Here is a 57,671-nt window from a genome sequence, read left to right as displayed (position 1 = left end):
AAACAACAAAATAGCCGTGTGTTATATTGACGGGGAATTTACCGTAAAACGGATTAAAATAGAAAAAGACTGTGTGTATCTCGTTCCGGAAAACTCCGATTATGAACCGATAAAAGTAACGGAAGAAAACGAACTCATTATTTGGGGAATTGTAACCTATGTATTGAAAAGCGTTTAGTTTTTACACAATTCGCGCAGGTACTTGTTTAAATTCAGCTGGAATAAAGTTCCCTGAACCAGGTCTTTAATCTGGTACACCTCTTTTTCCGTAACCGCCAGTTCGATGGCCTCAAAGGGCGTTTTCAGTAAAAATTTATGGCAGCGGCCACGCATCTCGCATTCCGAGCAACAAGCTTTCTCGCAGGATAGATCAATCAGTTCCGAGAATTCCTGCATTTCCTCCGGCGTTAGATAAAAACCTGTTTCTTTAAACACCAATTGTACTTTATGGCGCAAAACCTTCTTCTCTTTTATCCAAAAGAATGCTACTCCGAAATCATTGTAATAAAGCTGCTCTATCTGTTGCATCGTTTCCAATTTTAAACAAATATAAATAATTATTTATATTCATTCTAAATAAAATGATGTTAATTTTTATTTTATCATAATAGGATAGCCAAACCCTTATACACCTCAACCTTTAGAATATAAGGGTTATATCCAAAAAACCATTAATAGGCTATCCTGCATTACTCATTAAAAACAGAAGCAAAAATTTCGAACGAACGCAATTTGGCCTCCTGACTGAAAATCTGCGAAATGGCCATAATCTCATTCACTTTGGTCGCTTTCGCAAACTCCTTAAAGTGATGTTGCAGCGTTTCCTTATTACCCACAAAAGTAAATGCGGTCATCTGCATCACAGCCTCCCTTACATCTCCGGACCAGATCTCATCCATATCATCCACCGGCGGCATCAAAGGACGTCTGGTATTTGTAATAATCCCGGTAAATGCCTGGTATAAGGAAGTTGCCAGATAATTCGCTTCATCGTCGGTATCCGCGCCTATAACATTCACGCAGGCCAGTACATACGGCTCCGACAAATAATCGGATGGCTCAAAATAGTGTCGGTACAATTCAATCGCACGATAAAACTGTGCCGGTGCAAAGTGGGCTGCAAAAGCATACGGCAATCCCATTTTTCCGGCAAGAACAGCACTTTCCATACTGGAACCTAAAATCCAGAGGGGAATATCAATTCCTTCACCCGGAAAGGCTCTCACGTTTGAAAACCGGTTTTCCGCACTAAGGTATTTTTGCAGCTCCTCAATATGGGCTTCAAAATTATAATTCAGGTCATAATTGTTTTTACGTAGTGCCATAGCCGTTGCGCCATCGGTTCCGGGTGCCCTGCCCAATCCCAGATCAATACGATCGGGATATAATGTAGACAGCGTTCCGAATTGTTCGGCAACCGCAAGCGGCGAATGATTGGGCAGCATAATACCACCGGAGCCCACGCGTATGGATTTTGTATGTTCGGCGATATTGCCAATCAGTACAGAAGTGGCAGAACTCGCCACATGCTGCATGTTGTGATGTTCGGATAACCAGAAACGGGAATAGCCCAAAGCTTCCGCTTTTTGAGCCAGTGTTCTGCATTTTTCAAAAGTATCGGAATAAGTATCTCCCTGGGAGACAACTGCTAAATCTAATAAAGAATATTTAAGTCCGTGGAGCGGATTATCGTGTGAAGTCATTTCTCGTATTTATAAAAAATAAAGTTAGAGAAATACTTGCTTCCGAAAACCCAAGAAACTGTTAATCTTAATGCGGTTTAATATCGCGCAGGCGAAGCTGCAAACTCACGTTGCCGTTCCATTCGTTTTCGTCAATGGAAAAAGCAGCGTCAAAGGATTTCCGGTTTTCGGTCAGGTTGATTTTATCGGCTAATCCGAATCCGATAGCGGCAAAACCCGGCTCTTCACCCTGCTGTTTGACATACAAACGCAAATGCTCTTCGTCCTGACCTATCGTTTTTCCATAACCGGTATCGTTTAATTTTTCAGCCATAAAAACCGGCGTCATATTTTCCGGTCCGAAAGGCTCAAACTGCTTTAAAATCCGGAAAAACTTAGGATCAATTGCCTGCAGCTCCATTTCGGCATCGATACTTATCTCCGGAACCAGCAGATCGGGATGAATGGTTTCCGAAACGACTTTTTCAAAATGCTTTTTAAAATTTTCGTAGTCTTTCTCTTTTAAGGTCAATCCGGCAGCATACATGTGCCCGCCAAACTGCTCCAGGTAATCCGAACAGGCTTCCAAAGCATTATAGACATCAAAATCTTTTACCGATCGGGCAGAAGCCGCCAGTTTATCACCGCTTTTGGTAAAAACCAGGGTCGGACGGTAATAGGTCTCCGTCAACCGGGACGCTACTATACCAATAACCCCTTTGTGCCAGTCTTCCTGATACACCACGGTGGTAAAACGCTTGTCTTCCTCTTTTATCCGGATCTGTTCCAAAGCTTCTTTGGTAATCTGCTTGTCCAGGTCTTTCCGGTCGGCATTAAACATTTCAATCTGTGATGCAAACTCCGCTGCCTGTTCCAGGTTGAATTCCGTCAGCAGTTCCACAGCATAGTTGCCGTGTTTGATACGTCCGGCAGCATTGATGCGCGGTGCGATCACAAAAACAACATCGGTAATTGTTAAGGTCTGTTTTTTTATATTCTGGATCAGCGCTTTGATTCCGGGACGCGGATTCGCATTGATCACTTCCAGTCCGAATTTTGCCAGCACCCGGTTTTCGCCGGTAATCGGAACAATATCCGCCGCTATCGCCGTTGCTACCAGATCCAGATACGGAAGCAGGTCCGTTATGGTCTGGTTCCGGTTTTGGGCCAAAGCCTGGATCACTTTGAATCCGACGCCACAACCGCACAATTCTTTATACGGATAGTGGCAATCCTGTCTTTTCGGATCTAAAACAGCCACCGCATCCGGTAAGGTATCACCCGGACGGTGGTGATCACAAATAATAAAATCGATATTCTTTTCTTTGGCATACAATACCTTATCGATGGACTTGATGCCACAATCCAGCGCAATGATCAGCGAGCATCCGTTATCATCGGCAAAATCAATCCCTTTGAATGAAACACCGTATCCTTCGGCATAGCGATCCGGAATATAGGTGGCTACATTCGGATAAAAGCTTCTCAAATAGGACGACATTAAAGAAACTGCCGTTGTTCCGTCTACATCATAGTCGCCAAAAACGAGGATGTTTTCCCCCTGCGCAACCGCTTTTTCTATCCGTGCCACGGCTTTGTCCATATCCTGCATCAGGTACGGATCGTGCAGATCGTCTAATGACGGACGGAAAAAAGACCGGGCCTGCTCAAACGTTTCAATACCGCGTTGCACCAGTAAAGTGGCTATTAATTCTTCAACATTCAGCTCGGAAGCCAGTTGCTTTACTTTTTGTAAATCGGGTTTGGGTTTGAGTGTCCAGCGCATAATAACAATTTGTATGGATTATAAAAAAAAGTACCTATAGGGTATGATAGTGTATCGCAATATTTACTTTGGCAAACTGACGGAACATTTCCATCACGCCGCAATATTTGTCTACGGAAAGATTTACTGCCCGTTCCAGTTTTTTCGGATCGAGATTGTTTCCGTAAAAATGGTAATCCACACGAACCGTGTGATAGGTTTTCGGATGTTCTTCCGTTAAATCGCCTTCCGTTTCGATTTTAAAATCGGTTACATCCAGCTTCATTTTTTCAATCAGTGAAGCAACATCCAGACCGGTACAGCCAGCCAGCGCCGACAGCATTAACGCTTTCGGGCGAAGACCGTTTCCTTCACCGCCGTTTTCGGGTCCGGCATCAATAGTCATGACATCGCCACTGGGATTGGTCGATTCAAACTGCATTTTCCCCAACCATTTTGTACTAACCTGATGTGTCATAAATCGTATCTTTTTATTCGCTTTTCTCTTTTTTACTTTCTTTTGCAGTCACTTTCCCGCCAACAATAACCACGATCTCTCCTTTGGGTGGTTTGGCTTCAAAATGTTTTAAAACTTCCTCCGCAGTGCCGCGCACCGTTTCTTCGTGTAGTTTTGACAATTCACGGGATACCGAAACCGGCCGGTCCGCACCAAAATACTCCACAAATTCCGCCAGTGTTTTAACCAGTTTATGCGGGGACACATACAATATCATTGTCCGGGTTTCTTCTGCCAGGATCAGGTAACGGGTCTGTCTGCCTTTTTTGTCCGGTAAAAACCCTTCAAAGACGAACTTATCGTTTGGCAGTCCGCTGTTAACCAATGCCGGTACAAAAGCCGTCGCTCCGGGTAAACATTCTACTTCCACATTGTTTTCCACACAGGCACGCGTGAGTAAAAATCCGGGATCGGAAATTGCCGGCGTTCCCGCATCGGAAATCAGCGCAATACTTTCTCCTGCCTGCAGGCGTCTGATGATATTCTCAACTGTTTTATGTTCGTTGTGCATGTGATGGCTCTGCATGTGTGTAGCAATTTCAAAATGCTTTAACAGCTTACCGCTGTTCCGGGTATCTTCTGCCAATATCAGATCGACTTCCTTCAAAACGCGAATCGCTCTGAATGTCATGTCTTCCAAATTCCCGATGGGTGTGGGTACTAAATACAATTTAGACATATCCTAAAATTTAAACACCAACCTGCATCAATAAAATTCATGCAGGTTGGCGTAATTTATACTTATAAAAAGACTACGAGAATCGCTTCTCTACAATCTCCATAAAACGGGTTGCATATTCTTCTTTTCCTTCCCAGTTATTGTAATCCGGTTTTACCAGATCTTCAATAAAATTCTGAGCATCTTCAAAATTATCAAAGGTATTCAGCTGGGATAAAACACGGTTCAGGTCTTCACCGCTTCCGCCAAAAAGGTTCTTTTCGAAAGCAATCCGGTCGTTCAGTCCCAAAGCGATGGCTTTACTGTGGGCATCGCCCGTTGCTTTTCGGGTATAGGCTTCTTTTTCGGATGAAATGGAAAGTACCGGTTCTTCTTTTATTGGTTCCACAGCCGGTTCAAAAACAATATCCGCCACTTTTTCAACTTCGGCAGGTACATCGTTTACTTTTACAAATTCCGGTTCTTTATAGGAATGCCCTAACAACTCTTCCAAAGTGATTTGCTTTGGCTCCTGTTTCGGTTCTTCTTTTACTCGTTCGAAAACCGGTTCTTCAATAATCGCTTCTGCCGGTGCTGCTGGTTCTTCTTCGTATTCCGGAACTGTTTCTTCTTCATCCAGCTCGCTTTCATCAATATCAATCTGGCCGACAACCACCTTTTCTTCTTCCGCTACTATTATTGGTTCTTCCGCTGGTTCTTCTTTGTCTTCCGTTTCCGTTTCCGTTTCAATAACTGGCTCAACAGCAGGTACTTCCGTTTCAGCGGCGGCTATAATCAGTTCTTCTTCCTCCGGCTCGGTTTCCGTCTCCATTTCCGATTCGGCATCTTCCGGTTCGGCTACAATATTTATTTCTTCCGCAACCGGTTCCGGTTCGTTTTCCACTACAGGTTCCGGCACTGCTACCGCTGTTTCTTCTTCTTTGTTTTCAAAAGCTCCGTCTAATTTCTCTTCCAGTTCTTCCAGGCCGATTGTTGGTTTTACCGCTTCGAAATTTTCTTCATAAAAACGCAATACCGATAATATCTCATACAGTTTTTGCGTTTCCTGATGTAACTGAATCACTTCCGATTTATTTTTTAATTTTAAAATGCGGTGGGCAATACTAATTAATTCGGCCTCTAATTTTTTCTTCATAACTTTTGATTTTATATGGAGTAAAGCGGTGGTTTTTTAATAAATTTGTTTCCATTACAAAAGTAACAGAAAAAAACGCTGTTTACAGCCTGAAAAGTACAAAATGTTTCTCGAAAATACGGTAAATCATAAAGAACAATTTGGATGGATTGAAGTCATTTGCGGCTCGATGTTTTCCGGTAAAACTGAAGAACTTATTCGTCGTTTAAAACGCGCTCAGTTTGCCAAACAAAGAGTGGAAATTTTCAAACCGGCCATCGATACCCGCTATCACGATGAGATGGTTGTTTCTCATGACGCTAATGAAATCCGCTCTACTCCGGTTCCGGCAGCGGCTAATATCCGTATTCTTGCCGATGGCTGTGATGTCATCGGAATTGACGAAGCCCAGTTTTTTGATGACGAGATTGTTGCCGTTTGCAATGACCTTGCCAATTCCGGCGTACGCGTTATCGTAGCAGGACTGGACATGGACTTTAAAGGCAATCCTTTCGGCCCGATGCCCGCCCTGATGGCAACAGCCGAATATGTTACAAAAGTACATGCCGTTTGCACCCGCACCGGAAATTTAGCCAACTATAGTTTTAGAAAAACCCACAACGACAATCTTGTTTTACTGGGTGAAACGGAAGAATACGAACCGTTAAGCCGTGCGGCCTATTTTAATGCTATGAAAGAAATGCAGGAACAAGAGTCCAGAAACAAAAAAAATCAAGAATAAGCTTTGAGTTTAATTATCAAAAATATTATCCCGGTCATTCCCGCTAAATGGTTAGGGACTGATGAAACATGTCCTGTAGACAATGTTTCCATCGACAGCCGGTCGTTACAAAACAACAACGGAACTTTATTTTTTGCACTGGTCGGACACAATCACGACGGACATCATTACATTCCGAACCTGATTGCCAAAGGCGTTCAGAACTTTGTAGTGAATCACATTCCGGACACGCTGGAAGGCAAGGCAAACTTCCTGGTAGTTAACGATACGTTGCACAGCCTGCAGGAATTTGCAGCCTATTACCGCATGCAGTTTGATTTCCCGGTAATAGGTGTTACCGGAAGCAGCGGCAAAACCATTGTCAAAGAATGGCTGAATTTCCTGTTAAGCCCGGAATACAATATCATCCGCAGCCCTAAAAGCTACAACTCCCAGGTAGGTGTTCCGCTATCGATCATCGGGATCAATGAAAAACACAACTTAGGGATTTTTGAAGCCGGTATTTCCACTGTCGGCGAAATGGACAAACTGGAAGCCATTATCAAACCGACCATTGGTATTTTAACCAATATCGGTGCGGCACATGACGAAGGTTTCGAAAGCGTAGCCCAAAAAATATCCGAAAAAATAAAACTCTTCCAAAACGCCAAAATTCTTATTTACCAGAAGAATCCACTAATTGACGATCTTCTGGACAAAAATATCCCAACTTTCAGCTGGAGTTTTGAAGACCGCACTGCCGATGTATTCATTACCAAAACGGCTCCTGACGAACTGGAAGTACACTACCGCCAACAGCCTTTTCTGCTGCAACTTCCGTTTCAGGACAAAGCGTCTGTTGAAAACACCATCAGCTGCCTGATGGTACTGCTGCATTTCGGGTATGACAAAGCTGTCATTAAAGAACGCCTGCACAACCTGTATCCGGTGGAAATGCGCCTGCAGGTGAAAAACGGCATTCACAACTGTACGCTAATTGACGACAGTTACAGTTCCGACTACCAGTCGCTAAAAATTGCGCTGGATTTCCTGGAGCAGCACAAAACCCACCAGCAGAAAACAATAATACTATCCGATATTTTCCAGAGCGGTTTTCCGGTGGAAGAATTATATGCCAAAGTTGCCCGGCTGTTAACCAACAATAAAATTGAACGCGTTATCGGGATTGGCGAAACCATCAGCCGTTACCTGAAAGATTTTCCGGGATTTATTGCCTTTAAAAACACCCATGATTTTCTGGTGCAATACAATGCCGCTTCTTTTCAGAACGAAACGATACTGATAAAAGGCGCACGAACCTTTCATTTTGAAGAAATCGTAACCCTGCTGGAAGAAAAAACACATGAAACGGTATTGGAGATCAACCTGAATGCCATCAGCCACAATCTGAACTTCTACAAATCGAAGCTAAAACCGTCCACAAAAATAATGGTCATGGTAAAAGCTTTCGGATATGGAAGCGGCAGTTTTGAAATTGCAAAATTACTGGCCCACCACAAAGTCGATTATTTAGGCGTGGCTTTCGCCGATGAAGGAATTGCACTTCGCAACGCCGGAATTGAAATGCCGATTATTGTGATGAACCCCGAAAACAGTGCTTTTTCGGCGATGATTGCCTACCATCTGGAACCGGAAATCTATTCGCCTACTGTCCTAAAAACGTTTATCACTCTGGCCCAGCAGAAAAACCTGTCCAATTACCCGATACACATCAAACTGGATACCGGTATGCATCGTCTGGGTTTTGAGGAAAACAATCTCGATGATCTGATCTCTGTTTTAAAAAATAACAATTTTGTCTCCGTTAAAAGTATCTTCTCCCACCTTTCGGCGAGCGACGGACCGGAATTCAACGATTTCACGTTACAGCAGATCCATACGTTTGACCGATGGTCACAAAAAATCGTATCGGAACTGAACATCACCCCTATCCGCCATATCCTGAACACATCCGGAATTTACAATTTCCCGGATTATCAGTTCGACATGGTACGCCTGGGTATCGGACTATACGGCGTAGGAAATGATGAGGAAGAAATGAAACACCTGGAAAATGTAGGCACGTTAAAAACCGTTATCCTGCAAACCAAAGAAATTCAGGCCGGTGAAAGTGTGGGCTACAGCCGGAAATTCATGGCAACCCAAACCACTAAAACCGCTACAATTCCCATTGGCTATGCCGACGGAATTCCAAGAAGCTGGGGCAATCAGAAAGGTTATGTGATGATTAAAAACCAGAAAGCGCCCATAATCGGCAATATTTGCATGGACATGTTAATGGTCGACATTACCGGTATTGACTGTAAAGAAGGTGATACGGTAATCATTTTTGGCCAGCAGCCAAGAGTAACCGAAATTGCAAAAACCATTGGCACCATACCCTACGAAATACTGACCAGCATCTCGCACCGGGTAAAACGCATTTTCTTTAAAGAATAAAAAAGACTACTAAAATTGTTAAATTTTTAATCCGTTTTACTACTTTAGTACTAACAAAAATTATTAACTAAAACATTTTAGGTATGGGAATGCTATCAGAATTTAAAGAATTTGCCATGAAAGGCAACGTTGTTGATCTTGCAATCGGGGTGATCATTGGTGGTGCTTTCGGTAAAATTGTAAGTTCATTTATCGATGATGTAATTACACCTTTACTGTTAAAACCGGCATTGGAAGCTGCTAATTTATCAAAAATTGAAGAGCTTACCATTTTTGGAGGAGTCAAGTACGGTATGTTTTTATCGGCTGTCATTAATTTTGTGATTGTTGCATTCGTGCTGTTCTTATTAATCAAGGGAATCAATGCTTCCAAGAAAAAAGAAGCGCCGGCTCCAACCGCTCCGGCTGGTCCTACTCAGGAAGAATTATTGGCTGAAATCCGTGATTTATTGAAAAAATAATCCGCTACACACATATTCTAACCTAAACCGTCCCGGTGTGGACGGTTTTTTTATTTATTGTTATTTTAACCGCATTATTATTTACTTTTGTCATACTAAAAATTTAACTAAAACACATAATATCAAAATGAAAGTAGCCGTTGTAGGAGCCACCGGAATGGTTGGTGAAGTAATGTTACAATTACTGGCAGAAAGAAATTTTCCCGTAACTGAATTAATCCCCGTAGCATCAGAAAAGTCTGTTGGGAAGCAGATTGATTTTAAGGGAAAGAAGTACGCTGTAGTAGGATTACAAACAGCGGTTGAAATGCGTCCTGATATTGCTGTTTTTTCAGCCGGAGGCGAAACCTCTTTAGCCTGGGCGCCAAAATTTGCCGAAGCCGGTACCACCGTTATCGACAACTCTTCTGCATGGCGAATGGACCAGACTAAAAAACTGATCGTTCCGGAAATCAATGCTTCGGTATTGACCAAAGAAGACAAAATTATTGCCAATCCAAACTGTTCGACTATTCAGATGGTGATGGTCCTGGCACCTTTACATAAAAAATACGGCATTAAACGAGTTGTTGTTTCAACCTATCAGTCCATTACCGGAACGGGAGTAAAAGCCGTAAAACAACTGGAAAACGAATTTGCCGGTATACAGGGAGAAATGGCCTATCCGTATCCGATTCACCGCAATGCCATTCCGCAGTGTGATGTTTTTGAAGAAAACGGGTACACAAAAGAAGAAATGAAGCTGGTTCGTGAAACACAGAAAATCATGGACGACAAAACGATTGCTGTTACAGCAACTGCCATCCGTATTCCGGTGGTGGGCGGCCACAGTGAAGCGGTAAACATCCAGTTTGAAAATGATTTCGACATAAACGAAGTACGCGCTATCCTGCACCACACGCCGGGTGTGGTGGTACAGGACAACCCGGATACCAAAACATACCCGATGCCTTTATATGCACACGGAAAAGACGATGTATTTGTGGGCAGAATCCGTCGCGACGAAAGTCAGCCGAACACCCTAAACATGTGGATCGTTTCCGACAACCTGCGCAAAGGAGCCGCAACAAACACCATCCAGATCGCAGAATACCTTGTAGCGAACAAGTTAGTATAATATTACTTTTGGAACATATTGACCGTTTTATTTTGGCAAAACATAAATTTTGTTAAAATAAAACGGTTTTCTTTTTTTGGTTTTCTATATTTGCAGGGAATGAAAAAGAAACTGGCCATACTGAACCTTTCTTTAATGATTGCTGTATTGTTCGCAATACTGTTCCAATCGATACATTCCTTTGAGCATTTGGTTGACGAATTCAGTCACGAACACTGCCACCACAAATACGACCATACCAAAACAGAATTCACACACGGGCATCATGATTTCGATCATTGTTTTACCTGCGAATTCTCTTTCAGTAATTATATCCCTACTGAATTTTTCTCTTTTTCCTTTAAAAACACTTTTAAAGCTATTGCCTATAGCTTTGCCAAAACAGAAAAACCTGTTGTTTTTTCAGGAAGCCTTTTTGCACTTCGTGCACCTCCCGGTACATTATAATCACATCGTTTATTAAAAAAACTGTCATGATCATTTCTCGTGATTTTGACCTATTGTGTATTATTTTGAACTGGAAAAATGCGAACACAACCTTTCCTTGTTCTCTGTTTTTTAGTTGTTTGCCACTTTGGTTTTTCGCAGAACAAACTGTCCGGAAAAGTTACCAATGAAAAGCAGCAACCGTTAAACGGGGCACATATTCACGCAGGCGATAAAAGTGCTGCCTCTAATCCTATGGGAGAATATGAAATCAGGAATTTACCGGACGGTAATCAGAAGATTTTCATTTCCTATGTGGGCTACAAAACACTGGATACCCTTGTCAGCATCAATGACAATGTGGTACTGAACGTTATGCTCAAACCCGACATTACCGCTTTAAAAGAAGTGGTCATCAGGGAAAAAGGCAATGCGCCCAAAACAACCGCTTCCGAGCAGAAAATAAAGAGTGAAACCATCGAACGGTACAGCAACCAGACCTTAGGGGACGCCTTAAAAGAAGTTGCCGGGGTTTCCATTCTTAAAACCGGAAGCACTATTGTTAAACCGGTAATCAACGGGCTGCACAGCAGCCGCGTACCGATCATCAACAACAATGTCCGCCTGGAAGACCAGCAGTGGGGCGCAGAACATGCCCCGAATATGGACATTAATAGTGCCGGGAAAATTACCGTTATTAAAGGAGCCTCAAGCCTGCAATATGGTGGTGATGCCGTGGGCGGAATTGTTATTATCGAACCTTTATCGGTAAAAAAAGATACTTTATTTGGTAAAACAATTGTGAATATGGTTTCCAATGGCCGCGGCGGGAGTATCACTTCCAGCCTGCACAAAGGAAACAGCAAAGGTTGGGCATGGAACGTTTTAGGTACTTTTAAATATTTGGGCGACAGAGAAGCGCCCGATTATGTACTGTCCAATACCGGAAACCGGGAATCCAATTTTTCAGGCGACCTGAAATATATCGGGGACGATTATTCTATTACCGGTTTTTATAGTTTCTATAAAGCCCAGATTGGTATTTTAAGAGCTTCCCATATAGGAAATAGTACTGATTTGGTTAATAGTATCAACAATCAGGCTCCTGCATATATTGCGGATTTCACCTATACGCTCAATGCGCCCAGACAGGAAGTGGAACACCACCTGGCTAAAATTAATTTCCATAAAAAACTGGATCCCAACAGCCAGCTGGAGGTACAATATGCCTATCAGTTTAACAACCGTCTGGAATATGACCTGCGTCGTGGCGACAATGCTAACAAGGCAGCGCTCGACCTGGATTTAACAACGCATGCGCTGCAGGCAGACTGGAAACGGGAAACAGACAACTGGGAAACAAAGATTGGCGTAAATGCCGCCTATCAGACAAATTATGCCAGTCCTGCAACCGGAATCCGTCCCTTAATTCCAAATTATGACAAATATGATGCGGGTGCTTATGCTGTCGTATCCCATTCCTTTTCGGATGATTTCACGTTAGAAGGCGGACTTCGCTATGATTATTCACGGGTGGAAGCAACCAAATTTTACCTGAAATCCCGCTGGGAAGAACGCGGTTATAACAACGATTTCCAAAATATTATTGTGGGTGAAGAGGGTAACCAATGGTTGACAAAACCGACCTTTTCTTTCCATAATGTATCCGGAAGTATCGGAGCCCGAAAAGAATTCGGCGATCACTGGAGCTGGTTAAACAACATTAGCCTGGCGACCCGGAATCCAAATCCTTCGGAGTTTTTCAGCGACGGGCTGCACCATTCCACCGGTATGATCGAGTTGGGAGATTTGCGCCTGAAAAAAGAAAAAGCGCTTAAATTTTCATCCGCTTTATCCCGTAAAGGAGAAACCTTCTCTTTTGAGATCAATCCATACCTGAATAGCATTTCCGATTTTATGTACCTGACTCCTATCGGTCAGGAAACAACGATTCGCGGTGCTTTCCTGGTTTGGGAATACCGCCAGACAAATGCCCGCCTGCTGGGTATTGATGTTCATTCCAACTGGAAAATCAATTCGAATTTCGAACACGATTTTGCACTGGCTTACGTAAACGGAAGGGATCTTACAAACAGCAAGGCATTAATAGACATGCCGCCGTTAAACATTAGCAATGCCCTGCGCTTTACGAAAAAAGAGTGGAACCGTTTACAACTGGAATTAAAGAGCGAGCTGGTTTTCCGTCAGAACCAGTATCCGGATAATAACTTTATCACCAATACCATTGCAAACAATCAATTTGTTCCCACGCTGGTCGACATCAGTACGCCGCCAAAAGCGTATCATTTGCTGCATTTCAATTCCGAAATGAAATTAAAAGCCTTTAAAGGGATCCAGACCACCGTCGGATTATCCGTTCAGAATATTTTCAACACAAACTATAGAGACTACCTGAACCGTCAGCGCTTTTTTGCCGACGAACTGGGTAGAAATTTTCAACTACAATTAAAATTCAATTATTAAAAAAACATTTACCATGAAAAATTTCAAAATAGCCGCTTTAGCCATAATCGCCATCATTTCTTTCGCTTCCTGTTCCAAAGACGACAATGCAACGCCACAGGCCGTTAACGAAGAAGAAGTGATTACGACCGTAACGGCAACGTTTACCGGTGGCGGACAGGTGATTACATTAGTGTCCCGCGATCTGGACGGAGACGGTCCTAATGCACCGGTAGTAACGGTTTCGGGTAATTTCCAGGCCAATACTACCTATAACGGTACGCTTACTTTTATGAACGAAGCTGCTTCTCCGGCTGAAGATATCACTCCGGAAATCATCGAAGAAGGTGTGGATCACCAGATTTTCTATAGAAAAACCGGTAATTTAAATGCTTTCGAATATGCCGCTACTGCTGATAATTTTGACAGCAACGGAAAACCAATCGGATTAAAATCGGTATTTACCACAACAAATGCTGCTTCCGGAACGGTTACCATTACCTTAAGACATTTACCAAATAAAAACGGTGCCGGGGTTTCTGGCGGTGACATTACCAATGCTGCCGGTGGAACGGATGCTGAAGTTACTTTCCCGGTAACGGTGCAATAATTTCAAAAAAAGTTATAAAACATCCAAAAAAGTGCTGCCTTAAAAACAGCACTTTTTGATTTTAACGAAACGATAACAATTGTTTCCTTATTTTTGTTAAAAAAACTGATGAAAAAAACAATAACAGCCATAGTTGTGGTTTGCAGTTTATCTATGAATGCACAAACGTCCAAAAGTACGGGTAAGCTAAAATACCCGGAAACCAAAAAAGTTGAAACCGTTGATACGTATTTCGGCACTAAAGTAAATGATCCTTACAGATGGCTTGAAGATGACCGCGCTGCCGAAACCGAAGCATGGGTTAAAGCTGAAAATAAGGTTACCTACAATTATTTAGAGCAGATTCCTTTTCGTAATGCTTTAAAAGCGAGAATGGAAAAATTGTGGAACTACGAAAAAATAGGTGCTCCTTTTAAAGAAGGAAATTACACTTACTACTATAAAAATAACGGTTTGCAAAACCAGTCGGTATTGTACCGCAAAGATGCTGCCGGTAAAGAAGAAATATTTCTGGATCCGAACACCTTTTCAAAAGACGGAACGACTTCTTTAGGCGGTCTTGATTTTTCTAAAGACGGCTCAAAAGTGGCCTATGCGATTTCTGAAGGCGGAAGCGACTGGAGAAAGGTGATCATCATGGATGCCCTTACCAAAAAAATAATTGAAGATACTTTGGTTGATGTAAAATTCAGCGGTGTATCCTGGAGAGGAAATGAAGGTTTCTACTATTCCAGTTACGACAAACCGGCCGGAAGTGAACTATCGGCTAAAACAGACCAGCACAAGCTGTATTTCCATAAATTGGGAACTTCTCAAAAAGAAGATAAAGTGATCTTCGGACTGGATCAGAAAAGAAGATATGTAGGTGGTGCCGTTACCGAAGATGATAAATATTTAGTAATTACCGCTTCAACATCTACATCCGGAAACGAATTATACATTAAAGACCTTTCAAATCCGAACAGTCCTATCGTTACTATAGTAGACAACTTTAACAGCGACAACTACATCATTGAAAACGAAGGAACAAAACTATTCATCGTTACCAATTTAAACGCGCCAAACAGACGTATTGTAACGGTTGACATTAACAATCCGAAACCGGAAAACTGGAAAAACTTTATTGCCGAAACAGAAAATGTACTTTCTCCGTCTACTGGTAGCGGTTATTTCTTTGCCAATTATATGAAAGATGCTGTTTCTATTGTAAAACAATACGACTACAGCGGAAAATTAGTTCGTGAAGTACAATTACCGGGCGTAGGTAGTGCCGGAGGTTTCGGAGGCAAAAAAGATGCGAAAACATTATACTATTCTTTCACCAATTATATCACACCGGGAACTACGTATGCTTTCGATCCGAACACCGGAAAATCGACGGTATACCAAAAACCAAAAGTAGATTTTAACAGTGAGGACTATGTTTCCAAACAAGTATTCTATACCTCAAAAGACGGTACTAAAATCCCGATGATTATCACCCATAAAAAAGGATTAAAACTGGATGGTAAGAACCCGACGATCCTTTACGGATATGGCGGATTCAACGTGAGCTTAACCCCAAGTTTCAGCATTGCCAATGCGGTATGGCTGGAAAATGGCGGTGTTTATGCTGTACCAAACTTACGCGGTGGTGGTGAATATGGTAAAAAATGGCATGATGCCGGTACGAAATTGCAAAAGCAAAATGTATTTGACGATTTTATCGCTGCGGGTGAATACCTGATCGCTCAAAAATATACGTCTAAAGATTTCTTAGCGATCCGCGGAGGATCTAATGGCGGATTATTGGTAGGAGCAACCATGACCCAGCGTCCGGACCTTATAAAAGTCGCTTTACCGGCTGTGGGTGTAATGGACATGCTGCGTTATCATACGTTTACATCCGGAGCAGGATGGGCTTACGATTACGGAACGGCGGAAGACAACAAAGAAATGTTCAATTACCTGAAAGGATATTCTCCGGTTCACAATGTAAAAGCTGGCGTACAATATCCGGCAACTATGGTTACTACTGGCGATCATGACGACCGTGTTGTTCCGGCACACAGCTTTAAATTTGCTGCAGAATTACAGGAGAAACAAACCGGAACAAATCCGGTATTGATCCGTATCGACATTAACGCCGGTCACGGTGCCGGAAAATCGGTAGCGGCTACTATCCAGGAAAATGTAGACATCCAGGCTTTCACCCTTTTCAACATGGGCATCACAAAATTGCCAAACCTGAAAAAGTAATAAGCGGATTCCATAAAAATAAAAACGCACTTCAATTGAAGTGCGTTTTTCATTATATAACCAAATAAATAGAAAAAATGACCGTATTAAAAACGGTTATCACCGTCAAGCAGGTTCCCTAATCCGCCCAAAAGGCTTCCTTCTTCCCGGCTCTTTCCTCCGGCTCTCGGGGCAGAAGCAATAATTCTGTCGGCCAGACGGCTAAACGGTAACGATTGTACATACACAATCCCCGGTCCGCGAAGTGTCGCAAAAAACAATCCTTCCCCTCCAAAAATGGAGTTCTTTATCCCTCCGATAAATTCAATATCATAATCGATATCTTTGGTAAAACCAACGATACATCCGGTATCTACTTTTAGTATTTCACCGGCCTGCAATTCTTTTCGTGCCAGTGTTCCCCCGGAATGTACAAATGCCATTCCGTCTCCTTCCAGTTTTTGCATGATAAAACCTTCACCTCCGAAAAGTCCGGTTCCTAATTTTCTTGAAAAGTCAATCCCGATGGCAACACCTTTGGCCGCACAAAGGAAAGAATCTTTCTGGCAGATGAATTTCCCGCCGTATTTCATTAAATCGATGGCTACGATTTTTCCCGGATATGGAGAGGCAAAACAAATCTTGCTTTTTCCGTTATTCTGATTCGTATAAGCCGTCATAAACAAACTTTCGCCTGTCAGCACCCTTTTTCCCGCTGATAATAGTTTCCCGAAAATGCCCGACTGCTGCTGTACGGAACCGTCGCCGAAGATCGTTTCCATTTTAATACCGTTGTCCATCATCATAAAACTGCCCGCCTCAGCTACTACAACTTCCTGCGGATCAAGTTCTATTTCTACATATTGCATTTCTTCACCAAAAATTTGGTAATCGATTTCATGTGCCTGCATAATTGTTTCGTTTTTTGATTTTATAATTAGACGATCACTTCAAAAAAATGTTACAATCAAACATAGCAACATTTTTCTTTACAATTCCCTAACAATTTTAATACCAGTCAATTACTACGTGCTTTTACCTAAAAACAACAAACCGTATTTTTACGCTGAAACGGGATTTGAAAACAACTGAAATTTGTTATCCTAATCTCAAATCAATAACATTATGAAAACTGAAACAGGTTTATTTATCGTATCGTACCGTATCGCATCTCCTAACCTTGGAGCTCCTACATTTGACGTACATTTAGCAGTAAACACTCCGGGAAAATCCGTTACCGGAAAAGGTGTTGTTCGCAATCCTACGGTTAATCCTCCGTTAAACGTATTCACAGAATTACGCGGCGATTTTACTTATATGACTGTAATGCCTAAAGAAACACATATTTTAGTTGTTGCAGAAGGATATCCTCATTTCAATTTCCCTCCACATGCAGGAATTGGTCCGGTTATTTTACCAAACACCAAATTAAGAATGGTATTGGAAGCTGACTGGCAATCCGGTACTGCAAACTACGCTTATGCAGACGACAAAGGAAACTGGCATGAAGTAAATGACGCAGCTGTAACGATTATCAAAGTAAACGAATTTGCTGCGAGCAACTAAGAAACAACGCTGTAATAATTGTAAAAAGCGGATGTTACTCTGGTAGCATCCGCTTTTTTATATTTAGCCGGTATAATGCTAATATTCCAGTTTGCCGATATGGCGCATTACCCTTACGATCCTGTCTTTTCTTTTGTTAATATAGGAAGAAGAATTAGAGGCTTTAAATTTTCGGGGATTCGGAAGAATCGCGGCAATTCCCGCGGCCTCATATTTAGAGAGGTTTTTAGCATCTTTTCCGTACCAGAATTCCGATGCTGCCTGAGCGCCATAAACTCCGTTACCCATTTCGATACTGTTCAGATACACCTCCATAATGCGTTCTTTACCCCAGATAAGTTCTATCAATACGGTAAAATAAGCTTCCAGTCCTTTTCGCAGGTAACTTCTTCCCTGCCAGAGGAAAACATTTTTTGCCGTTTGCTGCGAAATTGTGCTGCCTCCTTTTAATTTACGTCCTTTCTGATTGCTGTCGAATGCTTTTTGCATCGCCTTAAAATCAAAACCGCTATGTATTAAAAAATTACCGTCTTCACTTGCAATAACTGCTTTTTGTAAATTTTCAGAAATATCTTCCAGCGGAACCCAGTCGTGGCTGTGCTCCACTTTGGCATCGGATTCTTTGTTCTCTATTGCCCGGATAACCATTAAAGGTGTAAAAGGAACCGGAACGAACTTAAAGAGTACTACAAAAAATAAGGATAAAGCGAAGAACCATAGAAACGCTTTGATACAAAAACGGACTACTTTATTCATAAAACTTCTTTTTTCTCCTTTTGGCTTTGTGCTGGTATTTGTTTTTGATGCTTTTTTTACTGCCATTATTCTATTAAAACAATTATTAGTTTTTTATAACCTTAATTAGTTTTCTTTTTTCATTTGAAGTAATTCTAACAAAATAAACTCCACTTGAATAGTCTGATAAATCTAATTTAACTTCTGTCATATCAAATTTAGAAGCATATAAGACCTGCCCGCTAATATTTACAATTTCAATGCCGGTTAGCACTTCATTATTTTGAATCGTCAGGATATTGTTTGTCGGATTTGGAAAAACTTTCAAATCCTTAAAAGCGAATTTTTCATCAGAAAGTGTGTATGGTGAAAAAGTCAGATTATCTAACAAAGCATTATCTCCCGTTCCTGCATTTGATTTTCCTATGTGTTGAAGAGAAATTTTAATATCTGTACCCAAATATGGTGATAAATCAAATTCAAATGTTTCGAAATTATCCTGATTTGCAGTAACCGGTTTAAGAACATTACCTAATACATTACCATTAACAACCACTCTGAACATCGATTCATTATTATTATCAATATAGGTTTGCTTTAAATCAAATCGCATATATAATGACGTCATGGCATTAGGAATAATTTTCATATTAACCTTTGTAATATTGCTCCCGTTATTTTCCCACACATTCTGTCCGGTTTTCCATACAGCCGGATTACTACTTCCTCTCATCACTAAAAGTTTGTTTGAAGAATTTTCAGGATCGGGCGAATTTAATATTTTAGCATATTCTGTACTTTCTAAAATTACCTTATCGTTAGCTCCATACTGGAAATCAAAAAATTCATTATTTGTTACTATTGTATTGGTATATCCCTCATCTAACCTGAATTGGTCCATCACGCAATTTATACTATTAGAACTCATACCGAATTTGAATTTAAAACTATAGTCACCTGAAACAATAGGAGTAAATACGAATTTATTGTCTCCATATGCATACTCATACATTAATGCTGATTTTTCCAGTTCAGTTTCCATTGCTTCATTGGTATTTCCTCTACCAACACTTGAATATAAAAAATGATTCCCATATTGATAGCTAACCCTTGTTTTCATACTAAATGTGTATGTAGTACCTGCAGTTAATCTAAAAAGTGGCGTGAAAAAATACTGAGAGATGGTTCCGTTATTAAACCAGATATAGGATGTATCACCATAACCGGTTAATAAATAATCAAAGCTGTAACCTCCTGAACCAGGTGTGAGTTGTTGCGGAACATTCATGGATACAAATTCAGGATTTATCGTTTTAAAACAATTCGGTAAGATATTATTGCCATAAGAAGGCATTGAATTAAAATTCTCTCCCCATGGCAGACTAATCACTTCTTCGCATGTTGTTCTAAATTTTTTAGGTCCCACAATAATACTTTCTCCTGTTAATCCGCATATTGTTTTCACATAGTAATCATATCCGGTATTAGGAATTAGCCCAGAAATAAGTATCTCGCTTCCGGAATTGGAAACTATTGTTCCGGTTCCCATAGCAAAGCCTGTTGGTCCAAATTCGATCTGTGAATTCTGAACATAATCGTAAACAATCAATGCAGAATCACTATTTACGTTTTTTGCTAAAATATTAGTAGGCTCTAAACAGAGAGGAATTACATCATAATAGATATCATCGATAAATATATAAGTATAAGTATCATTTCCTCCGTGTAAAAATGCAATATGCTTATTTGTTCCGGAATAATTAGAAAAATCAATATTAAATTCTTTTCCAACAAGCGGAATATCATTCAAACTTATAGTTGTATAAGGCTCAAAAGTTGTATAATCCAATGGATTTTCAATAGTCCCTACAATTAGATTTGTTTCTCCGCCATCTCTTTTAGCCCAAAATTTAACACGCTTATCATTACCAAAATCAGCTAAATAAGGAGATGACAGCATTCCGGGTTTATGATGTATTCCGGAGGCTGCATTATTGCCATAATAACTCAATTGGGCTGCATTAGGATTACTATTAATAGTTTCAAATGGAACATATTTTAGTAGTCCGGCAACATTAGCATTTGAAGGAGTCCAACAAAAATTTTGAATACCAGACGGCGTATTATTCTCTGAAGCATTATACTGATCAAAATTTTCGGAAAAAGGCGTTGAAACCGCACAGGAATTTCTGAAAGCATATTTTTCACTCCAGTCACCATAAATACCATTTCCGCAATTATTTCTAACTCTAAACTCATATTTAGCGAATGGTATCAATCCTTCCAGTTGATAAGGATTTGAATTTACAGAAATAACCGTTCCGGAACCAGGAGTGAATCCCATTGAACCATATTCAATCTCCCAGGAATCTATATTAGCTGTTTGATTAGTAGTCCACTCCATCTTTACACTGTTATTACCCGACTGATATGCTCTTAAGCCTGTTGGCGTAGCACATTCAACCGAATAATACCTGAAATCGTCCAAATATATTATATAATCTCCGTTTGTTGATTTTTGCCTGATTCCAATATATTTATCTTGTCCGCTATACCCTGAAAAATCAACGGTATATTCCTTCCATTGATTTTCAACAAATGTGCCTGAAATATCGCGAAAAGGCGTAAATGTTGTATAATCATTCGGATCTGATAACGTTCCTATTGTTAATCCTTTAAATAAGGCATAACTATTTTGTTTGCAATACATCCAAAAGGATATTTTTTTGAAGTTATCAAAATCAATTAGTCTTGGTGTTACCAGAATATTTTTCGCACTGACATTTGGATCAGGTGCATTTATTTGATTTCTATGCATAATGGCCTTAACTCCGGAATGTGTACTTATGGGTTGCCCCGGAACATTCTGAGCTACTTTTATAAATATGTTTTCATTCCAGTATCTATTCGTAAATTGTGGTGTCAATCTCCTCCAGCAAGAATTGTTTACTTCAAAATCATCATTCTCAAAATCAATACTGTATCCTGAAACAATTCCTTCACATCTTGTTTTAAAATAACCTCTATCTGACCAACTACTAAAGTTTGCACCACATTTAGTTCTCACATAAAAATCATATTCTGTATTCCCTGACAATTGATTGATCTGAAACGGATTTGAGTTCACCGTTATCAATGTACCCGTCCCTGACAGGAATCCGGTCGGCCCGTACTCAATCTGCCATTCATGAACCGGATTATCATAATCATCCCATTTTACTATGGCAGAATTATAATCGGTCATAGTAACATTTAAATTTGTAGGCTCCTTACAGTCAGGAATATTCCCGTATACAAAATCGTCGATAAAAAAATTACCTCCTGAATTAAGATAGTCCATTGGATCGATACCTACTTTCAAAGCGATATAATGATGATTCAATTCATTGTTATAATTATCAAGATATACTATATGCTTTTTCCAATACCTGTTCTTATGCTGCCCTCCTATTTCATTCATTTCACCTGGCGCAATGGTTTTAAGAGGAGTAAAAGTTGTCTCTTCATTTGGATTGGACATGGTTCCAATGATAATAGGATGAGAATTATAATTATTAAATCCGTTCGATATTAAATAGAACGCTATTTTTTTATTATCATCTAAATCCTGTATGTAAGGTGTAATAAGGTAAGCTTTTTGATCTGCTGTTGACCCACCAATATTAATATTTATTAGTTTACTGCCTGTTCTGGGCAGAACAGAAAGATATAAATTTGTCGAAATCTGACTAATACTGCCGCTCCCTTGTGTTAAACCTGTCCAACATGGATCTAAATATTCCGTTTCCAAAAAAGAAGTTGAATATCCTTCTGTCAAAGGAGTACATATCGTTGTAAAAGGAATTACAGATGACCAGTTTGAATATAGACCTCCTCCGCAATTAGCTCTGATTTTCACTTCGTAATTCGTATTTCCGGATAAATTTTCAAGAACAACCGGATAATTAGTCGTTGTGAAAACATTTGTGATCCCATTTTTTAAATTCTTTAAACTTACTTCCCGGGCATCTTGTCCTGAAGCTGTAAAATTTAATTGAGCTGTATGCTGTGAAATATCAGAAACATTGACATTTGTAAGATCGAAACAATTAACAGACTGTTCATAACTAAAATCATCAAAATAAACCGTTCCGTTATTCCCTGAACTTTTAACAGCAATATACTGGTCTTCAGAATTATAATTATTCATAAATACAGTCTCCTTCACAAAAGCACTTCCATTATTATAAGTAACTGTTTTTAAAGGATGAAATGTCGATGGATCATACGGATTGGTTATTGTCCCATAAATAACTTTTGAACTATTCGATGTAGCCACGTAAAATGAAAACTTCTTATCAGTAGCCAAATCTGTGATTTTCGGAGACACCAACATTAACCCACGATCTCCACTCCATGAATAAAATAATGATTTTCCGGCTGTACCATTATATAAAAAATTTGTTTCTAAGATATTACTACCATTAATCGACGTTGTATTTTCTAATCTGTATCCTCTCCATCCTTCACTAATAGCCGAAGAATTAAAATCATAGCTATATCCGGTAGATTTACTTATCAAATCATATTCTTCGTTTACCGTAACGGGTTCCGACCATTCACTCCACCAATAAGCCATCAGGCTCTTTACAGAAAAATCCATTTTTACAAATGGATTTAACCTTAATGTATAGGAATTACTATTTATATTTGAATTAATCTGAGTATAGACAGAGTCTGACGTTGGTTTATATTTTAATTGCCAAAAATTATATACGTTAGTTACCTTATAATTCCCTGAAATATCCAATACTGCATTATGCTGAGATTGCATATTAGTTTGAGAAAAAAGAAATAAAAATGCAAATAAGGCTTTGCTGACCAAGTATTTTTTCACCATGTTTTTATATTAAATCTGCTAATTCCTTACCAATTAAACTGCCGATAGCGACACCCATTCCGCCCAGACGAACCCCGCAATATACGTTTTGTGACAATTGCTGTACTATTGGGTTTTTATGGGAACCCATTCCCATAATACCACTCCAGCGATGTTCGATACAGACTTCCTGACCGGGCAAAATTACATTTTTTAACAATGTTTCCAATCGGTTTTGAATTAATTCTGTTTCCCCGAATTGCGTGGTAGTCTCTCCTTCAAAGTCCAGATTTCGTCCGCCGCCAAAAAGAATCCTGTCGCCGATATTCCGGAAATAATAATAACCGCTGTCTATATGAAAAGTTCCCCGGATATCTAAATTCGGGATGGGCGCTGTGATCAGTACCTGTGCCCTTGCCGGACGAACGGCACCGTTAGTGAGCGTTCCGGCAAATCCGTTGGTCGCAAACAGCAATTTCTTTGTGGTAAAAACAAAGTCATTCGTGTTCACTTCAACCCCGTTTCCGTTATCATGATAACCGGAAACCGTCTGGTAATTTAAAATAAGTATATTGTTTACAACGGCTTCTTTCAGCAGTGCCTGCATCATGTTACCGGTATCGATCTGCCCTTCAAAAGGGTTAAAGATCAGGTATTCCTGAATGCCTTTAAAATCAAAACGGTCTACTTCTTTTGAAAAAACATCCGCACGAAAGAGCGGTTTTAATACCTCATTTATAAAAGGCAGTTTTTGCAGGCATTCTGTATACGAAGCTTCATCATCTTGTAAAAAGAGTTCATAACCGCCATAAGGCTTAAAGTCAATCACGGAATCACCCAGCCGTTTGCGGAGCATTTGCAGCCCTTGCCAGCGTTTTTGGATGAGTCCGATAACCTCTTCTTCGGTATGATTTTTTAAATCCTCAATAATTTCCGAAAGACTGCCAAAACAGGCAAAGCCGGCATTTTTAGTGCTGGCTCCCTGCGGAAGCGGCCCTTTTTCGAGTATGATGATCTTGCTATCGGGAAATTTTTCACGAAGCCGTAAGGCGGTATGAAGGCCAACGATTCCGCTTCCTACCACGGTATAATCCACATTGGAAAACCAGTTCTTTACTTCCCAATAACTAAGGTTAAGCATTAGCTTCTTTTCTCTTTTATTTTGTTTTTAAAGTAATTGATCGCCAAAGGTGACGTCGATACCACAATAATGATGATGATGATGTATTCAATATTCGCTTTCAGATCCAGGTTGTGATTGTCCAGCAAATAACGATACAGGTAATGTCCTGAGAAGATCAGTACAAACGACCATAACACCGAGCTTACGATGTTATAGAACATAAATTTCTTTTTCTCCATTCTCACAATCCCGGCTACAATAGGAGCAAATGTTCTCAGGATTGGTAAAAAACGGGCAAATATGATTGCTCTTCCTCCGTGTTTTTCAAAAAACAAACGGGATTGAATCAGGTATTTTTTCTTAAACCAAAAGTTATCTTCTTTAGAGTACAGGAAGTGGCCGCTTTTTGCACCAAACCAATACCCGAATATATTTCCGATAATTCCGGATATCGCTACCAAAGTAGAAAGCAAAGCCACATTGGCAAAATCGCCTTTAATATCAAAAAGCTCTTTCATTAATACTTCGCTGTAAATTCCGGAAAGGAATAACAGGCTGTCACCCGGCAAAAAGAATCCGGCAAATAAACCGGTTTCTGCAAAAACGATAAACAATACTACATAAATACCAATGTGATGCCCTCCTATTTCTAAGTTAATATAAAATTCAGGGTTCAACAATTGTGTCCACTTAAAGCCTTCCATAATTTTTTTGTGTCTTTTTTATAATATTCGTTTTCGTTTTATTCGCTTGTTTCCCATTTATCTACTGCTGTAGTAGCCAAGGCATTACCCAATACGTTTGTCATACTTCTTGCCATATCGCAGAAATGGTCAATTGGCAGGATCAATGCAATACCTTCCGGCGGGATTCCGAACATCGCACAGGTGGCAACTACCACAATCAGGGATGCTCTGGGTACTCCGGCAACGCCTTTACTGGTTAACATCAATACCAGAAGCATGGTCAATTGTTTTTCTATTGGCATATCAATACCATAAACCTGGGCAATAAAAATACTGGCAAAGGTCATATACATCATACTACCGTCAAGATTAAACGAATATCCCAATGGTAAGGTAAAAGACACGATTCTGCTCTGACAGCCAAAACGCTCCAGCTCTTCAACCAGTTTCGGGAAAACCGCTTCACTGCTTGTCGTAGAAAAGGCAATCAGCAACGGACTCTTAATGCGTCGCAGTAATTCCCAAAGACGTTTTCCTAAAATAATATAGCCAACGGTTAGCAATACTACCCACAGTAAAGCTATTCCTATTGCAAAATCCAGTAAATATTTGGCATAAAGCCCGAAGATCTCGAATCCGTAACTGGCTACTGCCGCCGCCACTGCTCCAAAAACTCCCAAAGGCGCTACCCACATAATATAGGTAACCATTTTTAAAATAACATGCGAAATAACATCCAGTGATTTGATCATCGGTTTCGCCACACGGCCCAATGATGCCAGCGCAATTCCGAACAGGATCGAGAAAATTACAATCTGTAAAATCTCATTGGTTGCCATCGCTTCAAAAATACTTTTCGGAACCACGTGTTTCACAAACTCTTCCAATGAAAAAGACTGTGTTTTTTCCAATAACTCTCCCGCCGATGAAGTGTCTTCCATTTGAATGGATGTTCCTTTCCCGGGTTTAAGCCAGTTTACCAGGATCATCCCCAACAGTAACGACATCAGGGAAGCCGAAATAAACCATCCCATTGCCTTTGCACCTACACGGCCTACCATTTTCATATCGCCCATTTTGGCAATCCCCACCACAAGTGTGGAAAATACTAACGGTGCGATAATCATCTGAACCAGACGGATAAAAATCGTTCCCAGTAATTTTATCTTCTCAGAAAACGAATCAATATTATCGATTGCGGTAACCGATTCGTTTTTTGACTTAAACGTTTTATCTAACTTTAAATTGTTGTTCTTTGCCAGAATTGCAGGAACAAAAGCGATCTTTTTTCCGGTCACCACCAAAGGCATCACCTCAGCATCCGGAGCAAGCGTTTTTTGGAATTCTTTATATTCAAGACTGTCTTTTACGACAAACACTTTTTGAGTATGTTTTACCCCATCATTTGTTAAAAAAACAAGTTCATCTTCACCTTGTTTTGCAGGGGTATACCGCAGCGTATTTCCTTTTCCGAAAGCGTTTACCAGAAACCCCAGAAGTATCCCTAATATTAATGATATGATAATCGCAATAAACAGTTTGTTGTTACTTTTCACGTGCCGATAATTTTAGTCCGTGAAAATAGTTATATTTTTCCAAACTTTCCGCCCCTGTTTTCATAAAAAGCGAATTTAACACCCTCTTTTGGCTTCTTTTTTTACAACTAATTTAAAAAAAAGCCCCCTATACCAATTTACCAAAACAAAAAGATAAGATTAAGATAAGGTTCACTTATGCGCTTTTTTATTTTAATTAAATTAAAATGTTAAAATACCTTTGTTATACCATGAATTAACCTAAAACACTACCAACTTATGAAGCGTAAATTACTTTCGTTTGCTTTATTAGCAATAACAAGTTTTTCCTTTGCCCAAAGCGGAAACTCTTTCTGGAAAGTGTCTTCAAAAAAAAGTAGCCAGACTACTTTTGAAAAAAGAGCACCACTTCCTACAAAAAACTTGTTTGATCTTGATGTCAGCGGACTAAAAACAGCCTTGTTAAAATCGCCGGACAGATCCTTAACCTATGCAAAATCAACGGTAATAATCGCCTTTCCAAATGCCGATGGTGAACTGGAGCGATTCCGCATGACCGAAGCCTCCGTTTTTGCACCGGAACTTGCCGCGCGTTATCCGGAAATAAAATCATATATTGGTCAGGGAGTCGACGATCCGTCTGCTATTATCCGCATCAGCGTTTCGCCACTTGGCATCCAGAGTATGCGAACAGCTGCCGATAAGCAAACGGTTTTTATAGAGCCTTTTTCTACCGATTTAAAAACATATTCCATTTACAAACGTTCCGACAAAGTAGCCGGATTTACAAAATTTGAATGTGAAGTGCTGGATCATGCCATGTCCAAAGTTGGCGGCTCCGGGGAAGCTTTACGTCCTAATGCAGACGACAGCACGTTGCGGACTTACCGTCTGGCCATGTCTGTAACCGGAGAATACACCACTTACCATGGCGGAACAAAAGCCCTGGCCTTAGCCGCTATTAACAACACCATGACCCGTGTGAACGGTGTTTTTGAAATGGATTTCGGCGTACGGATGGTTTTAATTGCCAATACCGATGCGGTAATCTACACCAGTGCAGGCAGCGATCCGTACGGAAGTACCGATGCCAATTACAACTCTGAATTACAATCCACCCTAACCAGTGTTATCGGAGCAGCCAACTATGATATCGGGCATTTAATGTCGGCTATAGGAAACAACGGTAATGCCGGCTGTATTGGCTGTGTTTGTAAATCCAATAAAGGAAGCGGGTTTACCACCAGTACCGTTCCGGTGGGTGACAATTTTGATATTGATTTCGTAGCCCACGAAATGGGACATCAGTTTGGTGCGAACCACACCTTTACATTCAGCAATGAAGGAACCGGTGTGCAAAACGAACCGGGTAGCGGAACCACCATCATGGGCTATGCCGGAATTACCGGAGCAACCGATGTACAGGCACACAGCGACCCGTTCTTCCATGCCGTAAGCATACAGCAGGTAACCAATTATATCAAAACAACAACCTGTCAGACCAATACCGCAACCGGAAATGCGGTTCCTACAGCCGATGCCGGAGCCGACTATACGATTCCGAAAGGAACTCCTTTTATGCTAACCGGAGCCGGAACCGATGCTAATGGCGATGCTTTGACCTACTGCTGGGAACAAATGAATTCCGGAACCTCAACCACAACATACCCGAGTGTAACCGCTACATCCGGACCAGCTTTTAAATCATTTATACCAACCACATCGGGCGTACGTTATTTCCCGCAGCTGTCTACCGTTAAAACCGGAGCCACCTCATGGAAATGGGAAGCAGTACCAAATGTTGCCCGAACAATGAACTTCCGTTTAACCGTTCGCGACAATCGCGCCGGCGGACCGGCAAACAACAGTGACGATATGGTCGTTACCGTTAATGCCACAGCCGGACCATTTACCGTAAGCGCACCCAATACAGCCGTATCCTGGGCAGCCGGTTCGACACAAACCGTAACCTGGAATGTAGCCGGAACAACCGCTAATGGTGTAAATGCTGCCAATGTGGACATCCTGTTATCAACAGACGGCGGTAATACCTATCCTATCACAATACTGGCAGGAACACCAAACGACGGTACACAAGCCATCACCGTACCGAATAATCCGGGAACACAAAACCGGATCATGGTAAAAGGCTCCAATCATATCTTCTTTGATATCTCCAATGTAAACTTTACCATTACCGGCGGTACCGGCGGCGATACTCAGGCTCCTACTGCGCCAACAAGCTTAGCCGCTTCCGGAACAACGCAAACCACAACCAATCTTTCCTGGACAGCTGCTACAGATAACGTAGCCGTAACCGGATATGATGTTTACAGAGGAACAACATTGTTAACAACGGTAACCACAACTACCTATACTGCTACCGGACTTACTGCGAATACGGCCTATACTTTTTCCGTAAAAGCAAAAGATGCAGCCGGGAATATCTCTGCAGAAAGCAACATCGTAAACGTAACCACCTTGCCGGCTACTGCTGCGTATTGTACCTCTAAAGGAAACAGCGTTGCCGACGAATATATCGGACGTGTGCAGTTAGGAACCATCAACAACGCTTCGACCGGAGGAACGGGTTATTCCGATTTCACCAGTATTTCCACAAACCTGTCAAAAGGAACGGCCTATACCATTACCGTAACACCAACATGGACCGGAACGGCCTATGCGGAAGGTTTCGCTGTATGGATTGACTATAATGGCGACAAGGACTTTGACGATGCCGGAGAATTGGTTTGGAGCAGAACCGCTTCGACTGCCACACCGGCAACCGGAACTTTCACAATACCGGCAACAGCAATTACCGGAGCAACCAGAATGCGTGTTTCAATGAAATACAACGGGGTTCCAACAGCATGTGAAGCCTTCTCATACGGAGAAGTGGAAGATTATACCGTGAACCTGCAAACCGGAGGAACCACACCGGTTACTTATTGTACTTCTAAAGGAAACAGTGTTTCCGACGAATATATCGGGCGTGTTCAGTTAGGAACCATCAACAACGCTTCGACCGGAGGAACAGGATATTCCGATTTCACCAGCATTTCCACAAATCTTGTAAAAAGTTCTTCCAACACCATTACGGTAACACCAACATGGACCGGTACCGCTTATTCCGAAGGATATGCCGTTTGGATCGACTATAACCAGGATGGTGATTTTGCCGACAGCGGAGAATTAGTATGGAGCAAAACCGCTTCTACTGCCACACCGGCAACCGGTTCATTCACCGTTCCGGCTACGGCTTTGAGCGGCGCGACCAGAATGCGTGTTTCGATGAAATACAATGCTGTTCCAACAGCCTGCGAAGCCTTCTCTTACGGAGAAGTGGAAGATTACACGGTGAATATCGTAAACGCGGCTAAAGAAGACGGCTTCGGAAGAGGCAATACCATAGCCGATATCCAGCTGTATCCGAATCCAACCAGCGATATTTTAAACATCACAGCCGTTTCAGAAAAAGCAACGTTCCGAATCTTCAACCTTTTAGGACAGGAAGTAATGAACGGAAGCATAAACAACAATATTGTTAATGTGAACACCATCACTTCCGGAAATTATATTCTGGAAATAAATGATAACAACACTGTTGTCAGCAAACGTTTTATCAAGCGATAAGTTTAAAACCGATTGATTCCTGAAAGCGACCTTAACTACATAAGGTCGCTTTTTTTACGGCACTACCTCCTTTCGGATAGCAATAAAATGTTTACTTTTAAGGTTTCTTTTTAAAAAAATAAATACCCAATGAAAAAACTCCTTATTTTAACCCTTGGTATGATGGGACTAACAGCCGCAGCACAAGAGACCTTAACACCGGATTTACTCTGGAAATTAGGCAGACTTTCCCCTATCGGGATTTCTAAAGACGGGAAGAATATTGTTTATAAAGTGGCAACTCCTTCTATTGAAGAGAACAAATCCAACGCTAAATACTACACCATTCCTGTTAATGGCGGTGTTGCAACAGAAGTTCCGGATGTAAAAGACCTGGTTGCCGACAAAAACCTGTCGCCGGATGGCAAATACATCCTGTCACACAAAGAAGTAAAAGTATCCCGGGTATTAGGAAAAGATTTTTATCCGGAACTAAAAAAATCGGAAGCTCAAATTTATAACGAACTGGATTACCGCCATTGGGATACCTGGAATGACGGAACACACAACCACGTTTTTTATGCTGAAAATGCCGATAAGGTAAAAGCGATCGACATCATGAAAGACGAACCGTATGATTCACCTCAAAAACCTTTCGGTGGTGATGAAGATTATATCTGGTCGCATGACGGTTCAAAAATCATTTATGTTTCCAAAAAACAATACGGAACCAACTATGCGATCAGCACCAATACTGATCTGTACGAATATGACATCAACACTAAAAAAACAAGAAACCTTACCGATGAAAACATGGGATACGATACGCATCCGATGCTTTCACCAAATGGTGACTTAACGTGGCTGCAAATGAAGCGCGACGGCTATGAGGCCGATAAAAATGACATTATCGTACGCTACAAAGAAAAAGACATCAATTTAACCGCAGCCTGGGACGGAACTGTGGACAGCTTTAAATGGAGTGCCGATGGTAAAAAGGTATATTTCATTGCCGCTGTTGACGGAACCAAACAACTTTTTGAAGTAAACTTCCCGGGACTGACTAAAATCGCTGTTCGCGTGACGCAAATTACAAATGGTGATTTCGACGTTAGCGAACTTATTGGTGTTTCCGGAAACAATGCTATTGTTACGAGAACCGACATGAATCATGCACCGGAAATTTATGCTTATGATTTAAAGAAAAAAACATGGAAACAGTTAACCACTGTTAACAACGATCTTTATGGCAAACTGACTTTAGGTAAAACCGAAAGACGGTATGTAACCACAACAGACGGTAAAAAAATGCTGGTATGGGTGATTTTACCGCCAAACTTCGACAAGACTAAAAAATACCCTACGTTATTATATTGTCAGGGCGGACCGCAATCGGCTTTAACACAAAGCTATTCTTTCCGTTGGAATTTCTCCCTGATGGCTTCACAGGGTTATATCATTGTAGCGCCTAACCGTCGCGGTATGCCGGGCCATGGAGTGCAGTGGAATGAACAGATCAGTAAAGACTGGGGCGGACAGGTAATGGACGATTATCTTTCGGCTATTGACGATATGGCAAAAGAGTCTTATGTAGACAAAACCCGTTTGGGAGCTGTTGGCGCGAGCTACGGAGGATATTCGGTATTCTACCTTGCCGGTATTCACAAAAACCGTTTTAAAACATTCATCTCACACTGTGGTGTGTACAACCTGGAGAGCATGTATGGCACCACCGAAGAAGTATTCTTCAACAACTGGGATCATGGCGGGCCTTACTGGCAGGAAAACAATGTAGTTGCACAAAAGGCTTACAATCAGTTTAACCCTATAAAACTGGTAAACAACTGGAATACTCCAATCATGATTATCCAGGGAGGAAAAGATTACCGTGTGCCGATCGGACAAGGACAGGAAGCCTTTCAGGCAGCACAGCTAAAAGGTATTAAGAGCCGTTTTATGTATTTCCCGGAAGAAAACCACTGGGTTACAAAACCTCAAAATGCTTTGGTATGGCAGCGTGAATTCTTTAAATGGTTAAAAGAAACATTATAAAATAAAAAATCCCTCAGGTAATTCCTGAGGGATTTCTTTTTAAGGTTGTATTCAACTATTTTTTAACCATCTTGAACGTCTCTTTACCGGCTCCGGTATTTGCCTGAACAACGTAGTTACCGCTGGCCAAACCGGAAATGTCGATTTGTCCTTCATTAGCATTCACTTTCGTTTCAAGTACTTTTTGACCTAAAAGGTTAAACACCGCTACGTCTGAAACCGTTTCATGACTGGAAAAATGCAATACATTTTCTGCCGGATTCGGATAATATTTAACGACTGCTGCTTTTTCGAATTCGCTGGTTGCAAGAACACCATTCACCACCAAAGCATCTACTGTAGTCGAATAACCATAATCGGTTTCTACCTCAACAGCGATCTGATATGTTGCAGAAGGATCCGGAAGTGCAATATCTCCCGAAGAAGTCCAGGCAGTAACATTAGAATGGAATTCTGCAATTTGTACCCAGGCAGAAGTAGCAGAAGTTCTGTAAAAGATTCGCAACCAGTTTTGATCCGGATTCCAATAAGGATTTCTGAAATGGAAACTTACCGTAGGGTTTGTCACACCGGATAAGTTCAATACCGGGCTCACTAATTTCGTCTTATCAAAAAGATGGGAAGTTCCCGGGTAATTGGCAAATTTCACGCCTTCATAAGCACTCACTCCTGTTCCGCCTGTAGAAGGCGAGGTAGCAAATGTCCATGACATATTATTCACTTCATAAATCTGAGTCCAGCTGCCGCGGGTTGGCGAACTGTCTTCAAATGTTTCCATCCAGGGAAAAGTGGAAATCTGGGCATTCGCCGCAACAGTAAAAACAAATAGTAAAACAGTCAGGCTGCACTGTTTTAAGAAAGGGGTAAAAAACAAATGCTGGGGATAGTTTTGCTTCATAATTAATGATTTTTAATTTATTAATATTATTTCAAATGTATTAAAATTTTTATAATACAACAGAAAAACAAACTTTTTCATAAACTATCAATAAAAAACAATTCACAAAAATCACAAAACTCTAAAGAATAGTCCCAAAACATTGTTTTTATAAAGAAAAAAGCCCCAAAGTGTTCCTTTGAGGCTTTTTTCTTTAACAGGCGATTTTAATCTTTAAGTATTTTAAATGTCTGGGATTGTCCGTTTTCGGTATAAAACGTAACGAGATACAACCCGGAAGAAAGATTGTCAAGTCCTATTGCCTGTTCTCCGGAAGTGATTGCACCGCCTTTTATTTTCTGTCCCAGCAACGAATATACTTCATATTGATGCCATGCCGGAGCATTTTCCCAATACAATTTATCTTTAACGGGATTCGGATAAAGATTCAGATCCGCAGCCGTAAATTCGCCGGTTCCCAGCGGACATCCCAACACGAGTTTCGGAAGCAGCTGGTTTGTAGTCGTTCCGTCGCCAAAACGGCCATTGCCGTTATAGCCCCATGCCCACAGGGAATTATCGTTTTTGATTGCAAATGAGCAAAAGCTACCGGCCGAAACACTTTTCCAGTCATTCTCCGTTCCAACCTGAGTAGGAACCGGTAAGTTAACGGAATTATTCCCGTTCTGGGTAGCAATTGTATTGCCCCATTGCCATAAGGTCCCGTCTGATTTTACAGCAACCGAATGAAATGTACCGTTGGCAATATCCAGCCAGGTATCTGTACCCAGCTGAAAAGGCGTATTTCTATTAGTAGTGGTTCCGTCACCCAATTGCCGCTGGTCGTTTTGTCCCCAAACCCACAAGGTTCCGTTTGTTTTCAATGCCAGCGTATGAGTTCCTCGTGCTGCCGAAATTCTTAACCAGTCATTATCGGTTCCTATCTGTGTGAGTACATACTGAGAGCCATTATTCCCGTTTCCAAGCTGACCGAACTGATTCCCGCCGCAGCCCCATAAAGTACCGTTATTTTTTATGACAAATGAACGGAAATAGGAGGCTGAAATTGCCTTCCAGTCATTTGCCGTTCCTATCTGGGTGGGTGCAAAAAGATTGGTGTTATTCTGGTAATTCCCCAATTCACCTGCTCCGTTATTGCCCCAGCCCCATAACGTACCGTCATTTTTCAGTGCTAATGTGTGCAGGTTTCCTCCGGATATCGTTTTCCAGTCTGTTGCCGTTCCCACCTGAACGGGAACCAGCCCTTCCGGAGCAGTACCCGCCCCTAATTGCCCTACTTCGTTATTACCCCAGGACCATAAAGTGCCGTCCTGTTTTAACCCGACAGTATGCATGCGTGCCGGTGCAATTTCTTTCCAGCCAACAGCCGATACAACCTGAATGGGTGCTAATCGTTCCTGTTTTGTCCCGTCACCCAATTGTCCGTACTGATTTCTCCCCCATGTCCATAACGTGCCATCCGGCCGAAAAGCAAAAGAATTTTCATCCGAAGAAAATATCGTTGTGACACATTGTGCATACCCGCTGACAGCAAAGGTTGCCGTTAATAATAAGAGTAGTTTTATTTTCAAAATCGATCGTTATTAAGGTTACACTTCGTATTTTTTAACAAAAAAGCTATGCAATTTATTACATATTATGCAATGTTTAAAAATAAAATCACTATTTTACACAACAAAAAAGAATTAATTCCTTTAAAATGACACAATATTCACATTTTTATATACATTTTTATTTTCAGCCCATACACTTATAACAATCAAATTTTAAATGAATGAAAAGAATACTACTCTGTAGCTGTTTGCTGTTAAACACCCTGGTTTTTTCACAAAATTACCAATGGCAATGGGCGAAAAGCGGCGGCGGAAATGCCAGAGGCCTCAACGAATCCCCGGATGCTTACTGGCAATCTTCGGAACAGATTTTCGACATCATTACCGATAGTGAAAACAATTACTATTACCTGGCAACTATTTCACAGGGCAATACCCATATTGCCGGTCAGCCTGTTACTACATACAACGGCGCAGTAGCCGGTAATGACATCGCAATATTCGCAACGAATTGTGAAGGGGAATATTTATGGAGCCGGATAATCGGCGGCAGTCAGCAGGACACTGCCTATAAACTGGCAGTAGACAACCATGGCGGAATTTATACAGCCGTTAATGTGCTGAACAGCGCCTATGAAGGCTCCAATTTATTCCCACCCCGTTTTAGCGACAACAACAGCCTGCCTTACACCCCGATTGACAACAGCCAGATCAGCGAGGCCTGGAAAACCAGTTTTCTATTAAAATACAATGCTGCTGACGGCAGCTTATTGTGGCGTAAAAATTTGCAGGGCGCCGTAAACAGCCAAAACCGCAATGCCAATGCCTACCAGGTAGCGATTGACAGCAACGGCATCCTACACCTGATGGTAGGCTATAGCAAAGGAACTCATTTAAATGGCGCCATTACCGTTCCCGATACCTTTAGCACTACCTACCAGTACTATATTGTAAAATTTGACGTGCAGGGAAATCTACAGGGAAGTCCTATAGTATTACCGGCAGCCGGGACTTTTCTGGATTACCATACCGATTTCAGGTACAATGAAAACCTGAACACCTATTATATAGCCGGTACCCGAAACAATGGCGGCGGTACTTTTCTGCCGCTGGCATACAATAACATCGCTATAGAAGGCCGATCGTATGTACTGGCTATAAATGCTGCAAACGGTTCCGAAAGATGGCGCAAAGAAATGAATACTACCGATACGCAATTTGACGACAGTCGTATTTATGACCTTAAAATAGATTCGAATAATGACATTTATATTGGCGGTAAATTCTTTAATACCGGTAATGCGCCCTTGCTTTTCGGCACGCATACACTCAGCAATAATCTTACCGGCAACATTCCTTTTATTTTAAAAATGAACAGCAACGGCGATGTACAATGGAGCAAAGTTCCGAGTGCCTATATTGATCCTTTAGTGGCAACGGGGCGGCACGCTGCCTATGAAGTCGCGCTGAATGGCAATGAAGTTGCTCTGGCTACTCATGGCCGGTCATCGGTTTGGGATGCTTTTTCTATTGACAGACCGCAGGGACACCGGACAGATCCGGTTTTGATCCGGTTCAGCAAACAAAACGGAAACGTCATCGGCCTGCACGATATTATGAGTATGCCGGGGTTTGACGACGCTATCACAGCGGTTACTGCCGATAATGACGGCAACTATGCCGTGGGCGGTTATTTCCGGTATAATCTTTTTTCCAACAATCCGAATAGTATCCCGACATTACTCAACACAGCCGGAACCGGTAGTTATACCGATTTCTTTTTTGCAAAACTGGCCGCAACCGAATGCGGCGTACCGCTGAGCAGTAAAGCGTTTGGAAAAACATCCGCAACATTGTATCCTAACCCATCGGCTGATGTGGTTTATATTGACAGCCCGGAAACAATACTCCGCTATGAACTTTACAATCTTTTAGGACAACGTTTATACAGCAATACGCTGGCGCAAAATGAGCAACGCATTTCTTTGCAAAATCTGGCTTCCGGCACTTATTTTGTAAAACTGCTAACCCGGCAGGGAGCAAGCATAATCGAAAAAATCATCAAAAAATAACGGCTTTCAGCCTGCCTATAGCCAATGCGGAGTACAGTACTCCGCATTGGCTTTCAAAATATTCCGTTTTTAAAAAGCTAAGCACACAGTACTTTCCGGAATAGTTAATTCAAAATTATTCCTATATTTATCGCGTTGATCATCCGGTATTACCGGATCACAGCAACGCTCCCCCAACCAACACAACCGCTCCCTTTTTCAATTCGTTTATCCACTGTTAAACGGACAGCATGGTTGTATATCATTATCAGCGCCCCTCGCAAATAACACAGGAAGGACACAAACCGTCTTTTCCTGATTTAAAAGCACTATAAACGAAGAACGTAAAAGCCGGAATATTAATATTTAATCTATACACCATGAAATCATCTTCCGAATCAGGCTTTGGAGCCCGGGCGGCTAATGCCGAAAAGTTAGTAACCGCCTTACAGTATTTTGACAACTATCAGCCACAAAAGCCCGGCCAGGGTTTTGCTGCATTCAGCGCGTTGCTGCTGATTGTAAAAGAAAAGAATCGTATGGTTGCCGAAAAAAGGCAAAACTATTCGCTGGCGGTCGAAAACCGAAAGCAGCTTTTTACAAGCGGCGAAAATGCCATCCGCAAACTACTTTCCCCTATCAGGGCTACCATCCGGGCCAGTTTTGGAAAAACGTCCAAACAGGCACATGATATTAACAGCATCATTGCAAAAATCAGGGGAACCAATAAAACCTACAATGTTGACAGGAGTAGTATTGAAAACAACATCAGCCTGTCTTACCGATCGTTTGGTTCACAGGCACAGTTCTTCTCTGATTTGATTGTCAATCTTGAAAATTTCGGAGCGGCTTATACGCCTTCCAACAGTAATTTGTCCATTACCTCCTTAAAAAACCTACTGGCTGAGGCTACCGAAGCGAATAACCTGCTGATGGCTGTTTATACCGAACTACGCCAGGCAAACAGGAACCGCATTACTGCCTATGCAGAACTGTCTGCCACCGCACAGGGCATCAAGGACAGTGTTAAAGCGCAATACGGAACCCAAAAGTCAGAATACCGGCTCATTAAAGGATTCAAAATATAGTTCTTAAAGCATTACAACTACCGGTAGTATCAGGAATACTACCGGTAGTTTGTTTTCCGGATATTTTTAAGGAAGCATCCCTGACCTAAAACATCACTTCTCTTTAACAAACCACTGCATTCCCTTAATCAATATTTACATGATTTAAAATTTATTATGCGTCATCATAAATTCCGGTTGCATAAAACAATCATTCCTTGCATTGCTAAAAAATTGTTGTGCATTGTTATCATTTTTTCTTGCACTACCTCAATAAATCATTACATTATCAAAAGCAACTTGTGCATCGCGTTATCACTTTATCGTTTTATCAGTTGTATTAAATGAAAGAAAATACTTTTCACAAAAGTGAACAAAAGCATAAATAACTGTTAAATTTTAGTTTCCCGTGTAACAAGATTATAATTTCGGACTCCAATTAGAGAAATCAAAAAAATTAAATTATGTACAATTTTTCAATTAAACCGGTTGTATTGGCTTCTGCCTTACTGATGGGTTTAAGTTCCGGATTCGCACAGGACAACTTAGTAAATGCTTTAAAGAATAACGCGAGTTCAAACAGTAAAGAATCGTTTAAATTTACAGACGTAATTAATCTTGAGAACACTTCTATCAAGAACCAGGGTTCATCCGGTACTTGCTGGAGTTATTCGGCTAACTCTTTTATCGAATCAGAAATGATCCGAATGGGAAAACAGCCGGTTGAATTATCCCAGATTTTCTCTGCGCGTAATGCGTATGTAGAAAAGGGAAAAATGTATGTTCGTATGCATGGTGCCGTTACTTTAGGTGATGGTGGTGCTTTTCACGATGTTATGAACATGTACCGAAAATATGGTGCTGTTCCGCAAAGTGTTTATACCGGGTTAAACTACGGAACTGACAAAAATAAATTCTCAGAAATGAGCGCTATCATGGAAGGCGTATTACAGGCGGTTGTAAAGAATCCTAACGGAGAATTAACACCAAACTGGGAAAAAGCATATACTTCTGTTGTAGATTCTTATTTAGGCCAGGTTCCGGCTTCTTTTGATTACAAAGGAAAAAAATATACCCCGCAATCTTTCGCTAAAGAAGTTGTAGGTATTAATCCTGACGATTATGTAGAAATCTCTTCTTTACAGGAATATCCTTATTATACTAAATTCACTTTGTTAGTACCGGACAACTGGGCTTTTGACCAGGTTTACAATGTTAAAATGGACGAATTGACAGAGATCATTGACAATGCTGTTAAAAAAGGATACACTGTTGCATGGGCTGGTGACGTGAGCGAAAAAGGATTCAGCTGGAAAAATGGTGTTGCCTTTGTACCGGAGAAAAACTTTGCAGACATGACAGCAGAAGAAAAAGCAGACATGTTTAACGGTCCAAAACCGGAAATGAAAATTACCGAGGAATTGCGTCAGAAAGCTTTTGACAATTATACAACTACAGACGACCACGGTATGCACATCGTTGGAATCGCTAAAGACCAGAACGGTAAAGAATACTATATCGTGAAAAATTCATGGGGTGTTAGCAATGACTATAAAGGGTATTTGTATATGAGCAAAGATTTTGTGAAATACAAAACTACAGACTTCATGGTTCACAAATCGGCTTTACCGGCGGCTATCGCAAAAAAATTAAAAGTATAAATACTATCATCATCAATCAAGAAAAATCCCGGGGCATGCTCCGGGATTTTTCTTTAATACTAATTCTAAAAAAATGCAGTTATATTTATACAAAACTTTAGTATATGCGGATAAAAAAATATTTCCTGTGTTTTTTGCTTATTTATTTCATTTTTCATCTTTTCAGCTTCCTGTTTGCATTGGTCTTAAACCCAATCGTTTTCTGGTCGGCTAAAAACCTTTTCCATATCAGTTATACTTTTGAGGCAAGAGGTTACGGCAGCGGTGATTATACTTATAAATACATTGAAACGTTCTGGCATCTTTGCCTGAGTTTTATCCTGGCCTTTCCGTTAAGCATGCAGCTCAGCCAGCTTAAAGACAAGAATATCTATAAAGCACTGGCCTATTTTTTCCTGGTATTGCTTCGGGTTTACCTTGCTTTTTATATGCTTGTTTACGGATTCAGCAAGGTGTTTCCTTTTCAATTTCCTCCTGTTCATTATTTCAGACTGGCGCAGCCTTATGGCGAATCGTCACCAATGGGTCTTGCCTGGACCTTTATGCAGTATTCTCCCTATTACACGGCTTTTACCGGCCTTGCAGAAATAATCGGAGGGTTACTGTTGCTGCACCGGAAAACCGTCACACTGGGTGCTGTTATCCTTACCGGAGTTATTTCGAATATTGTGATGATGAATTTCTGCTATGATATTCCGGTAAAGTTAAATTCGATGCACATGCTGCTTGCTGCCCTGATCCTGTTATTGAATGACCGCAAGCGGCTGCTTACGTTTTTTATACAGAACAAACCAACTGCAGCATACGAAGCTCCTTATAACCTTAAAGACAAACGAACAGAGAAGCTCCTGGAAATGGTAAAAACAGGGTTTAAATTATTATTGTTTGCCGGTATTTTTACCGCCTATACCTTTTCGTATATAAAAATGTCAAATCAGGAAGAAGACAATCCGGAATTATTCGGGTTCTATGAAGTGAAGGCCTCCGACAAACCGGTACCTTATGTGAGTTTCGTTTTTGAAACCTATAACGGTGCACAGATTCGCTATACCAATAATGAAGAGCAAAAATTCAATTCAAAGATTGACAGTATTGCGCATACCATCCAATTGTTTTCTATTGAAAAGGACAGCACCGTAACGCCCAAAGAAGTGAGCTTTCAGTATACGAAAACCAAAGACGGCTTAATACTGAACACAAAAGATACGGTCAAAATAGAGTTAAAGCTAAAAACAAAAGAAGATTTCCTGCTTACAAACAGGGGATTTCACTGGATAAATGAAACGCCTTTTAACCGTTAAAACAAAAAGCCTCACGAATTTGTGAGGCTTTTTTATAACAACAAGTTGTTTTTATTCTGTTGGATCTTTCATTACAAAACTCTCCATGAATTTTGTAGTATAGTTACCCGCTACATAATCCGGCTCATCCATTAATTGTCTGTGGAACGGAATGGTAGTTTTAATTCCTTCGATTACGAATTCATCCAAAGCACGTTTCATTTTATTGATCGCTTCTTCTCTGGTTTGCGCCGTTGTAATTAACTTGGCAATCATTGAATCATAATTTGGCGGAATGGTATATCCTGCATAAACGTGAGTATCCAAACGTACTCCGTGTCCTCCAGGGGAATGTAAAGTCGTGATTTTTCCAGGTGACGGACGGAAATCGTTATAAGGATCTTCCGCATTGATACGACATTCGATAGAGTGCAATTGCGGTAAATAGTTTTTACCGGAAATCGGCACACCCGCAGCTACTAAAATCTGCTCGCGGATTAAGTCATAATCAATTACCTGTTCTGTAATAGGGTGCTCTACCTGAATACGGGTATTCATTTCCATAAAGTAGAAGTTTCTGTGTTTGTCAACAAGGAACTCTACTGTACCGGCACCTTCATATTTAATATATTCGGCTGCTTTAACAGCTGCTTCACCCATTTTTTCACGCAATTCATCGGTCATGAATGGCGAAGGTGTTTCTTCCGTTAATTTTTGGTGACGACGTTGAACCGAGCAGTCTCTTTCAGAAAGGTGACAGGCTTTTCCATAAGAATCTCCAACAATCTGGATTTCAATATGGCGAGGCTCTTCGATCAGTTTTTCCATGTACATACCATCGTTTCCGAAGGCAGCACCAGCTTCCTGACGGGCGCTTTCCCATGCTTTCAGAAGATCTTCTTCTTTCCACACAGCACGCATCCCTTTACCACCACCACCGGCAGTAGCTTTTAACATTACCGGGTAACCAAATTCTTTAGCCAGTTTTTTAGTTTGTTCGAACGATTCTAATAATCCTTCAGAACCTGGAATAGTTGGAACACCGGCTTCTTTCATGGTTGCTTTGGCCGTAGCCTTATCACCCATTTTGTCAATCATTTCTGCAGAAGCTCCGATGAATTTAATGCCGTGTTCCTCACAAATTTTTGAAAACTTAGCGTTTTCAGAAAGGAAACCGTAACCCGGATGAATCGCATCTGCATTTGTAATTTCTGCAGCAGCAATGATATTTGACATTTTCAAATAGGATAAATTACTTGGTGGTGGTCCTATACATACTGCTTCATCAGCAAACTTAACATGTAAGCTTTCCGCGTCAGCTGTAGAATAAACCGCAACCGTTTTTATTCCCATTTCTCTACAGGTTCTAATAACACGAAGTGCAATTTCTCCCCTGTTTGCAATTAATATTTTTTTAAACATCTCTTGAAACTTTAAATTTGGATTCTAAATTTTAAATCATTCTAAATGAGGCATAAAAAAACCATCATTCAAAATTTAGCATTTAAAATTTCTTATGATGGGTCTACTAAGAATAACGGTTGATCGAATTCAACTGGAGAAGCGTCGTCCACTAATACTTTAACGATTTTACCGGAAATTTCCGATTCAATTTCGTTAAACAATTTCATTGCTTCAATCACACAAACTACGTCTCCTTTATTGATTGTACTTCCTACTTCAACGAATGGTGCTTTATCCGGAGATGGTTTTCTGTATAGGGTACCGATGATAGGCGATTTAATAGTAATGTATTTTGCATTTTCATCAGCTGCCGGAGCTTCAGTTACAGCAACAGGTGTTGCCGGAGCTACAGCTTGCGGTACAGCAACCTGAGGTGCTGCAGCCTGCATTGGAACATGTTGAACATATGTTGTTTCAGCTGCTCCTGCCTCTGTAGTTTTAATGGTGATCTTAAAATCATCCATCTCTAATTTTACTTCGGTAGCACCAGACTTCGCTACAAATTTGATTAGGTTTTGAATTTCTCTAATATCCATCTTGTTCGGAATTTTGATTTAGTTAGTTTATTGTTTGTTATAAGCCCATTTTAAGTAGATCGCTCCCCAAGTGAAGCCACCACCAAATGCAGCAAAAATTATATTATCTCCTTTTTTGAAAGAGTTCTCAAAATCGGAAAGTAGTAATGGCAACGTTGCAGAAGTGGTATTGCCATACTTCTGAATGTTTACCAACACTTTAGATTCGTCGAGTTCCATTCGGCTTGCCGTCGCATCAATTATCCTTTTATTAGCCTGATGAGCAACCAACCAGTTAACATCTTCTTTGGAAAGATTGTTACGTTCCATTATTTTCTCACTTACATCTGCCATTCCTGAAACCGCATATTTGAAAACGGTTTTTCCATCCTGGTGTACAAAGTGTTGTTTGTTTTTTACGGTTTCTTCCGAAGGTGGCAGGATAGATCCTCCTGCTTCGATTTTCAAAAATTCTCTTCCTACACCGTCACTTCTTAAAAATTCATCCTGAAAACCAAGTCCTTCCGTATTGGGTTCAAAAAGTACCGCTCCGGCGCCATCACCAAAAATGATGCAGGTAGCTCTGTCGGTATAATCAATAATAGAAGACATTTTATCGGCTCCTATTAATAATACTTTTTTATATCTTCCGGATTCAATATAAGCGGAAGCTGTCGATAAACCATATAGAAAACTGGAACATGCTGCCTGTAAGTCGTAGGCAAATGCATTTGTCGCTCCAATTTGTGTTGCGGTATATACGGCTGTAGAAGCCACCGGCATATCCGGTGTTGCTGTAGCCAGTAATACTAAATCAATGTCTTTAGGATCAATTCCAGATTTTTCAATCAGATTTTGGGCTGCTTTTATTGCCAGAAAAGAAGTGCCTTGCCCTTCTTCTTTGAGAATACGTCTTTCTTTAATTCCCGTACGAGTGGTAATCCATTCATCGTTCGTATCCACCATAGTTTCCAGTACCTTGTTCGATAAAACATAGTCCGGAACGTAGGATCCAACTGCTGTAATGGCTGCTGTAATTTTAGTCATAAGGGTTACTTTTTCTTTTTGAAATTTTAGCTAAAAAAAGTGGTGGAAATTACAAAAAAAATCCGAAACCCAACCTCTTTTATTGCTACTTAATTCGTTTCAAAGGGTTTTTAACAAAAAAAACTCCCACATAGTGAGAGTTTTCTCTATTATTTTCTTTGATTAAGCAACAGCTTCTTGCTTATCAATTACAACTTGACCTCTGTAGTACATTTTACCTTCATGCCAGTAAGCTCTGTGATATAAATGTGCCTCTCCTGTTACAGGACATGTAGCAATTTGAGGAACAGACGCTTTATAATGCGTTCTTCTCTTATCTCTTCTTGTTTTCGAGGTTTTTCTCTTAGGATGTGCCATCTTACTATATTATTTATCCGTTAATAGTTGTTTTAATTTATCCCATCGGGGATCAATATTTTCTTCTTCTTTGTTTTGTTCTTTTGGAGCCAGTTCATTCAATTTTTCAATTGCTTCCGACTTTAATGTTCCATCCTTTATTCCGGGATGAATTCTTTTTGACGGTACGGAAAGTACAATTAGTTCATAAATGTACTGCATGATGTTGACCTGAAATTCGCCATGAGGCAACACTAGCAACTCATCGTTCTCATCATTATAGGTATCACCGAATTTTACAATCAAATTCATCTTACCTTTTATTGGCAAATCAAATTCCTCACTTGTCAAATCACAAGGAACGTTTACAGTGCCTTTGTGTTTAAAACTGAGTTCAAGCATCGTGCTTTTCTTATCCAAAACCACATCTACTTTGATATTGACATCGTTGTATTCATCAAAATCAAAGTTCTCAAAGAACTTTTTATCTATCTGATATTCAAACTGATGCTTACCTTGCTTCAATCCTACAAACGGGATTAAAAATTCTTTATCATTGTTCATAACAACAGTTTTGAGCGTGCAAAGATATAAAATTATTGTAAATCCAAACGAGTTGTAAACATTTTTTTGTTTATAACTGCTTTTGTTTTGTTTTTAAAGGGTTTTTAACCAGCTCTTTGTGTTCATTTCTATTGTGATACACATCCAGTGCCAGATAAACGGCTTCTTTAAACGAGTTATAATCCGCCTCTCCTTTTCCGGCTATTTCATAGGCCGTTCCGTGATCGGGTGAGGTTCTTATTTTATTCAGTCCAGCCGTATAATTCACTCCGTTTCCGAAAGATAGCGTTTTAAAAGGCACCAATCCCTGGTCGTGATAGTTAGCGATAACCGCATCATATTTTTCATATTGACTCAGTCCAAAAAAGCTGTCTGCCGAAAAAGGCCCGAAAACCAGGATACCTTCATCAAACAATTTTTTCAGTGCCGGTTTTACCACCTCATCATCTTCTTTACCAATCACGCCATTATCACCACAATGCGGATTTAATCCCAAAACAGCTATTTTCGGCTTTGTGATCCCAAAATCTTCAATAAGGCATTTATGTACGGTTTCGATTTTTTTCCGGATAAGGGCTTCCGTCAGGTGACTGGATATTTCATTTACCGGAATATGGTCCGTAAATAACCCTACTCTTAAATTGTCCTGAACCATCAGCATAAGCGCATCACCTTCCAGTTCCTGATCCAAATAATCCGTATGTCCCGGAAAATGAAATTCTTCCGATTGAATATTATACTTATTAATAGGAGCGGTTACCAGTACATCGATCAAACCGTCTTTTAATGCCGCAGTTGCCGCTGTAAACGATTTAATAGCATATTTCCCTACCGTTTCGTCATTCACTCCAAATTCAAGATTAACGCCTTCTCTCCAGACATTCAGTACATTTATTTTTCCGGGTACTACCTGTTCTAATTTATCAATCCCCTGAAGATTCGAATTCAACCGCAAGGTTTTCTTGATAAAGGAGAGTATTTTCACATTTGCAAAAATCACCGGCGTGCATAACTCCAACATGCGTGTATCTTCAAAAGTTTTCAATACAACCTCACTCCCAATTCCGTTTAAATCTCCAATAGAAATTCCTACAATTATATTTTCTGCTTTTTTCACCATGTCCACTAGTTATTTATTGCTATTTTTGGATATGCAAATTTAGCAAAATAAATCAGTTATGTTTACAGGAATTATTGAAACTCTTGGCACCGTTCAGGACATTCAAAAAGAAAACGATAATATACACGTTACCGTAAAATCTTCTATAACCGGCGCGTTAAAAATTGACCAGAGTGTTTCCCACAATGGTGTCTGCCTGACCGTTGTTGCCATTAATGAAGACACCTATACCGTTACCGCAATTAAAGAGACTATTGAAAAGACCAATTTAGGCGAGTGGCACATTGGCGATACGATCAATTTAGAGCGCGGCATGAAACTGGGTGATCGTCTTGACGGGCATATCGTTCAGGGACATGTGGACCAGACCGGTATCTGCAAAAGCATTGAAGATGCTAACGGAAGTCATTATTTTACTTTCGAATACGATTCAAAGCAGAATAATATCACCATCGAAAAAGGTTCTATCACTGTTAATGGGGTAAGCCTTACGGTTGTCAATTCAAAAGAAAATGAATTCAGCGTGGCGATCATACCGTACACACTGGCACACACTAATTTCAAGAATTTCAAGGTTGGCTCAAAAATCAATCTGGAATTTGATGTAATCGGCAAATATGTCAGCCGACTGCACGAGCTGCGAAAATAAAAAAAAGCGTCCTGATTAACGGGACGCTTTTTTTATAGCTATATTTTTAAAGTAATAGAATGCATAAATCAATCCAATGCCTAACAGAAAATACACACTTCCGTCAATCGGTGCTCCCGGCGGCGGCGGCGCTCCTTGTGCCGGCGGTGGCGGTACAGGTGCTCCCATTATTGTGAATGTATTTAAAACGAAACAGGAAACGACTCCTATCTTTAATGCACTGTCTTTCATTTGGTAAAAGTAAAAAATATTCTTAATGTGAATACAAAATCTTTCATAAGTTAATGTTAACCTTAAGTCACAAGCACCAACTTATTCATATTTTTACATTAAGCCATAATTAACCTATCGGACACGAATGTAGCAAGTTTTCTTAACAAAACAATGTTTTTTTTAAAAAAACAAGTGAAAATCTTATTTTTTTCGACCATCACACTTTTATAGGGGTCGAAATAACACATGCAACAGAACAATCACTTATTCCAAAGACCGTAAATTTCAAAAAATCAGCTTCCGGCCAAATTAACCGCAGCTGCCCTAAAAACCGCCTGAATCCGGGGCTATTCCCTTTTGCAGCAGCCTTTCATTACACTCTGTTAATCCACAAAACACAACCAAACAAAATACTGATTAACAACAATATAAGGTAAAATTACTTAGTTTTTAAAACCCGTAATATCACCCTTTTTTAACCACATTTTTAATCCTTACTTAGTAGTGTCATTCCGAAGCTTCATTTTTTTGACAAGCGGAAACCGAAAAGCTAATAAGAGTAGGTAAAAACAATTAAAAAATAACAATTATGAATTGGCCCAAAACTATTGCTTTGTCCGAATTAGACAAACTAAAAATCGAAAGTGCAACTAACGGACAATTAAGAAAACGCTTATTAAGCGAGCCGGAAGTTGTTTTTAAAGAAAGAGGAATAGACGTTCCGGCTGGAGTATCGCTAAATGTTGTTGAAGATACCGATAAGAGCCACACTTTTGCTTTATTGCCATTTGTAGGAAGCGATCTGTCTAAAGCACCTTTACAAAAAGCATCCAATGCCTCTACATGGGAATGTACTACATGTACACCAACTTCTCCGATTTGTGCAGGTTCTTTAGCTTCTCTTACTTGTGCATAATTAACGGCATCGCATTGTTAATTATACCTGAGCTAAAACACGGAAAAGAAAATCTTTTCCGCAATATCTATATTTTATCCAAATGAGGTTGTTTTCCATTGTGAAAACAACCTCATTTATTCGCTTTCTCTTTACTCACTTTTAAAATCCTAATAGTATGCTTGTTACAGAAAAATTTGTACCAAAAGAAACCTGTATTGACATGGAAGAAGCCGGTGTACTGGCCCGATCTCCCATAGTACCGGAATTATTCCAGGAATTACTGGAAACTGCCGAAAAAGAGCTGGTTGCCACCACAAGCATTTCTACAGCGTTATTTAAAAGTGCCTTACCCGACTTTATCCTATGCTACGAGCAGCACCTGGCGCGGCTTACCAATCTTACCATCCTGCAGCGTTTTTCCAGTTTTCACCTGGCGTTAAACCCTTTATGGAGACCCAGGAAAGCAGCACCCGGAAAAGCGGCAACAGGGAGCTCCAGAACCATTCTGGATGCTTACATTAACTGGGAAGAAACCTTGAAATTACTTTCAACAGAAGGACCGTATCCCGAATTAGGCCGCTTAGTCGCCCTGACGAAGAAAAACTGGCTGGAAAACACCCGCATAATGCTGGAACGCATTGCACTGCATCATGAAGAAATCGCCCGGCTGATGGGCATCACAACAACAGCATTAGGAAATATTAAATCGGCAAAATTCGGAATATCCGACGCACACAATAACGGTCAAACCGCCGCTATTTTGTCTTTTGGCGATCGAAAAATAGTATACAAACCCCGTTCTCTTGACGGAGAAGAAGGCTGGAATGCCATTGTAAACGAGGTCCTGAATACCCGGATGAAAAAAGCAGTGCTTGTTCCTAAGATCATCAAAGGCGATGGTTACGGCTTTATGGAGTTCATCGGCTCCGAAGACTGCTCCCATACCGATGAAATACAATTGTGTTACGAACGGTACGGCGCCATCCTGGCTATCGCACACGTGATCGGCACCTGCGATCTGCATCATGAAAACATCATCGTTTCCGGTGCTCATCCGGTTGTTATTGATGCCGAACCTTTATTCCGGGCACGCCTCGGCATTTCCCAAAGCGGTGAAGACCGGCTAAAATTCGAACGAAACCTGTCGCTCGAAGGTTTAGATGTAAAGGAATCTGTTTTAGAATTGGGAATCCTTCCTTTGGTCATGAAATCACCGTTAAAAAATGAAGAAAATGAAGATATTCAGGCAGAGCATGAAATCGGAGCTTTGGTTCCTTACGGCCTGGAGTCTTTTTACGATATGCTTCCCTGCGCAAAAGACAGCGACGACCTGCAAATAAGACCTATCAAAGTAAAAGCCTCCTCTTTTCCGAACCTGCCTTATTTAAACGGCACCGTTCAGCTGCCAAAAGATTATCTTGATGAAATCATCAATGGCTTTACCGCTACCTATGAGTATCTGGAACAGTACAAAGACGATTTTCTTTCCGATGACGGCTTTTTAAAAAATTTCGAAACCGCTAAAATCCGGATGCTGGCACGACCAACAATGGATTATACCAACATATTATCCCGTTCCCTGAGTCCGGAGGTTTTAAACGACTATGAAGCCCGTAAAGAGCTCATAAAAACCGACCTGGAAATTACATCCTGTCAAAGAATGGACACTATAGACGGCTTGCTGGAAACCGAACTGAACAGTATATTGGGCGGGGACATTCCTCTTTTTGAACTGCCTTCCAATGTACTGCAATACAAAGCATCGGCATTGTTATCCACTCCGTTAGACTGTGCCAAAAGCCGATGGAAGGCTATGGACAGTTTCGACAAAATGCTGCAGGTTACCAGTATAAAGGAACGATTATTACAGCGAGAAAAGAATGTTATTGCCAACAAACCCACTGCATTTCAATCCGGGGATTTATTACAGCACGGCCTTGAAATAGCCGCTTCGCTTTATGATGCTGCTATTTCCAAAAACAAAGCGCCACATTGGGTATACACCAGTTACGCCCCCGGTTTTGCTGCAACCATGGCACATATTGACCGGGAATCGCTCTATGAGGGAGCTGCCGGAACGGCTTTAGTTTTAGCCGAAGCCGGGCGTCTCGGCGGTCAGCGGGAATGGCAGCAACTGGCTGTAAATGTTTTTGATCCTTTGCTAAACGGCGAAAAACCTGTTGCCGCCCATCGGGGTGCCGGAATCGCCAGAGGACTCGGCGGTCTCCTCTACTCGATGACAAGAATTGCCCAGTCGGCAGACAGCGATCAGCTTTTAAACACCACGACTGCCATTGCCACACAATATGCTCCTGAAATCAACGAAAAAGAGGTGCTGAATGAAGTTTTATATGGTCGCGCCGGATTACTGCTGTCCTTATTGTCATTATACAAAGTAAATCCGAATGCCCGCTTACTGGCAATAATAGACGACATTGCGATCACCTTAAAAAGAAACGTCATTAGCAACAGTGAAGAGGCTTACTGGCAGGTTCCAAACGGCAAACCGCTTCCACACGTAAGCCACGGAAACTCCGGAATAGCAATGGCTTTAGCCAGATGGGCAGCATTGAGAGGCGATGATGCCGCTGCACAAATTGTTTTAAAAGCCATGCAGTTTGACGATAACTTCTGGAATGAAAAAGAAAAAGGCTGGGACGATGCGCGTTTCCTTCATTTAGACCACGACAAGAAAACCAACTGGAGCTGGTGCAACGGCCGCTCCGGAGCTATTTTATCCCGATTATCGATTGCCCAGGCACTGGGCATCCCCTTTGAAAGCAACGCAATGATCTCCGATTCCATACAGGCCGAAAAAACAGACGTACTGGAAGATGTCTCCTCAGGTTTGTGCTGCGGTACGGCCGGCGTAATTGACGTCATGCTGGAAGTAAAACATCATTGCTGTAATCATCATGTAGACGCAACATTGGAGCATGCTGTAAAAGCAATCGCAACAAAATCGCCTTGCAGCCATTATTCCACCTTAACATCGTCCCTGTTTACCGGTTCTTCCAGTCTGGCATTTAGCTTAATGCGGGCTGCTAAACCGGATGTCGTTAAATCGGTCTTGTTTTTTGAATAATTCTGAAAAGCTACGAGACTTTAAAATAATTGATTTTAAGTTTTTTGTTGTGGATTTACTGATATATATTCTATTTTCGATCCTGATAGCATATACAATATCTGCTGTCGTAAAAAAAACAAATATCATTAAATACATTATGAAATACAACCACTTATATAGAATTATCTTTTCAGTGCTATTAATAACTACTTTTATTTCCTGTAATAATATAGCGGCCGGAAGCTACCCTTTTGCCGAACGATATGATATATATGCATCGGAGAAACTTTTAATCACCGCAGTAGTAAACTTTAAAAAGCATCATCCTGAATTTAATGTCCCAAATACTATAACCTTAAAAGGAAATCCTACAAATTTAAAGGATGGTCACAACGGAAAAGATGATTACTGGTGTCACATCTATTTTTATTATCCTGACAATGATCAAATAATTAATTCATGGATTAGATCCGCAGATAATGAAAAAACAACATTTGCACTTGTCAGCATAAACCAAGGTTTAGAAATTGGAAACTGGAAAAAAATAAATAACGATTTAAATGGTATAGAAAATGAGTTTCAAAAGAAAAAATTTGAAAAAATCATTATTAATGGTATAAAGAAAGAACTATCGAATTTGAAAAAATAAAATTCATAGTAATGTTAAACGCTTACATCAGACAGGTTTTCGAAACCTGTCTGATGTTTCAATCTTTATTTCTATTTTCAGATGCATATATCAACAAAAAAAGCCTTGTATTTCTGTAAAGCTTTCTACTAAAAACCTGTGGAACTAACAGGGTTTGAATCAGTGATTACCTGATTATGAGTAGAACAATAATATTTCCTTATGTTAACCAATAATATCAAAACCATAGCAGATATAAACACAGGAGCCGGCTTTGCCATCTCAGCATTAGAAACTGTTCCAGGTTTTTTCAGGCTGACCAAATGGATCATATAAAGATAGCACCCTATGCTTTAAACCCCTTTCTAGAGCTAGCGAGAATTAATAATAAACGTTTTCAATACAGTCCAAAAAAATTAAACATCATTTGAGTTTTTTTTTGGACATGAAAAAATTCACGAATCAGTAGCCGCTAAATAGAGGACCTCAAAGACGCAAGAGAATCATGTTGCACAAGTTTTCTGAGACATTAAAAGCAGCCCAGCCTGTTTAGCTAATGATGAACTCCTCGCTAGAACCAATATACCGCTTAACTTTTATGAATCTAACCGAGTTTTCATTGATTTACACTATATTTATCGTATGGGAATGAAAATTAAACACATACTATATTTCTTGCTATTTCTTACATGTCAAACAGGGTTTTGCCAAAAAAAAGACACTATTTCTATTAGATTTAATTTAATAGAATATATAAATTTTGCAAAAGAAAACATTCAAGAACGGTATAATTTCACCTTAAAAAACAGGGAATTATTAAAAACTTATTTAGATCAGGACACCAGATTTTTACTAACAAATTACAAATTAGAAGATTTAAAAATCACTTCAATCCCAAATTTTAAATTAAGTAAAGATACGCAGATCTGTAAAAAAAATATTATTAACTATATAAAATTTGATTTCAATCCCGAAAATCAATCGTACAATATTTATCTAAATGATAAAATTGTTTGTGATGAAATACCAATGTATAAAAGTGATGATAAATCTGACATTATGTTTTATAGTCTCATAGGTAATGATTTTAAGAATCCAATCAGAATTGGCGGGGCAAACCGAGGATACCTGATGAAATTAGGACTAGAAAAGAAATATCCTACTTTTATGATAGACGGTATTCCTCCTGACACTTATTTCATAATTGACAGTGGCATTATCTATGCTATTACAAATCCTGACAACACTGGGAATTACAAAAAAACTGAAATTAATGAATATTTTGCTACCTTTTTAGGCGAAGATGGTTTGAAGAAAGTTCTGAATAATGAATTCTCTGCTGTTCTTCATCAAAAAATGAGACGGTTGAAAAATGAGACCAAACCTGATCTTCAGTTTTTCAACAAACTTTATTATATCCAGCTTATTCTTAAATAAAAGGAACTTAAAAAAAACAAAAAGCTTTTCAATATCCTAAAGTTTTTTTGTCTCTTTTACCCGATTTAACTATTCTTAACAATCATTTTCAAATAATTCATCCTATATGAATACACTATATTACAAAGTATAAAACCTAAATGCAAACTTATTAAATAACATTCGTACTAACGGGTATTCAAGAATCTATAAAGTACGTTGACTACGATGACGTTAAATATATCATTGGTGGACATCATTGATTTTACGCTTCTCAAAGATTAGGAATGCAAAACCAGATTCAGTTACCATATGGTGGATATAAAAGCATAATGAATTTGATTAAGAAGCCAGTAAACACACGGAATTGGGAAATTTATAAATAACTAAGTATGGCACTTTGGCAATATACATTTCAGATTTTACCTAAAGAAAATTTTAAGGCTTTGGAAAAAAGCGTAGAAATTTCTTTGGACGATAATTTGTTCGATGAGGCCCCATATTGGCAGATTAAACCTCTCAATAAATCCTATTTTTTCAAAATAGGAAACATATTACAAAAAAGCAAGTCGTGGTCTAAAGAAATTGACTTATATGGTAATCAAGAATCTAATTGTTTTGAAGTGTTCTTTGATGGCAAAACAGATGATGTAACATCAGTCTCTTTCAGGATAGATTTCACATCGGATTATGAAATGGTTCTTAATAACATCATGGAATTCTGTATTTTAAAAGGCTTAATAGTCTTGGATGAAAAATTGCAACTTGTGCCTTTAAATTGTGAATCAATAAGAAATCTTATCGAAAATACTCCACAAGTAGAAACGTATAACGAAATAAAAAAAAGTTAAAGACCTGAATAAATCGGGTCTTTTTATGTGTCTCATCCTAAAATAAGTTAACAAAAAAAGCGCTACAGTAATGTAGCGCTTTCCATTAAAAACCTGTGGTCCCACCTGGGCTCGAACCAGGGACCACCTGATTATGAGTCAGGTGCTCTAACCAACTGAGCTATAGGACCGGTTTTGAGGTTGCAATATTACTATTATTTTTTATTTAGTGCAAGCTTAATTCGAAATTTCTTGACATAATTCTACCAAAACCCCGTTCGTTCCCTTAGGATGAAGAAACGCTACCAATTTATTATCGGCCCCTTTTTTAGGTATCTCGTTTAGCACCGTAAAACCTTCTGCTTTTAACCGCGCAATTTCCGATACGATATCTTCCACATCAAAAGCGATATGGTGAATGCCTTCCCCTTTTTTCTCAATAAATTTCGCAATAGGGCTATCCGGATTGGTCGCTTCCAGCAATTCAATTTTATTGGGTCCGTTCATAAAGAAAGAGGTTTTTACACCTTCACTGGCTACTTCTTCCTGTTTGTAAGCCGGAGCTCCAAACAGCTTTTCAAAAACAAGATTGGACACTTCCAAGTCTTTTACGGCTATACCGATATGTTCAATTTTTCTCATCTGAATATTTCAAAAATTTCTTTAAATCCCGCCGGAGATTCTGCTTTTATTCTTAAAACAAAGATAAAAAACTTTATCCGGCTGCAACTTTAAAAATTTACTACTCAAAAAATCGTATTTTTGCAGCATGGAAACAAATAGACAAAAAAAGATAGGAACCGTTTTGCAAAAAGATCTTGTAGATATTTTGCAGGGCGAAGTGCGTAAAAACGGAATTAGCAATCTAATTATTTCTGTATCAAAAGTGAGCGTTACGACGGATTTATCCATCGCAAAAGTATATTTAAGCATCTTCCCGCCCGAAAAAGGACCGGAACTTTTAAATGCGATCCGCACCAATACCCCTTTAATCAAACACGACTTATCACAACGTGTAAAATTACAATTGCGTAAAGTGCCGAACCTTTCTTTTTATATCGACGACAGCCTTGACTATATCGAAAAGATAGACAAAGCCCTTACCGGAGAAGAAAACCCGATTGAAAACCCGGAACTTTTAATCAAAAGAAAGAAATCATAATTGAATTTCCCGTTTTACATAGCAAAACGTTATACGGTTAGTTTCAGTAAGAGTACTGCCATTAACATTATTACCGGGATTGCGTCGCTGGGCATTATTGTCAGCGCCATGTCCCTGTTTGTTGTGCTATCCGTATTTAGCGGTTTGCGGGAATTCAGCCTTTCCTTTGCGAATGATACCGATCCCGATCTGAAGATATCGGGCACCACCGGAAAATCATTTGAAATCAGTCCGGAACAGGACACACAGCTTAAAAACTCCAAAACCATTGCCTTATACAGTAAAGTTGTGGAAGAACGGGTCCTTTTCTATTTTAACGGAAAAGAACAGGTGGCTTACCTGAAAGGCGTAGACAGTATTTTTAAAAGTATCAATCCTTTTGACAAGAAATTCTACGGCGGCCAATGGCTCAATCCAAATACCAGCCAGGTAGTGGTAGGTCTTGGAATCACCAACAAGCTTTCGATGGGACTATTCGATTACAACAATCCTTTCGAGGTTTTTGTACCGAAACCCGGAAAAGGCACTATCGAAAGTCCGAACGACGCTTTTAACAAAGCGGTTCTGGTACCCATCGGGATTTATGCCATTAACGAAGATCTGGACAACAAATATGTTTTTGCCGACCTTGGCCTGGCACAGGAATTACTGCAATACAAACCCAACCAGGTTTCTGCAATGGAAGTAAAACTGAAACCAAATACTACGGATGATGCGGCTATAGCCGAATTAAAAACCATCTTTAAAAACAAGGTCACCGTAAAAACCCGTGCGCAGCTAAACGACAGTTTATACAAAATGCTGAATACCGAAAACATTGCCGTTTACCTCATCTTTACACTGGTAATTGTTGTAGCCTTATTTAATCTGGTCGGTGCCTTAATCATGATGATCCTTGATAAAAAAGGCAACCTGAAAACCCTTTTTAATCTGGGTGCCGAAATCCGGCATCTGAGAGGCATTTTCCTGTTACAGGGCAGCCTGCTCACCTTTACAGGAGGCGTTATCGGACTTCTTTTAGGAATTATAATTGTCATTCTCCAAAAGCAGTTCTCGCTGATCATGGTTACACCAAGCATGGCTTATCCGGTTGTTTTCAGCTTTACCAACATCCTTATTGTTTTACTGACCATCATGGTTTTAGGCTTCCTGGCGTCATTAATCGCTTCGAGCCGTGTCAGTAAAAAATTATTGCAATAATTATTGCCGTACAAAATAAATCGTACATTTGTCACTCTCAAAATTGAAAGCCGATGATTGTTTCTGTACAGTCCTAAAGGCATCCATTGCTGATTAGGACATTCCGATTTGTTTTTTTCGCCCTATTCTCAGGGCTCATTAATCATTAATCCTAATTTGTTATGACAGAAACCCCTATATCACAAGGTTTATTCTCTAAAATTTTCAGCACTATAAAACAAGCCGTTAAAGGCGACGAAACTTTCGATTACACATCCGGAAGCATTAAAAAAGCAGTCATCCTGTTAGCCATTCCAATGGTTTTGGAAATGCTGATGGAATCCGTTTTTGCGTTAGTCGATTTGTATTTTGTCGGCCACCTGGAGCACAGCAGCTATGCTATACAGACGGTTGGTCTTACCGAATCGGTAATCACGATTATTTACTCGTTAGCCATCGGGATCAGTATGGCAGCCACAGCCGTGGTAGCACGCCGTATTGGTGAAAAAGATCCCGTTGCCGCAGCCAAAGCCGGTATGCAGGCGATTGTTATTGCCGTAACGATCAATACCGTTATCAGTATTTTAGGCTTTATTTTTGCCAAAGAGATCCTGCTGCTGATGGGCTCATCGGAAGAAGCGGCTGCCTATGGCGTGAATTTCACCCGCATCATGATGGGCGGAAGCTTATGCATCATGCTGCTTTTCCTGATCAACGGTATTTTCAGAGGAGCCGGAAATGCGGCGATTGCAATGAAAAGTTTATGGATTGCCAATATTTGCAACATCATTTTATGCCCGATATTAATTAACGGATTCGGACCCATTCCGGCATTCGGATTAACCGGTGCTGCTATTGCCACCACTACCGGAAGAAGCCTTGGTGTTGTATACCAGCTCTATCATTTGTTCCGCGGAAAAGGTATTTTAAAAATCATCCCGTCTTATTTTATTCCGGATTTTGAGCAAATCAAAGCTTTAGTTAAAATCGCCGCTCCGGGCGTTTTACAATTTGTAATTGCGTCCTGCAGCTGGATCTTTTTAGCACAGCTGGTTGCAACCACCGGAGGCGATCACGGCTCTGCCGGTTACCAGACCGCTTTGCGGATCATGATGTTCTTTATCCTTCCGGCCTGGGGACTAAGCAATGCCGCCGCTACCCTGGTAGGGCAGAATTTGGGCGCCAAGCAGGTGGAACGTGCTGAAAAATCGGTTTTAACAACCGCAAAATATAATGTCATATTTATGGTAACGATTACCGTAGTTACGTTTTTATTTGCCAACTATATCATTGGTTTTTTCACAAACGATATTCAAGTAAAAGATATCGCCGTTGAAGCTTTGCACATCATCTGCCTGGGCTATGTATTTTACGGAATCGGGATGGTATTGATCAACACTTTTAATGGTGCCGGCGATACCCTGACACCAACGTGGGTGAACTTTTTCGGATTCTGGCTGTTCCAGATCCCACTGGCCTATTTGCTGGCCAAATACTACCAGATGGGCCCTACCGGTGTTTTTATCGCCATTCCGGTATCGGAAACTGCGATCACGATTGCCAGTATTATTTTGTATAAAAAAGGGCGCTGGAAACGCATTGAAGTATAACAAACAAAAAGGAGCAACTGCGTTGCTCCTTTTTTTATAACATCTGTCCCGTCCTGAAATAAGT

Annotated in this window: 47 protein-coding genes and 1 tRNA gene (1 of these 48 running past the window's edge); 26 read left to right on the top strand and 22 right to left on the bottom strand. The window is 40.3% G+C overall.

Going from position 1 to position 57,671, the window contains the following annotated elements; translation table 11 throughout:
• Positions 1 to 178 carry the 3' portion of a LexA family protein gene (locus B3394_RS02850; protein ID WP_177730381.1) on the top strand. Its footprint begins 260 nt before the window's first position, so 178 of the gene's 438 nt are visible here — the last part of the coding sequence; its start codon lies beyond the left edge, outside the window; its stop codon occupies positions 176 to 178.
• Here the strand turns inward: B3394_RS02850 and B3394_RS02845 are convergent.
• The 6 genes from B3394_RS02845 to B3394_RS02820 all read right to left on the bottom strand — a co-directional run bounded on the left by B3394_RS02845 (position 175) and on the right by B3394_RS02820 (position 5,778).
• Positions 175 to 528 (bottom strand): hypothetical protein, encoded by a 354-nt coding sequence (locus B3394_RS02845; protein ID WP_177730383.1) that lies wholly within the window; start codon positions 526 to 528, stop codon positions 175 to 177. The genes B3394_RS02850 and B3394_RS02845 overlap by 4 nt on opposite strands.
• A gap of 161 nt (positions 529 to 689) precedes the next feature.
• Complete coding sequence (locus tag B3394_RS02840; protein ID WP_286912802.1) at positions 690 to 1,703, bottom strand: LLM class flavin-dependent oxidoreductase; 1,014 nt, start codon at positions 1,701 to 1,703, stop codon at positions 690 to 692.
• Between the two features lie 67 nt (positions 1,704 to 1,770).
• Positions 1,771 to 3,468: a single-stranded-DNA-specific exonuclease RecJ gene (gene recJ, locus B3394_RS02835; protein WP_286912801.1), complete on the bottom strand. Its 1,698-nt coding sequence runs from the start codon at positions 3,466 to 3,468 to the stop codon at positions 1,771 to 1,773.
• A 34-nt stretch (positions 3,469 to 3,502) separates the two neighbouring features.
• On the bottom strand, positions 3,503 to 3,925 hold the full coding sequence (locus B3394_RS02830; protein WP_273244392.1) for an OsmC family protein: 423 nt from the start codon (positions 3,923 to 3,925) through the stop codon (positions 3,503 to 3,505).
• Positions 3,926 to 3,938: 13 nt separating this feature from the next.
• Entirely contained in the window at positions 3,939 to 4,643 is a 705-nt protein-coding gene (gene rsmI / locus B3394_RS02825; protein WP_177730391.1) for a 16S rRNA (cytidine(1402)-2'-O)-methyltransferase, read from the bottom strand.
• A 73-nt stretch (positions 4,644 to 4,716) separates the two neighbouring features.
• Positions 4,717 to 5,778 carry a hypothetical protein gene (locus B3394_RS02820; RefSeq protein WP_286912800.1) on the bottom strand — a complete coding sequence of 354 codons (1,062 nt, stop codon included), beginning with the start codon at positions 5,776 to 5,778 and terminating at the stop codon, positions 4,717 to 4,719.
• 103 nt (positions 5,779 to 5,881) lie between these two features.
• On the opposite strand from B3394_RS02820, the gene B3394_RS02815 reads away from it, so the two are divergent.
• The 8 genes from B3394_RS02815 to B3394_RS02780 all read left to right on the top strand — a co-directional run bounded on the left by B3394_RS02815 (position 5,882) and on the right by B3394_RS02780 (position 16,253).
• On the top strand, positions 5,882 to 6,499 hold the full coding sequence (locus B3394_RS02815) for a thymidine kinase (protein ID WP_177730395.1): 618 nt from the start codon (positions 5,882 to 5,884) through the stop codon (positions 6,497 to 6,499).
• A gap of 3 nt (positions 6,500 to 6,502) precedes the next feature.
• The gene (locus B3394_RS02810) at positions 6,503 to 8,938 is read left to right on the top strand and encodes a bifunctional UDP-N-acetylmuramoyl-tripeptide:D-alanyl-D-alanine ligase/alanine racemase (protein ID WP_286912799.1); all 2,436 of its coding nucleotides are present in this window, start codon (positions 6,503 to 6,505) and stop codon (positions 8,936 to 8,938) included.
• A gap of 83 nt (positions 8,939 to 9,021) precedes the next feature.
• Entirely contained in the window at positions 9,022 to 9,399 is a 378-nt protein-coding gene (mscL, locus tag B3394_RS02805; RefSeq protein ID WP_177730399.1) for a large conductance mechanosensitive channel protein MscL, read from the top strand.
• A 127-nt stretch (positions 9,400 to 9,526) separates the two neighbouring features.
• On the top strand, positions 9,527 to 10,516 hold the full coding sequence (locus B3394_RS02800; protein WP_286912798.1) for an aspartate-semialdehyde dehydrogenase: 990 nt from the start codon (positions 9,527 to 9,529) through the stop codon (positions 10,514 to 10,516).
• Positions 10,517 to 10,615: 99 nt separating this feature from the next.
• Entirely contained in the window at positions 10,616 to 10,963 is a 348-nt protein-coding gene (locus tag B3394_RS02795) for a hypothetical protein (RefSeq protein WP_177730409.1), read from the top strand.
• Between the two features lie 78 nt (positions 10,964 to 11,041).
• On the top strand, positions 11,042 to 13,426 hold the full coding sequence (locus B3394_RS02790) for a TonB-dependent receptor (protein WP_286912797.1): 2,385 nt from the start codon (positions 11,042 to 11,044) through the stop codon (positions 13,424 to 13,426).
• 13 nt (positions 13,427 to 13,439) lie between these two features.
• The gene (locus B3394_RS02785; protein WP_286912796.1) at positions 13,440 to 14,015 is read left to right on the top strand and encodes a type 1 periplasmic binding fold superfamily protein; all 576 of its coding nucleotides are present in this window, start codon (positions 13,440 to 13,442) and stop codon (positions 14,013 to 14,015) included.
• Between the two features lie 153 nt (positions 14,016 to 14,168).
• The gene (locus B3394_RS02780; protein WP_273244592.1) at positions 14,169 to 16,253 is read left to right on the top strand and encodes a prolyl oligopeptidase family serine peptidase; all 2,085 of its coding nucleotides are present in this window, start codon (positions 14,169 to 14,171) and stop codon (positions 16,251 to 16,253) included.
• Between the two features lie 86 nt (positions 16,254 to 16,339).
• Here B3394_RS02780 and B3394_RS02775 read toward each other — a convergent pair whose 3' ends face one another.
• Positions 16,340 to 17,143, bottom strand: coding sequence for a TIGR00266 family protein (locus tag B3394_RS02775; protein ID WP_177730416.1), 804 nt, complete (start codon positions 17,141 to 17,143; stop codon positions 16,340 to 16,342).
• 214 nt (positions 17,144 to 17,357) lie between these two features.
• Between B3394_RS02775 and B3394_RS02770 the strand changes: the two genes are divergently transcribed.
• On the top strand, positions 17,358 to 17,798 hold the full coding sequence (locus B3394_RS02770; protein WP_218618737.1) for a DUF1842 domain-containing protein: 441 nt from the start codon (positions 17,358 to 17,360) through the stop codon (positions 17,796 to 17,798).
• Positions 17,799 to 17,876: 78 nt separating this feature from the next.
• Here the strand turns inward: B3394_RS02770 and mtgA are convergent, their stop codons facing one another.
• From mtgA to B3394_RS02745, 5 genes are read right to left on the bottom strand one after another with little or no spacing between them, the layout of a single operon-like run.
• Positions 17,877 to 18,620 (bottom strand): monofunctional biosynthetic peptidoglycan transglycosylase, encoded by a 744-nt coding sequence (gene mtgA, locus B3394_RS02765; protein ID WP_177730418.1) that lies wholly within the window; start codon positions 18,618 to 18,620, stop codon positions 17,877 to 17,879.
• Positions 18,621 to 18,639: 19 nt separating this feature from the next.
• Positions 18,640 to 23,412 carry a T9SS-dependent choice-of-anchor J family protein gene (locus tag B3394_RS02760; RefSeq protein WP_286912795.1) on the bottom strand — a complete coding sequence of 1,591 codons (4,773 nt, stop codon included), beginning with the start codon at positions 23,410 to 23,412 and terminating at the stop codon, positions 18,640 to 18,642.
• Positions 23,413 to 23,416: 4 nt separating this feature from the next.
• On the bottom strand, positions 23,417 to 24,532 hold the full coding sequence (locus B3394_RS02755; RefSeq protein WP_286912794.1) for an NAD(P)/FAD-dependent oxidoreductase: 1,116 nt from the start codon (positions 24,530 to 24,532) through the stop codon (positions 23,417 to 23,419).
• Positions 24,532 to 25,218 (bottom strand): DedA family protein, encoded by a 687-nt coding sequence (locus B3394_RS02750; RefSeq protein WP_177730424.1) that lies wholly within the window; start codon positions 25,216 to 25,218, stop codon positions 24,532 to 24,534. The genes B3394_RS02755 and B3394_RS02750 overlap by 1 nt, the downstream gene beginning before the upstream one ends.
• Positions 25,219 to 25,256: 38 nt before the next feature.
• A complete protein-coding gene (locus B3394_RS02745) occupies positions 25,257 to 26,756 on the bottom strand; it encodes a dicarboxylate/amino acid:cation symporter (protein ID WP_273244372.1) in 1,500 nt (499 codons plus the stop codon).
• Between the two features lie 258 nt (positions 26,757 to 27,014).
• On the opposite strand from B3394_RS02745, the gene B3394_RS02740 reads away from it, so the two are divergent.
• Positions 27,015 to 30,368, top strand: coding sequence for a GEVED domain-containing protein (locus tag B3394_RS02740; protein WP_286912793.1), 3,354 nt, complete (start codon positions 27,015 to 27,017; stop codon positions 30,366 to 30,368).
• Positions 30,369 to 30,497: 129 nt separating this feature from the next.
• Positions 30,498 to 32,399 (top strand): S9 family peptidase, encoded by a 1,902-nt coding sequence (locus B3394_RS02735; protein ID WP_286912792.1) that lies wholly within the window; start codon positions 30,498 to 30,500, stop codon positions 32,397 to 32,399.
• A gap of 55 nt (positions 32,400 to 32,454) precedes the next feature.
• Here B3394_RS02735 and B3394_RS02730 read toward each other — a convergent pair whose 3' ends face one another.
• A complete protein-coding gene (locus B3394_RS02730; RefSeq protein ID WP_273244367.1) occupies positions 32,455 to 33,297 on the bottom strand; it encodes a T9SS type A sorting domain-containing protein in 843 nt (280 codons plus the stop codon).
• A 206-nt stretch (positions 33,298 to 33,503) separates the two neighbouring features.
• On the bottom strand, positions 33,504 to 34,868 hold the full coding sequence (locus B3394_RS02725; protein ID WP_286912789.1) for a T9SS type A sorting domain-containing protein: 1,365 nt from the start codon (positions 34,866 to 34,868) through the stop codon (positions 33,504 to 33,506).
• Positions 34,869 to 35,071: 203 nt separating this feature from the next.
• Here B3394_RS02725 and B3394_RS02720 point away from each other — a divergent pair, with 203 nt between their 5' ends.
• The 4 genes from B3394_RS02720 (at position 35,072) to B3394_RS02705 (ending at position 40,930) form a co-directional block, all read left to right on the top strand.
• Complete coding sequence (locus B3394_RS02720; RefSeq protein WP_286912782.1) at positions 35,072 to 36,922, top strand: T9SS type A sorting domain-containing protein; 1,851 nt, start codon at positions 35,072 to 35,074, stop codon at positions 36,920 to 36,922.
• A 359-nt stretch (positions 36,923 to 37,281) separates the two neighbouring features.
• A complete protein-coding gene (locus tag B3394_RS02715) occupies positions 37,282 to 37,989 on the top strand; it encodes a hypothetical protein (RefSeq protein ID WP_286912777.1) in 708 nt (235 codons plus the stop codon).
• 443 nt (positions 37,990 to 38,432) lie between these two features.
• Positions 38,433 to 39,629: an aminopeptidase C gene (locus tag B3394_RS02710; RefSeq protein ID WP_177730440.1), complete on the top strand. Its 1,197-nt coding sequence runs from the start codon at positions 38,433 to 38,435 to the stop codon at positions 39,627 to 39,629.
• A 104-nt stretch (positions 39,630 to 39,733) separates the two neighbouring features.
• The gene (locus B3394_RS02705; RefSeq protein ID WP_286912775.1) at positions 39,734 to 40,930 is read left to right on the top strand and encodes a DoxX family protein; all 1,197 of its coding nucleotides are present in this window, start codon (positions 39,734 to 39,736) and stop codon (positions 40,928 to 40,930) included.
• Between the two features lie 51 nt (positions 40,931 to 40,981).
• On the opposite strand, the gene accC is transcribed toward B3394_RS02705, so the two are convergent.
• The 6 genes from accC to pdxA all read right to left on the bottom strand — a co-directional run bounded on the left by accC (position 40,982) and on the right by pdxA (position 45,955).
• Positions 40,982 to 42,331, bottom strand: a complete 1,350-nt coding sequence (gene accC, locus B3394_RS02700; protein ID WP_177730444.1) for an acetyl-CoA carboxylase biotin carboxylase subunit — start codon at positions 42,329 to 42,331, stop codon at positions 40,982 to 40,984.
• Between the two features lie 92 nt (positions 42,332 to 42,423).
• Entirely contained in the window at positions 42,424 to 42,909 is a 486-nt protein-coding gene (gene accB, locus B3394_RS02695; RefSeq protein WP_177730446.1) for an acetyl-CoA carboxylase biotin carboxyl carrier protein, read from the bottom strand.
• Positions 42,910 to 42,936: 27 nt separating this feature from the next.
• Positions 42,937 to 43,935, bottom strand: a complete 999-nt coding sequence (locus B3394_RS02690) for a beta-ketoacyl-ACP synthase III (protein WP_177730448.1) — start codon at positions 43,933 to 43,935, stop codon at positions 42,937 to 42,939.
• 162 nt (positions 43,936 to 44,097) lie between these two features.
• Complete coding sequence (gene rpmF / locus B3394_RS02685; protein WP_082482157.1) at positions 44,098 to 44,292, bottom strand: 50S ribosomal protein L32; 195 nt, start codon at positions 44,290 to 44,292, stop codon at positions 44,098 to 44,100.
• A 9-nt stretch (positions 44,293 to 44,301) separates the two neighbouring features.
• Positions 44,302 to 44,835 (bottom strand): YceD family protein, encoded by a 534-nt coding sequence (locus B3394_RS02680; RefSeq protein WP_177730450.1) that lies wholly within the window; start codon positions 44,833 to 44,835, stop codon positions 44,302 to 44,304.
• 70 nt (positions 44,836 to 44,905) lie between these two features.
• Positions 44,906 to 45,955: a 4-hydroxythreonine-4-phosphate dehydrogenase PdxA gene (gene pdxA / locus B3394_RS02675; protein WP_177730452.1), complete on the bottom strand. Its 1,050-nt coding sequence runs from the start codon at positions 45,953 to 45,955 to the stop codon at positions 44,906 to 44,908.
• A 58-nt stretch (positions 45,956 to 46,013) separates the two neighbouring features.
• Here pdxA and B3394_RS02670 point away from each other — a divergent pair, with 58 nt between their 5' ends.
• The 7 genes from B3394_RS02670 (at position 46,014) to B3394_RS02640 (ending at position 53,677) form a co-directional block, all read left to right on the top strand.
• Positions 46,014 to 46,604, top strand: a complete 591-nt coding sequence (locus B3394_RS02670; protein WP_177730454.1) for a riboflavin synthase — start codon at positions 46,014 to 46,016, stop codon at positions 46,602 to 46,604.
• Positions 46,605 to 46,680: 76 nt separating this feature from the next.
• On the top strand, positions 46,681 to 46,842 hold the full coding sequence (locus tag B3394_RS02665; RefSeq protein ID WP_177730456.1) for a hypothetical protein: 162 nt from the start codon (positions 46,681 to 46,683) through the stop codon (positions 46,840 to 46,842).
• A gap of 564 nt (positions 46,843 to 47,406) precedes the next feature.
• Positions 47,407 to 47,733: a hypothetical protein gene (locus B3394_RS02660; RefSeq protein ID WP_177730477.1), complete on the top strand. Its 327-nt coding sequence runs from the start codon at positions 47,407 to 47,409 to the stop codon at positions 47,731 to 47,733.
• 157 nt (positions 47,734 to 47,890) lie between these two features.
• Complete coding sequence (lanM, locus tag B3394_RS02655) at positions 47,891 to 50,800, top strand: type 2 lanthipeptide synthetase LanM (protein WP_286912769.1); 2,910 nt, start codon at positions 47,891 to 47,893, stop codon at positions 50,798 to 50,800.
• 139 nt (positions 50,801 to 50,939) lie between these two features.
• Positions 50,940 to 51,431, top strand: a complete 492-nt coding sequence (locus B3394_RS02650) for a hypothetical protein (protein WP_286912763.1) — start codon at positions 50,940 to 50,942, stop codon at positions 51,429 to 51,431.
• Positions 51,432 to 52,058: 627 nt separating this feature from the next.
• Positions 52,059 to 52,847, top strand: a complete 789-nt coding sequence (locus tag B3394_RS02645; protein WP_286912756.1) for a hypothetical protein — start codon at positions 52,059 to 52,061, stop codon at positions 52,845 to 52,847.
• Positions 52,848 to 53,218: 371 nt separating this feature from the next.
• Entirely contained in the window at positions 53,219 to 53,677 is a 459-nt protein-coding gene (locus tag B3394_RS02640; RefSeq protein WP_286912753.1) for a hypothetical protein, read from the top strand.
• A gap of 96 nt (positions 53,678 to 53,773) precedes the next feature.
• On the opposite strand, the gene B3394_RS02635 is transcribed toward B3394_RS02640, so the two are convergent.
• Positions 53,774 to 53,847 (bottom strand) — tRNA-Ile (locus tag B3394_RS02635).
• 46 nt (positions 53,848 to 53,893) lie between these two features.
• Positions 53,894 to 54,298: a methylmalonyl-CoA epimerase gene (gene mce / locus B3394_RS02630; protein WP_286912747.1), complete on the bottom strand. Its 405-nt coding sequence runs from the start codon at positions 54,296 to 54,298 to the stop codon at positions 53,894 to 53,896.
• Positions 54,299 to 54,425: 127 nt separating this feature from the next.
• On the opposite strand from mce, the gene rbfA reads away from it, so the two are divergent.
• The 3 genes from rbfA to B3394_RS02615 all read left to right on the top strand — a co-directional run bounded on the left by rbfA (position 54,426) and on the right by B3394_RS02615 (position 57,607).
• On the top strand, positions 54,426 to 54,818 hold the full coding sequence (rbfA, locus tag B3394_RS02625) for a 30S ribosome-binding factor RbfA (protein WP_177730489.1): 393 nt from the start codon (positions 54,426 to 54,428) through the stop codon (positions 54,816 to 54,818).
• The gene (locus B3394_RS02620; RefSeq protein WP_177730491.1) at positions 54,819 to 56,018 is read left to right on the top strand and encodes an ABC transporter permease; all 1,200 of its coding nucleotides are present in this window, start codon (positions 54,819 to 54,821) and stop codon (positions 56,016 to 56,018) included.
• Positions 56,019 to 56,179: 161 nt separating this feature from the next.
• Positions 56,180 to 57,607, top strand: coding sequence for an MATE family efflux transporter (locus tag B3394_RS02615; protein WP_286912741.1), 1,428 nt, complete (start codon positions 56,180 to 56,182; stop codon positions 57,605 to 57,607).
• The last annotated feature ends 64 nt before the right edge of the window (positions 57,608 to 57,671 follow it).

Origin of the sequence: Flavobacterium sp. UBA4197 (assembly GCF_002379575.1) — a bacterium.
Taxonomy (GTDB): Bacteria; Bacteroidota; Bacteroidia; order Flavobacteriales; family Flavobacteriaceae; genus Flavobacterium; species Flavobacterium inviolabile.
The sequence above is the reverse complement of the archived record's forward strand: the minus strand, read 5'-3'. Positions and strand labels throughout refer to the sequence as shown.

What these genes read in the sequence shown, in the direction of transcription:
- B3394_RS02730 (WP_273244367.1), bottom strand. Translation starts at nt 33,297, where the DNA reads ATGAAGCAAAACTATCCCCAGCATTTGTTTTTTACCCCTTTCTTAAAA.
- B3394_RS02755 (WP_286912794.1), bottom strand. Translation starts at nt 24,532, where the DNA reads ATGCTTAACCTTAGTTATTGGGAAGTAAAGAACTGGTTTTCCAATGTG.
- B3394_RS02830 (WP_273244392.1), bottom strand. Translation starts at nt 3,925, where the DNA reads ATGACACATCAGGTTAGTACAAAATGGTTGGGGAAAATGCAGTTTGAA.
- B3394_RS02740 (WP_286912793.1), top strand. Translation starts at nt 27,015, where the DNA reads ATGAAGCGTAAATTACTTTCGTTTGCTTTATTAGCAATAACAAGTTTT.
- B3394_RS02780 (WP_273244592.1), top strand. Translation starts at nt 14,169, where the DNA reads ATGAATGCACAAACGTCCAAAAGTACGGGTAAGCTAAAATACCCGGAA.
- B3394_RS02660 (WP_177730477.1), top strand. Translation starts at nt 47,407, where the DNA reads ATGAATTGGCCCAAAACTATTGCTTTGTCCGAATTAGACAAACTAAAA.
- mscL (WP_177730399.1), top strand. Translation starts at nt 9,022, where the DNA reads ATGGGAATGCTATCAGAATTTAAAGAATTTGCCATGAAAGGCAACGTT.
- B3394_RS02670 (WP_177730454.1), top strand. Translation starts at nt 46,014, where the DNA reads ATGTTTACAGGAATTATTGAAACTCTTGGCACCGTTCAGGACATTCAA.
- B3394_RS02845 (WP_177730383.1), bottom strand. Translation starts at nt 528, where the DNA reads ATGCAACAGATAGAGCAGCTTTATTACAATGATTTCGGAGTAGCATTC.
- B3394_RS02760 (WP_286912795.1), bottom strand. Translation starts at nt 23,412, where the DNA reads ATGGTGAAAAAATACTTGGTCAGCAAAGCCTTATTTGCATTTTTATTT.
- B3394_RS02775 (WP_177730416.1), bottom strand. Translation starts at nt 17,143, where the DNA reads ATGCAGGCACATGAAATCGATTACCAAATTTTTGGTGAAGAAATGCAA.
- B3394_RS02705 (WP_286912775.1), top strand. Translation starts at nt 39,734, where the DNA reads ATGCGGATAAAAAAATATTTCCTGTGTTTTTTGCTTATTTATTTCATT.
- B3394_RS02665 (WP_177730456.1), top strand. Translation starts at nt 46,681, where the DNA reads ATGCCTAACAGAAAATACACACTTCCGTCAATCGGTGCTCCCGGCGGC.
- B3394_RS02840 (WP_286912802.1), bottom strand. Translation starts at nt 1,703, where the DNA reads ATGACTTCACACGATAATCCGCTCCACGGACTTAAATATTCTTTATTA.
- B3394_RS02735 (WP_286912792.1), top strand. Translation starts at nt 30,498, where the DNA reads ATGAAAAAACTCCTTATTTTAACCCTTGGTATGATGGGACTAACAGCC.
- rpmF (WP_082482157.1), bottom strand. Translation starts at nt 44,292, where the DNA reads ATGGCACATCCTAAGAGAAAAACCTCGAAAACAAGAAGAGATAAGAGA.
- recJ (WP_286912801.1), bottom strand. Translation starts at nt 3,468, where the DNA reads ATGCGCTGGACACTCAAACCCAAACCCGATTTACAAAAAGTAAAGCAA.
- B3394_RS02680 (WP_177730450.1), bottom strand. Translation starts at nt 44,835, where the DNA reads ATGAACAATGATAAAGAATTTTTAATCCCGTTTGTAGGATTGAAGCAA.
- lanM (WP_286912769.1), top strand. Translation starts at nt 47,891, where the DNA reads ATGCTTGTTACAGAAAAATTTGTACCAAAAGAAACCTGTATTGACATG.
- accB (WP_177730446.1), bottom strand. Translation starts at nt 42,909, where the DNA reads ATGGATATTAGAGAAATTCAAAACCTAATCAAATTTGTAGCGAAGTCT.
- accC (WP_177730444.1), bottom strand. Translation starts at nt 42,331, where the DNA reads ATGTTTAAAAAAATATTAATTGCAAACAGGGGAGAAATTGCACTTCGT.
- pdxA (WP_177730452.1), bottom strand. Translation starts at nt 45,955, where the DNA reads ATGGTGAAAAAAGCAGAAAATATAATTGTAGGAATTTCTATTGGAGAT.
- B3394_RS02715 (WP_286912777.1), top strand. Translation starts at nt 37,282, where the DNA reads ATGAAATCATCTTCCGAATCAGGCTTTGGAGCCCGGGCGGCTAATGCC.
- B3394_RS02770 (WP_218618737.1), top strand. Translation starts at nt 17,358, where the DNA reads ATGAAAACTGAAACAGGTTTATTTATCGTATCGTACCGTATCGCATCT.
- B3394_RS02640 (WP_286912753.1), top strand. Translation starts at nt 53,219, where the DNA reads ATGGCACTTTGGCAATATACATTTCAGATTTTACCTAAAGAAAATTTT.
- B3394_RS02710 (WP_177730440.1), top strand. Translation starts at nt 38,433, where the DNA reads ATGTACAATTTTTCAATTAAACCGGTTGTATTGGCTTCTGCCTTACTG.
- rbfA (WP_177730489.1), top strand. Translation starts at nt 54,426, where the DNA reads ATGGAAACAAATAGACAAAAAAAGATAGGAACCGTTTTGCAAAAAGAT.
- mtgA (WP_177730418.1), bottom strand. Translation starts at nt 18,620, where the DNA reads ATGGCAGTAAAAAAAGCATCAAAAACAAATACCAGCACAAAGCCAAAA.
- B3394_RS02790 (WP_286912797.1), top strand. Translation starts at nt 11,042, where the DNA reads ATGCGAACACAACCTTTCCTTGTTCTCTGTTTTTTAGTTGTTTGCCAC.
- B3394_RS02815 (WP_177730395.1), top strand. Translation starts at nt 5,882, where the DNA reads ATGTTTCTCGAAAATACGGTAAATCATAAAGAACAATTTGGATGGATT.
- B3394_RS02690 (WP_177730448.1), bottom strand. Translation starts at nt 43,935, where the DNA reads ATGACTAAAATTACAGCAGCCATTACAGCAGTTGGATCCTACGTTCCG.
- B3394_RS02615 (WP_286912741.1), top strand. Translation starts at nt 56,180, where the DNA reads ATGACAGAAACCCCTATATCACAAGGTTTATTCTCTAAAATTTTCAGC.
- rsmI (WP_177730391.1), bottom strand. Translation starts at nt 4,643, where the DNA reads ATGTCTAAATTGTATTTAGTACCCACACCCATCGGGAATTTGGAAGAC.
- mce (WP_286912747.1), bottom strand. Translation starts at nt 54,298, where the DNA reads ATGAGAAAAATTGAACATATCGGTATAGCCGTAAAAGACTTGGAAGTG.
- B3394_RS02820 (WP_286912800.1), bottom strand. Translation starts at nt 5,778, where the DNA reads ATGAAGAAAAAATTAGAGGCCGAATTAATTAGTATTGCCCACCGCATT.
- B3394_RS02720 (WP_286912782.1), top strand. Translation starts at nt 35,072, where the DNA reads ATGAAAAGAATACTACTCTGTAGCTGTTTGCTGTTAAACACCCTGGTT.
- B3394_RS02750 (WP_177730424.1), bottom strand. Translation starts at nt 25,218, where the DNA reads ATGGAAGGCTTTAAGTGGACACAATTGTTGAACCCTGAATTTTATATT.
- B3394_RS02650 (WP_286912763.1), top strand. Translation starts at nt 50,940, where the DNA reads ATGAAATACAACCACTTATATAGAATTATCTTTTCAGTGCTATTAATA.
- B3394_RS02795 (WP_177730409.1), top strand. Translation starts at nt 10,616, where the DNA reads ATGAAAAAGAAACTGGCCATACTGAACCTTTCTTTAATGATTGCTGTA.
- B3394_RS02785 (WP_286912796.1), top strand. Translation starts at nt 13,440, where the DNA reads ATGAAAAATTTCAAAATAGCCGCTTTAGCCATAATCGCCATCATTTCT.
- B3394_RS02645 (WP_286912756.1), top strand. Translation starts at nt 52,059, where the DNA reads ATGAAAATTAAACACATACTATATTTCTTGCTATTTCTTACATGTCAA.
- B3394_RS02800 (WP_286912798.1), top strand. Translation starts at nt 9,527, where the DNA reads ATGAAAGTAGCCGTTGTAGGAGCCACCGGAATGGTTGGTGAAGTAATG.